At 33.1% G+C, this 57,671-nt stretch carries 60 protein-coding genes and 1 other RNA gene (2 of these 61 only partly in view); 29 read left to right on the top strand and 32 right to left on the bottom strand.

Annotated elements, in window-relative coordinates; genetic code table 11:
• Positions 1-327, bottom strand: partial view of a 30S ribosomal protein S1 gene (gene rpsA, locus V1468_RS11930; protein ID WP_331810459.1) — the 5' portion only. The gene continues 1,509 nt to the left of window position 1, outside the view; 327 of the gene's 1,836 nt are visible here — the first part of the coding sequence; its start codon is at positions 325-327; its stop codon lies beyond the left edge, outside the window.
• A gap of 257 nt (positions 328-584) precedes the next feature.
• Here rpsA and V1468_RS11925 point away from each other — a divergent pair, with 257 nt between their 5' ends.
• A complete protein-coding gene (locus tag V1468_RS11925) occupies positions 585-995 on the top strand; it encodes a hypothetical protein (RefSeq protein ID WP_331810458.1) in 411 nt (136 codons plus the stop codon).
• A 144-nt stretch (positions 996-1,139) separates the two neighbouring features.
• Entirely contained in the window at positions 1,140-1,517 is a 378-nt protein-coding gene (locus tag V1468_RS11920; protein ID WP_331810457.1) for a LysM peptidoglycan-binding domain-containing protein, read from the top strand.
• Between the two features lie 44 nt (positions 1,518-1,561).
• On the opposite strand, the gene cmk is transcribed toward V1468_RS11920, so the two are convergent.
• The 4 genes from cmk to lon form a co-directional block, all read right to left on the bottom strand.
• Positions 1,562-2,245 (bottom strand): (d)CMP kinase, encoded by a 684-nt coding sequence (cmk, locus tag V1468_RS11915; protein ID WP_331810456.1) that lies wholly within the window; start codon positions 2,243-2,245, stop codon positions 1,562-1,564.
• Positions 2,246-2,255: 10 nt separating this feature from the next.
• Positions 2,256-3,290: a type IX secretion system protein PorQ gene (gene porQ, locus V1468_RS11910; protein WP_331810455.1), complete on the bottom strand. Its 1,035-nt coding sequence runs from the start codon at positions 3,288-3,290 to the stop codon at positions 2,256-2,258.
• Positions 3,291-3,363: 73 nt separating this feature from the next.
• A complete protein-coding gene (locus V1468_RS11905; protein WP_331810454.1) occupies positions 3,364-4,137 on the bottom strand; it encodes a LysM peptidoglycan-binding domain-containing protein in 774 nt (257 codons plus the stop codon).
• Positions 4,121-6,571: an endopeptidase La gene (gene lon / locus V1468_RS11900; RefSeq protein ID WP_331810453.1), complete on the bottom strand. Its 2,451-nt coding sequence runs from the start codon at positions 6,569-6,571 to the stop codon at positions 4,121-4,123. The genes V1468_RS11905 and lon overlap by 17 nt, the downstream gene beginning before the upstream one ends.
• A 229-nt stretch (positions 6,572-6,800) precedes the next feature.
• On the opposite strand from lon, the gene V1468_RS11895 reads away from it, so the two are divergent.
• From V1468_RS11895 to V1468_RS11875, 5 genes are all read left to right on the top strand, one after another.
• On the top strand, positions 6,801-7,352 hold the full coding sequence (locus V1468_RS11895) for an RNA polymerase sigma factor (RefSeq protein WP_331810452.1): 552 nt from the start codon (positions 6,801-6,803) through the stop codon (positions 7,350-7,352).
• A gap of 11 nt (positions 7,353-7,363) precedes the next feature.
• A complete protein-coding gene (locus V1468_RS11890; RefSeq protein ID WP_331810451.1) occupies positions 7,364-7,633 on the top strand; it encodes a hypothetical protein in 270 nt (89 codons plus the stop codon).
• Positions 7,599-7,928, top strand: a complete 330-nt coding sequence (locus V1468_RS11885; protein WP_331810450.1) for a hypothetical protein — start codon at positions 7,599-7,601, stop codon at positions 7,926-7,928. Before V1468_RS11890 ends, V1468_RS11885 begins: the two co-directional genes overlap by 35 nt.
• On the top strand, positions 7,906-8,994 hold the full coding sequence (locus tag V1468_RS11880; protein ID WP_331810449.1) for a hypothetical protein: 1,089 nt from the start codon (positions 7,906-7,908) through the stop codon (positions 8,992-8,994). Before V1468_RS11885 ends, V1468_RS11880 begins: the two co-directional genes overlap by 23 nt.
• A gap of 154 nt (positions 8,995-9,148) precedes the next feature.
• Positions 9,149-9,874 carry a head GIN domain-containing protein gene (locus V1468_RS11875; RefSeq protein WP_331810448.1) on the top strand — a complete coding sequence of 242 codons (726 nt, stop codon included), beginning with the start codon at positions 9,149-9,151 and terminating at the stop codon, positions 9,872-9,874.
• Positions 9,875-9,958: 84 nt separating this feature from the next.
• On the opposite strand, the gene V1468_RS11870 is transcribed toward V1468_RS11875, so the two are convergent.
• A complete protein-coding gene (locus V1468_RS11870; RefSeq protein ID WP_331810447.1) occupies positions 9,959-10,564 on the bottom strand; it encodes a hypothetical protein in 606 nt (201 codons plus the stop codon).
• A gap of 64 nt (positions 10,565-10,628) precedes the next feature.
• Complete coding sequence (locus V1468_RS11865) at positions 10,629-12,155, bottom strand: polyamine aminopropyltransferase (RefSeq protein WP_331810446.1); 1,527 nt, start codon at positions 12,153-12,155, stop codon at positions 10,629-10,631.
• Positions 12,156-12,194: 39 nt separating this feature from the next.
• Between V1468_RS11865 and V1468_RS11860 the strand changes: the two genes are divergently transcribed.
• Genes V1468_RS11860 through V1468_RS11850 form a run of 3 tightly spaced genes read left to right on the top strand, consistent with a single transcriptional unit; the run spans position 12,195 to position 14,528 of the window.
• Entirely contained in the window at positions 12,195-12,755 is a 561-nt protein-coding gene (locus V1468_RS11860; protein ID WP_278006521.1) for a hypothetical protein, read from the top strand.
• Positions 12,718-13,899, top strand: coding sequence for a glutathionylspermidine synthase family protein (locus V1468_RS11855; RefSeq protein WP_331810445.1), 1,182 nt, complete (start codon positions 12,718-12,720; stop codon positions 13,897-13,899). Before V1468_RS11860 ends, V1468_RS11855 begins: the two co-directional genes overlap by 38 nt.
• 23 nt (positions 13,900-13,922) lie before the next feature.
• Positions 13,923-14,528, top strand: a complete 606-nt coding sequence (locus tag V1468_RS11850) for a hypothetical protein (protein WP_331810444.1) — start codon at positions 13,923-13,925, stop codon at positions 14,526-14,528.
• Here the strand turns inward: V1468_RS11850 and speD are convergent.
• The 8 genes from speD to V1468_RS11810 form a co-directional block, all read right to left on the bottom strand.
• Complete coding sequence (gene speD, locus V1468_RS11845) at positions 14,506-14,880, bottom strand: adenosylmethionine decarboxylase (RefSeq protein WP_331810443.1); 375 nt, start codon at positions 14,878-14,880, stop codon at positions 14,506-14,508. The two genes, V1468_RS11850 and speD, sit on opposite strands and share 23 nt — an antisense overlap.
• A gap of 12 nt (positions 14,881-14,892) precedes the next feature.
• Positions 14,893-15,444: a hypothetical protein gene (locus tag V1468_RS11840; RefSeq protein ID WP_331810442.1), complete on the bottom strand. Its 552-nt coding sequence runs from the start codon at positions 15,442-15,444 to the stop codon at positions 14,893-14,895.
• Positions 15,445-15,522: 78 nt separating this feature from the next.
• A complete protein-coding gene (locus V1468_RS11835; protein ID WP_331810441.1) occupies positions 15,523-16,431 on the bottom strand; it encodes a hypothetical protein in 909 nt (302 codons plus the stop codon).
• Between the two features lie 43 nt (positions 16,432-16,474).
• Entirely contained in the window at positions 16,475-17,809 is a 1,335-nt protein-coding gene (locus tag V1468_RS11830) for an MFS transporter (RefSeq protein WP_331810440.1), read from the bottom strand.
• A 69-nt stretch (positions 17,810-17,878) separates the two neighbouring features.
• A complete protein-coding gene (locus tag V1468_RS11825) occupies positions 17,879-18,709 on the bottom strand; it encodes a M48 family metallopeptidase (protein ID WP_331810439.1) in 831 nt (276 codons plus the stop codon).
• An 80-nt stretch (positions 18,710-18,789) separates the two neighbouring features.
• A complete protein-coding gene (locus V1468_RS11820) occupies positions 18,790-21,210 on the bottom strand; it encodes a glycoside hydrolase family 31 protein (RefSeq protein ID WP_331810438.1) in 2,421 nt (806 codons plus the stop codon).
• 152 nt (positions 21,211-21,362) lie between these two features.
• Positions 21,363-23,273 carry a 1,4-alpha-glucan branching protein GlgB gene (glgB, locus tag V1468_RS11815; RefSeq protein ID WP_331810437.1) on the bottom strand — a complete coding sequence of 637 codons (1,911 nt, stop codon included), beginning with the start codon at positions 23,271-23,273 and terminating at the stop codon, positions 21,363-21,365.
• A 103-nt stretch (positions 23,274-23,376) separates the two neighbouring features.
• Entirely contained in the window at positions 23,377-25,176 is a 1,800-nt protein-coding gene (locus V1468_RS11810) for a glycoside hydrolase family 15 protein (protein WP_331810436.1), read from the bottom strand.
• A gap of 81 nt (positions 25,177-25,257) precedes the next feature.
• Here V1468_RS11810 and V1468_RS11805 point away from each other — a divergent pair, with 81 nt between their 5' ends.
• A complete protein-coding gene (locus tag V1468_RS11805; RefSeq protein ID WP_331810435.1) occupies positions 25,258-27,447 on the top strand; it encodes a bifunctional alpha,alpha-trehalose-phosphate synthase (UDP-forming)/trehalose-phosphatase in 2,190 nt (729 codons plus the stop codon).
• Between the two features lie 44 nt (positions 27,448-27,491).
• Here the strand turns inward: V1468_RS11805 and V1468_RS11800 are convergent, their stop codons facing one another.
• Positions 27,492-28,757 carry a glucose-1-phosphate adenylyltransferase gene (locus tag V1468_RS11800; RefSeq protein WP_331810434.1) on the bottom strand — a complete coding sequence of 422 codons (1,266 nt, stop codon included), beginning with the start codon at positions 28,755-28,757 and terminating at the stop codon, positions 27,492-27,494.
• Positions 28,758-28,761: 4 nt separating this feature from the next.
• Positions 28,762-30,168, bottom strand: a complete 1,407-nt coding sequence (locus V1468_RS11795; RefSeq protein WP_331810433.1) for a glycogen synthase — start codon at positions 30,166-30,168, stop codon at positions 28,762-28,764.
• A 142-nt stretch (positions 30,169-30,310) separates the two neighbouring features.
• Between V1468_RS11795 and msrB the strand changes: the two genes are divergently transcribed.
• From msrB to lpdA, 3 genes are read left to right on the top strand one after another with little or no spacing between them, the layout of a single operon-like run.
• The gene (msrB, locus tag V1468_RS11790) at positions 30,311-30,808 is read left to right on the top strand and encodes a peptide-methionine (R)-S-oxide reductase MsrB (RefSeq protein WP_331810432.1); all 498 of its coding nucleotides are present in this window, start codon (positions 30,311-30,313) and stop codon (positions 30,806-30,808) included.
• Positions 30,801-31,352 carry a DinB family protein gene (locus V1468_RS11785; protein ID WP_331810431.1) on the top strand — a complete coding sequence of 184 codons (552 nt, stop codon included), beginning with the start codon at positions 30,801-30,803 and terminating at the stop codon, positions 31,350-31,352. Before msrB ends, V1468_RS11785 begins: the two co-directional genes overlap by 8 nt.
• A gap of 56 nt (positions 31,353-31,408) precedes the next feature.
• Positions 31,409-32,785, top strand: coding sequence for a dihydrolipoyl dehydrogenase (gene lpdA / locus V1468_RS11780; protein WP_331810430.1), 1,377 nt, complete (start codon positions 31,409-31,411; stop codon positions 32,783-32,785).
• 50 nt (positions 32,786-32,835) lie between these two features.
• Here the strand turns inward: lpdA and V1468_RS11775 are convergent, their stop codons facing one another.
• From V1468_RS11775 to V1468_RS11755, 5 genes are all read right to left on the bottom strand, one after another.
• Entirely contained in the window at positions 32,836-33,309 is a 474-nt protein-coding gene (locus tag V1468_RS11775) for an outer membrane beta-barrel protein (RefSeq protein WP_331810429.1), read from the bottom strand.
• Positions 33,310-33,311: 2 nt separating this feature from the next.
• On the bottom strand, positions 33,312-33,731 hold the full coding sequence (gene aroQ, locus V1468_RS11770; protein WP_331810428.1) for a type II 3-dehydroquinate dehydratase: 420 nt from the start codon (positions 33,729-33,731) through the stop codon (positions 33,312-33,314).
• Positions 33,732-33,814: 83 nt separating this feature from the next.
• A complete protein-coding gene (locus tag V1468_RS11765; RefSeq protein ID WP_331810427.1) occupies positions 33,815-34,411 on the bottom strand; it encodes a porin family protein in 597 nt (198 codons plus the stop codon).
• Between the two features lie 182 nt (positions 34,412-34,593).
• The gene (locus tag V1468_RS11760; protein WP_331810426.1) at positions 34,594-35,214 is read right to left on the bottom strand and encodes an outer membrane beta-barrel protein; all 621 of its coding nucleotides are present in this window, start codon (positions 35,212-35,214) and stop codon (positions 34,594-34,596) included.
• 225 nt (positions 35,215-35,439) lie between these two features.
• The gene (locus tag V1468_RS11755) at positions 35,440-35,919 is read right to left on the bottom strand and encodes an outer membrane beta-barrel protein (RefSeq protein ID WP_331810425.1); all 480 of its coding nucleotides are present in this window, start codon (positions 35,917-35,919) and stop codon (positions 35,440-35,442) included.
• Between the two features lie 223 nt (positions 35,920-36,142).
• Here V1468_RS11755 and xerA point away from each other — a divergent pair, with 223 nt between their 5' ends.
• Positions 36,143-37,051: a site-specific tyrosine recombinase/integron integrase gene (xerA, locus tag V1468_RS11750; RefSeq protein ID WP_331810424.1), complete on the top strand. Its 909-nt coding sequence runs from the start codon at positions 36,143-36,145 to the stop codon at positions 37,049-37,051.
• A 55-nt stretch (positions 37,052-37,106) separates the two neighbouring features.
• Here xerA and rny read toward each other — a convergent pair whose 3' ends face one another.
• From rny to V1468_RS11730, 4 genes are all read right to left on the bottom strand, one after another.
• Complete coding sequence (gene rny / locus V1468_RS11745; protein ID WP_331810423.1) at positions 37,107-38,684, bottom strand: ribonuclease Y; 1,578 nt, start codon at positions 38,682-38,684, stop codon at positions 37,107-37,109.
• Between the two features lie 56 nt (positions 38,685-38,740).
• Positions 38,741-38,861, bottom strand: a non-coding RNA gene (gene ssrS / locus V1468_RS11740) — 6S RNA.
• A 61-nt stretch (positions 38,862-38,922) separates the two neighbouring features.
• The gene (locus V1468_RS11735; protein ID WP_138434497.1) at positions 38,923-39,210 is read right to left on the bottom strand and encodes a cell division protein ZapA; all 288 of its coding nucleotides are present in this window, start codon (positions 39,208-39,210) and stop codon (positions 38,923-38,925) included.
• 19 nt (positions 39,211-39,229) lie between these two features.
• A complete protein-coding gene (locus V1468_RS11730) occupies positions 39,230-39,520 on the bottom strand; it encodes a hypothetical protein (protein WP_331810422.1) in 291 nt (96 codons plus the stop codon).
• Between the two features lie 178 nt (positions 39,521-39,698).
• Here V1468_RS11730 and V1468_RS11725 point away from each other — a divergent pair, with 178 nt between their 5' ends.
• Together V1468_RS11725 and V1468_RS11720 are read left to right on the top strand one after the other, a co-directional pair.
• Positions 39,699-41,384 (top strand): M23 family metallopeptidase, encoded by a 1,686-nt coding sequence (locus V1468_RS11725; protein WP_331810421.1) that lies wholly within the window; start codon positions 39,699-39,701, stop codon positions 41,382-41,384.
• An 11-nt stretch (positions 41,385-41,395) separates the two neighbouring features.
• Positions 41,396-43,861, top strand: coding sequence for a TonB-dependent receptor (locus V1468_RS11720; RefSeq protein ID WP_331810420.1), 2,466 nt, complete (start codon positions 41,396-41,398; stop codon positions 43,859-43,861).
• 27 nt (positions 43,862-43,888) lie between these two features.
• Here the strand turns inward: V1468_RS11720 and V1468_RS11715 are convergent, their stop codons facing one another.
• Positions 43,889-45,034 carry a cysteine desulfurase family protein gene (locus V1468_RS11715; protein ID WP_331810419.1) on the bottom strand — a complete coding sequence of 382 codons (1,146 nt, stop codon included), beginning with the start codon at positions 45,032-45,034 and terminating at the stop codon, positions 43,889-43,891.
• An 87-nt stretch (positions 45,035-45,121) separates the two neighbouring features.
• On the opposite strand from V1468_RS11715, the gene V1468_RS11710 reads away from it, so the two are divergent.
• Positions 45,122-46,057: a hypothetical protein gene (locus V1468_RS11710; protein ID WP_331810418.1), complete on the top strand. Its 936-nt coding sequence runs from the start codon at positions 45,122-45,124 to the stop codon at positions 46,055-46,057.
• Here the strand turns inward: V1468_RS11710 and V1468_RS11705 are convergent.
• Complete coding sequence (locus V1468_RS11705) at positions 46,054-46,605, bottom strand: Smr/MutS family protein (RefSeq protein ID WP_331810417.1); 552 nt, start codon at positions 46,603-46,605, stop codon at positions 46,054-46,056. The genes V1468_RS11710 and V1468_RS11705 overlap by 4 nt on opposite strands.
• Positions 46,592-46,819 carry a hypothetical protein gene (locus V1468_RS11700; RefSeq protein ID WP_331810416.1) on the bottom strand — a complete coding sequence of 76 codons (228 nt, stop codon included), beginning with the start codon at positions 46,817-46,819 and terminating at the stop codon, positions 46,592-46,594. Before V1468_RS11700 ends, V1468_RS11705 begins: the two co-directional genes overlap by 14 nt.
• Positions 46,820-46,908: 89 nt before the next feature.
• Between V1468_RS11700 and V1468_RS11695 the strand changes: the two genes are divergently transcribed.
• Positions 46,909-47,208 (top strand): DUF2752 domain-containing protein, encoded by a 300-nt coding sequence (locus V1468_RS11695; protein ID WP_331810415.1) that lies wholly within the window; start codon positions 46,909-46,911, stop codon positions 47,206-47,208.
• A gap of 12 nt (positions 47,209-47,220) precedes the next feature.
• A complete protein-coding gene (locus tag V1468_RS11690; RefSeq protein ID WP_304145794.1) occupies positions 47,221-47,583 on the top strand; it encodes a CCC motif membrane protein in 363 nt (120 codons plus the stop codon).
• Positions 47,584-47,643: 60 nt separating this feature from the next.
• Here the strand turns inward: V1468_RS11690 and rocD are convergent, their stop codons facing one another.
• Positions 47,644-48,921 carry an ornithine--oxo-acid transaminase gene (gene rocD / locus V1468_RS11685; RefSeq protein ID WP_304145796.1) on the bottom strand — a complete coding sequence of 426 codons (1,278 nt, stop codon included), beginning with the start codon at positions 48,919-48,921 and terminating at the stop codon, positions 47,644-47,646.
• A 280-nt stretch (positions 48,922-49,201) separates the two neighbouring features.
• Between rocD and rlmD the strand changes: the two genes are divergently transcribed.
• The 3 genes from rlmD to V1468_RS11670 are packed head-to-tail and all read left to right on the top strand — an operon-like array spanning position 49,202 to position 51,929.
• Complete coding sequence (gene rlmD / locus V1468_RS11680; protein ID WP_331810414.1) at positions 49,202-50,653, top strand: 23S rRNA (uracil(1939)-C(5))-methyltransferase RlmD; 1,452 nt, start codon at positions 49,202-49,204, stop codon at positions 50,651-50,653.
• Between the two features lie 3 nt (positions 50,654-50,656).
• Complete coding sequence (locus tag V1468_RS11675) at positions 50,657-51,208, top strand: DUF6452 family protein (protein WP_331810413.1); 552 nt, start codon at positions 50,657-50,659, stop codon at positions 51,206-51,208.
• Entirely contained in the window at positions 51,174-51,929 is a 756-nt protein-coding gene (locus V1468_RS11670; protein ID WP_331810412.1) for a DUF6048 family protein, read from the top strand. The genes V1468_RS11675 and V1468_RS11670 overlap by 35 nt, the downstream gene beginning before the upstream one ends.
• Before the next feature lie 62 nt (positions 51,930-51,991).
• Here V1468_RS11670 and V1468_RS11665 read toward each other — a convergent pair whose 3' ends face one another.
• Both V1468_RS11665 and V1468_RS11660 read right to left on the bottom strand, forming a co-directional pair.
• Entirely contained in the window at positions 51,992-52,939 is a 948-nt protein-coding gene (locus V1468_RS11665; RefSeq protein WP_331810411.1) for a phosphoribosylaminoimidazolesuccinocarboxamide synthase, read from the bottom strand.
• 173 nt (positions 52,940-53,112) lie between these two features.
• Positions 53,113-54,066 carry a PhoH family protein gene (locus tag V1468_RS11660; protein WP_331810410.1) on the bottom strand — a complete coding sequence of 318 codons (954 nt, stop codon included), beginning with the start codon at positions 54,064-54,066 and terminating at the stop codon, positions 53,113-53,115.
• A gap of 121 nt (positions 54,067-54,187) precedes the next feature.
• Between V1468_RS11660 and V1468_RS11655 the strand changes: the two genes are divergently transcribed.
• From V1468_RS11655 to gldG, 6 genes are all read left to right on the top strand, one after another.
• Positions 54,188-55,057 carry an SAM hydrolase/SAM-dependent halogenase family protein gene (locus V1468_RS11655; RefSeq protein ID WP_331810409.1) on the top strand — a complete coding sequence of 290 codons (870 nt, stop codon included), beginning with the start codon at positions 54,188-54,190 and terminating at the stop codon, positions 55,055-55,057.
• A gap of 81 nt (positions 55,058-55,138) precedes the next feature.
• A complete protein-coding gene (locus V1468_RS11650; RefSeq protein WP_331810408.1) occupies positions 55,139-55,435 on the top strand; it encodes a putative quinol monooxygenase in 297 nt (98 codons plus the stop codon).
• An 8-nt stretch (positions 55,436-55,443) separates the two neighbouring features.
• Positions 55,444-55,749, top strand: coding sequence for a hypothetical protein (locus V1468_RS11645; RefSeq protein WP_331810407.1), 306 nt, complete (start codon positions 55,444-55,446; stop codon positions 55,747-55,749).
• A 2-nt stretch (positions 55,750-55,751) separates the two neighbouring features.
• Positions 55,752-56,474 carry a gliding motility-associated ABC transporter permease subunit GldF gene (gldF, locus tag V1468_RS11640; protein ID WP_331810406.1) on the top strand — a complete coding sequence of 241 codons (723 nt, stop codon included), beginning with the start codon at positions 55,752-55,754 and terminating at the stop codon, positions 56,472-56,474.
• 26 nt (positions 56,475-56,500) lie between these two features.
• On the top strand, positions 56,501-56,971 hold the full coding sequence (locus V1468_RS11635) for a hypothetical protein (RefSeq protein WP_331810405.1): 471 nt from the start codon (positions 56,501-56,503) through the stop codon (positions 56,969-56,971).
• Positions 56,958-57,671 carry the start of a gliding motility-associated ABC transporter substrate-binding protein GldG gene (gene gldG, locus V1468_RS11630; RefSeq protein ID WP_331810404.1) on the top strand. 951 nt of this gene lie beyond the right edge of the window, so only the first 714 of its 1,665 coding nucleotides appear in the window; it begins with the start codon at positions 56,958-56,960; its stop codon lies beyond the right edge, outside the window. Before V1468_RS11635 ends, gldG begins: the two co-directional genes overlap by 14 nt.

Genomic DNA, 57,671 nt, shown 5'->3' with positions numbered 1-57,671 from the left:
ATCTGGATTGTAACGAAACTCATTAAGAGAAATTACACCTTCAGATTTAGCGTTAATGTCAATAATAGCATCTCTATCAGTGATGTGGATTACTTCACCTTCTACAACCTCGTCATCTAAAGTGTCAACGAAATTTTCGGATACTAATTTTTCAAATTCTGCAAGTTTCTTGTCCTCTACCTGCTCAATTCCTTCTTCGTAATTGTGCCAATCGAACTCTTTTAAGAATTTTTCTGGATTTGCTTGAGCTTCAGAAACTACTGGAGCTTCAACTGTTTTTGCTTCAGTTGCTTCAACCTCAGCTTGTTTTGTTTTGTTTTCAGCCATTGCTGATTAAAAATTTGTATTCTGTATTTTTTGAAAGCTAAGCGGAAAAATCTACAGAAGTTAATTAAAATTTGTTTTGTATAACCTTTTCTACTTTTCCAAGTCCGCTAAAAAGGAGCGCAAAATTAATCATTTTCAATTAATTAACAAACTAAATAACTTATTTAATTAGCCTACAGTTCAATTAACTAAAAGATAATATTCTATTAATCTTACAAATTAATCATTAAACTAATTTTATTTAGAAATTATTTGGAATGCAAAAACTAAGAATGTCACTTTTATTGTTAATCACGATATTAATAACGAGTTGTGATACTGATGACACCAGCACTTCAAATCCTTTAATTAAAACTGGACTTATTGGTGAATGGGAAATTATTGGACGTGGTATTAACAACGTATCATCTTTAGAAGCGCTTTGTTGTGAAACTTTAAGTTTTTCGGATGATGATAATAAAAGAGATTTACACGGTTCATTTGTTTTTGAAGAACATGGTGTTATTACTAATGGTTCTTACACTGTTAATTTAGAAGAAAACACCATCGACTATGCCGCAGAAAACAGTGATACGATTAGCTTAGGATTTATAATCAATAATTTTACCCTAGAAGTTTGGTATTTTGATGATAACAATAGAAATTGGACTACTTATATTAAACAATAAGTAAAAATTATGATTAAAAATGTGACTTAAACACATTTTAGGTGTCTTATAATTGAATACAAATTTGATGCTTTAAAAATCAATATTTTGGCATTTAAATTGGTATATTTACAATACTATTAATACTTAAAAATTAAAACAATCATGGTTAAAGCAAAATACCAAGACGTTCTAGACTTAGGGGAACAATTAAACATTCAAGATGGTAAAGTTGAAGTAGAAAACGGTCAACTTAAAGTTTGGGGAACAGCAGCAACTCAATATGAGAAAAACTTACTTTGGGATAAGATAAAAGAAATCGGTGGCGATGAGCCTTCTGATATTATGGCAGATATTAAAGTTGCTGATGAATCAGTTTATGCAAGACATACTGTAAAATCTGGTGAAACTTTAGGTAAAATTGCGAAGCACTACTATGGTGATGCAATGAAGTACAAAGAAATTTTTGAAGCGAATACTAATATTCTTAAAAATCCGGATTTAATTCATCCAGATCAAGAATTAGTAATTCCTAATCTATAATCTAGATATATATAATAAAAAAAGCGACCGATTGGTCGCTTTTTTTATGCTTTAGATGCTGCTAATTCTAAAAGTGTTTTTAATTGCTCTTCTATAGTTAAATCTGAATTATCAATCTCAATAGCATCATCTGCTTTCACTAAAGGTGAGTCTTCTCTTGTAGAATCAATTCGATCTCTTGTAGTTACATTTTCTAAAACCTCGTCATAACTAAGATTATGACCTCGCTCTAAAAGTTCTTTATAACGTCTTTGAGCTCTGGTTTCAGCAGAAGCTGTCATAAATATTTTTAACTCAGCATCTGGAAATACCACTGTACCAATATCTCTACCGTCCATTACGATGCCTTTGTCTTTACCCATTAACTGTTGTTGTTCTACCAGTTTTTGACGCACTTCAGAAATTGTTGCTACGGGACTTACATATTTTGAGACTTCTAGAGTTCTAATCTGCTTCTCAATGTTTTCACCATTTAAGTATACTTCGGCAAATCCTAACACTTCATTAAACTTAAAGGTTATATGTATTTCATTGAGTCGTTCAATTAGTTTTTCAGAGTGAAAGAAGTCTTTTCCTATCAATTCATTTTTCATAGCAAAATAAGTCACTGCCCTGTACATAGCTCCAGTATCAACATAAATATAGTTGAGTTGTTTTGCTAATTGTTTTGCAATTGTACTCTTACCTGTTGAAGAAAATCCATCTATAGCTATGACTATTTTACTCATATATGTTTTATTATCGTCTTCGTCTTCCGTCTAAATCTATTTGAAGTCCAAAAAAGCTAGTGTTAGACGCACTTGTGTATCTTGCATGTGTATAGCTAAATCTCATAGAGTTTAATCGAATACCCACACCAACTGACAAACCTGAAAAATTTCTTTGATCTACAATTCTTAATTCTTCTGAACGTCTAAAGTTATAACCAAATCTTAAATTGAATCCTCGTTCTGGCCATAACTCTGCTCCCAAAATTAAATGACGTAAAGCATTATTGAAAAATCCGACTTTTTCTTGGGTTTGATTACCATCTAAATCAGTCGTAGCTCTAGCAGGATTAGAAACACCTATTGGCCATTCTTGCAAATTCTCCATTGTTAGATGCCATCTAATAGGAACATTCTCTAGTGTTTGAGACATTCCAAAATTCACTTCAAATGGTAAAGGTTCATTTTGGCCAGCATACGTTGTAAACTGAGTACCCAAATTTCTTACGGTTAATGCAGCATGAAAATCTAACTTTTCATTGATGTACATGATACCCAAATCTACTGCTCCACCAACCGAATTATATTGCTCCAATAATGACGTAATAATCTTCACATTTGCTCCTACATAAAAATCCGTGAATGGAATGTTGTAGTTATAACCTGCCGAAATAGCTGCTTCGTTTCCACTAAAAGTTCCTGTGGAATTACCATTAACATCATATCCATCAAACGTTCCGTAGTTGATATATGTTACACCAAAATGAAATGTTTGCACATGTCTGTCCCAAGTATACGCATATGCAGCCGAACCATATGTGATACCACCTAGATAACTAGATACATTTACGGCTAGTTGATTGTGCATTTGATAGTTTAATGATGCAGGATTATACAAGGCTTCCGTAACATCATGATCAAAGTTGGTAATAATTTTACCACCTAATGCAGCTTGTCTTGGTGATGACACAAGGTTGAGAAATTGATAAGTAGATTCGCCACCCAATTGAGCAAACAATGGTAACGCTAAAAGCATAAAACAGAATTGGGCAACCCTCTTTATCATAGATTGTGCAAAATAAACAAATCTATCTTAAAACGATGATATGATTTTTTTATTTTTTCGAGGTGATTTATTTCTATTTTAACTTCAATTTTTGACCTATTAAAATGAGATTATCTGAAAGATTATTAATTGATTTTAGCTCATCAACAGAAAGTCCATTTCTTTTAGCAATATTGTATAAAGTATCACCTTTAGATACCGTCCAAATCGAATTGTCTGATGATACTTTTTTGTAGTCGGAATGGGACACATTCAACTCTTGACCTACTTTTATTAAGTTTGAAGTTAAACCATTTTTGTTTTTTAATTCATCAACAGTAAAACCATAACGCTTACTTAAACTGTAGAGTGTATCTCCATTTTCTACAATATGAACACCAGAATTGTTTTTGGAAGAAACTGTAACAACAGAATCTTCTAATTTTGCAATATTTTTAGTGGTTTCAGGTTGTGTTTCAAAATTACTAACTCTAAGTTTTTGCCCTGCATCAACTAAAGTAGTTTCTAAACTATTAGCCTCTTTTAAAGCCGTTAATGTTGTTTTGTATTTATTAGCTATATCTAAAAGTGTCTCGTTTTCTTTTACAGTATGATATTCTGTTTCTATTTGAGTTACTGATGACTCTTTATTTTCTCCAATAGATTGCTTTGTAATAGAATCGCTTTTAAAATTAACTGTTTCTAAATCAGATTTTACTAAAGTAATTTCTCCAGTAATCACATTAAGTCTTGCAGGTTTACCATCTAAGATTACATCTTTATATTGCCCTTCTTCTTGACTAAAAACATTTAGCCATGATAAAAGGGCAATACTAATTGAGAAAATTAACTTAGAGTTTTTTAGCATTCTTTACTTTTTGATTTGTAATAGCAATATCTAAAACCTCACTCATATCTTTTACATAATGAAACGTTAGACCTTTTAGATATTCTGGCTTTATTTCATCAATATCGCGTTTATTATCTTCACACAAAAGGATCTCTTTAATTTTTGCGCGCTTAGCAGCTAAGATTTTTTCTTTAATACCTCCGACAGGCAGTACTTTTCCGCGCAGTGTAATCTCACCTGTCATGGCTATACTTTTCTTTACTTTACGTTGAGTAAAAAGGGATACTAAGGACGTTAACATCGTAACACCTGCACTTGGTCCGTCCTTTGGTGTTGCACCTTCTGGAACATGAATATGTACATTGTACTTGTCAAAAACCTCTGGATTTATTTCAAACTTATCTGCATTGGCCTTTATATATTCCATTGCGATAGTTGCTGACTCACGCATAACCTTTCCAAGATTTCCTGTAATGGTAAGACTACCTTTTCCTTTTGACAATATAGACTCAATAAACAGAATATCTCCTCCTACTCTAGTCCAAGCTAAACCTGTTACAACACCTGCTACATTGTTATTTTCATATTTATCGCGTTCTAGTCTTGGTGCACCTAACACTTCTACAACATCATCGTTAGAGATTTTAACGTTATAATCTTCTTCCATTGCAATGTTTTTGGCTGCATAACGTACCATTTTTGCAATTTGCTTTTCTAGGCCTCTAACGCCAGATTCGCGTGTGTAACCTTCAACAATTTTTTCTAATTGAGGTTTTGCAATTTTAAGCGCCTTATTATCCAAACCATGTTCCTTTAATTGTTTAGGTAGTAAATGACGTTTTGCAATTTCTACTTTTTCTTCAATGGTATAGCCTGTTACATTAATAATCTCCATACGGTCTCTTAATGCAGGTTGAATGGTATTAAGGCTATTAGAGGTTGCTATAAACATTACCTTAGACAGGTCGTAACCCATTTCTAAGAAGTTATCGTAAAACTCATTGTTTTGTTCAGGATCTAAAACCTCTAACATTGCAGAAGAAGGGTCACCTTGATTACCAGTAGATAACTTGTCTATCTCATCTAAAACAAATACAGGATTTGATGTGCCTGCTTTCTTTAAACTCTGAATAATTCGTCCTGGCATTGCACCAATGTAGGTTTTTCTATGACCACGAATCTCAGCTTCGTCTCGTAAACCACCTAGTGAAATTCTTACATATTCTCTACCTAAAGCTTCTGCAATAGATTTTCCTAACGAGGTTTTACCAACACCTGGAGGTCCATATAAACACAGTATTGGCGACTTCATATCATTACGAAGTTTTAAAACTGCTAAGTACTCTATAATTCGTTTTTTAACATCATCCAATCCAAAATGATCACGATCTAATATCTGTTTAGCTCGTTTTAAATCGAATTGATCTTCACTAAACTCATTCCATGGTAAGTCTAAGAACAAATCCAAATAATTACGCTGAATAGAGTACTCTGCTACTTGTGGATTCATGCGCTGCATTTTGGCTAATTCTTTATCAAAATGCTCTTTTACCTTGTCATCCCAATTCTTCTCTTTAGCACGAGCTCTCATGTCTTCAATTTCCTGTCCGGATGACACACCTCCAAGTTCTTCTTGAATCGTTTTCATCTGCTGGTGCAAGAAATACTCACGCTGTTGTTGACTCATGTCACTCTGAACCTTGTTTTGAATATCATTCTTTAATTCAAGTTTTTGATATTCTAAGTTCATGTATTTTAAAGTCTGAAGCGCACGCTCTTTTAAATCGTTAATCTTTAAAAGTTCTTGTTTTTCTTCAACTTTAAGATTCATGTTTGAGGACACAAAATTCACTAAAAATGAGTTACTTTCTATGTTCTTAATAGCAAAAGTAGCCTCCGTAGGAATATTTGGGCTCTCTTTTATAATCTCTAAGGATAAGTCTTTTATAGAATCTATAATTGCAGTAAACTCTTCGTTACTTGCGTCTGGTTTGGTCTCAGCCAAATCAGAAATTGTAGCGGTTAAATACGGTTTTTCTGAAATAACTTCATTTACCATAAAACGCTTTTTACCTTGAATGATTACTGTAGTATTACCATCTGGCATTTTAAGCACCTTTAGAATACGCGCTACAGTACCTGTTTTGTATATGTCTTGGGCAGAAGGATTTTCTACAGATTCATCTTTCTGAGCTACAACACCTATAACTTTACCTCCTTTGTTAGCATCGTTGATAAGCTTAATAGATGTATCTCTACCTGCTGTTATTGGGATTACAACACCTGGAAACAACACAGTGTTTCGCAATGGTAAAATTGGTAGTGATTCTGGTAGCGATTCGTTATTAATTAATTCCTCATCCTCCGGAGTCATTAATGGAATTAATTCTGAATTTTCGTCAAAATCCTGTAATGACAAACTGTCAAGACTTAAAAAATTTGATTTCTTCATATTATTTTTAAGCCATTCTGTCACAAAAAATAACAGAATAGCATTTATTTAAAAGTATTAATAATTAACTTTATACTGAATATCAGCACCTTATAAGATATTCAAAGTTATTCACATCTATAATAATTCAATTGTTATGCCATTACCTTTGGTACAGCTTAAAAGTTTTTTTTTCAAAAGTGTAACAATGTAAAAACATCTCTATCTATAGAATAAAGCAATTGTTTTTTTGACATCAACCAATCAAAATATCGAACAGTTATTAGTGCTTTGTAAATCTTGTAATCAACGTGCGCAGTTAGAAGTTTACAATAGATACAACAAAGCCATGTATAACACAGCATTAAGAATTGTAAAAGATTCTTTTAAGGCTGAAGACATTATGCAAGAGTCATTTTTAACGGCTTTTACAAAACTTGAAACTTTAGAGGACACCAAATTATTTGGTGCATGGTTAAAACGAATTGTAGTGAATAATAGTATAGCACATTACAACAAAACCATAAAACAAAACGAAGTGCCTCTAGAACCTGTAATGTATAAAGTTGAAGATGATAACGGCATTGAAAGTCATAATCAAAATAATGATAAGGTGAAACAAATTATTAGTGTTATGAAAACGCTAAAACCCAATTACAACTTGGGACTAACCTTACATCTTATTGAAGGTTATGATTACGAAGAAATCTGTGAGATTATGGACATATCTTATGCTAATTGCAGAACCATGATATCCAGAGCTAAAGAAAGTTTAAGAAAGAAATTAGAGCTAACAGCTTAAATGATTGATGTATGGAAAAAGATACTTTAGACGAATTATTTGATAATTTAAAGGGTGAATTTGATATCAATGAACCAAATGCAGGTCATCAAGATCGCTTTTTAGAGAAGCTCAATACAAATACAGTAGCTTCTACAGAAGAAAAGAAGTCTTCAGGTTTTAATTGGAAACCATTTTTAGCCATAGCAGCCTTCTTTAGTGATTTGCTTAGCTGTATTTACAACATCAAATGCTCAGCCAGAAGTTATGGATTTAGCAAGTGTGTCACCAGAAATGTCTGAGACACAAGATTTCTTTACAGCAACAATTAATGCAGAATTAAAAAAGCTTAACAATGAGCGTTCGCCTTTAACTGAGCAAGTTATTACAGATGCGCTTAACCGAGTTGAACTGTTAGAAAAAGATTATCAACAATTAAAAACTGATTTAACCGAAAGCAATAAAGACCAACGTATTATCTATGCTATGATTAGCAACTTTCAGAACAGAATAGATGTTTTAAACACAGTTCTAGAACAAATTGAAATTATTAAAGAATTAAAAACCAACAGTGATGAACCAAAAAATACATTTTAAAATAGCTCTACTCCTTTTGTTAATGCCTTTTATTGCATTAGCAAACATAGAGCCTGCAGCTATTAAAACCTCAAAAGAGCGCAACATTAAAAAGTCTTTTAATGTATCCTCTAATGCAACACTAAAAATCAGTAATAGTTACGGTAACCTTGAAGTGATTACTTGGGACCAAAACAAAATAGATTTTGATATCACCATAAGAGTAACTGGTAACAATGAAGAGAAAGTTGTAGATCGCTTAGAAAATATTGATGTTGACTTTTCATCGAGCAACGATTATGTGTCTGCCATTACCAAGATCGGAAAAAACAGTAAAAACTGGTGGAATTGGGGAAAAAAGATGAATCTTAAATTAGAGATTAACTACGTTGTAAAAATGCCAATGTCTGGTAATGTAGACCTCAATAACGACTATGGATCTATAAATCTAGATAGGCTTGAAGGTAACGCAAAAATAATCTGTGATTACGGTAAAATTACCACAAAGGAACTACTATCGGACAATAATGAAATCCGTTTTGATTATACCAATAACAGTTACTTTGAATTCATCAAGGGTGGAAGAATTAATGCAGATTACAGTGGCTATACAGTGGCCAAAGCCGAAAACTTAAAAATCAGTGCAGACTATACAAAATCTGTTATTGAAGCTGCTGAAAACATAGAATATGTATGTGATTACGGTTCTCTAAAAATTGATAACGTAAACAATCTTAGTGGCAATGGTGACTACTTATCGCTTAGGTTAGGTAACGTTTATAAAAATGTAAGAGTAAGAGCAAACTATGGATCTTTAAAGATAGATCGCATCGCTTCAAAAGCAAATAATGTAGATATCGACTCTGAGTTTATGGGCATTACTATTGGTTATGATAGCAATTACAGTTTTGATTTTGATATCGATTTAGAATATGCCTCACTAAGAGATTCTGATGCCTTTAATTTTACAAATAAAGAAGTCGATTCTTTTGAGAAAAAATACAATGGTTATCATGGCACTAAAGGCTCTGGCAACTATGTAAAAATAAAATCACAGTACGGAAGCGTAAGCTTTAAACAACAATAATTTATCGTCACTTCGAGTGAATTCAGTAGATTTTATCTTATGAATTTGTATCGAGAAGACAAATAAAAGTGTTCTCGATACAATTCCGATTCTCGGAATCACTCGAACTGACATAAAAATCAAAAAACGAACAGTAACCAAACAATTCAAAAACATGAAATTATTAAAATCAATTATGCTAGTCGCTTTTCTCTTTAGTGTTACAACATCTTGTGCACAATGGGGAAAATGGAAAAAAGTTAAAGGAGATGGAAACATTACTACAGAAAACAGATCTATTGGCGATTATGATGGCTTAAAATCTGCTGGACCAATGAACTTTAAGCTGGTACAAGGCAAAGAAGGAAACATTACCATTGAAGGCGATTCTAACCTTATGGAACACATCGTTACCAAAGTTGAAGGTGGTAAACTTGTTGTAAAAGTTGAGGATGGTGTTAACATTAAACCTTCTAAAACCATAGTTGTAACAATTCCTTATGAATCTATTAACTCTGTATCCTTAGCTGGATCAGGAGATATTGAAAATTCAGGGACTATAAAATCAGATCATTTTGATGTATCCATTGCGGGATCTGGTGATATAGATTTAATTATTAGCTCTAATTCAGTGGAAAGCAGTATTTCTGGCTCAGGCGATATAGAGTTAAGTGGTTCTACCAAAGATTTGACAACAAAAGTAACTGGCTCTGGAGATTTTGATGGCAGCGATTTAGACAGTACTAATGTTACTGCAAAAATCACAGGTTCTGGTGGTGCTAACGTGGTTTGCAATGGTGAACTTAAAGTGAGAATTACAGGTTCTGGTGATGTAAAATATTCAGGTAATCCAACCAACAAAGACACTAAAGTAACAGGTTCTGGTAGCGTTAGCAACTAGTGCCCAATCAATCAACCAAAAAAGAAGAAAGGACAAGTGTTAGCTTGTCCTTTTTTAATGTTTTCCTATTGAATCTATAACATACTACTGAATAATATAATGGCCTTTTTTCATACTTATTAATCTAGATGGTGCAGGTTTTAAACATGGCTTTTCCCAATCATTTATATTATTCATATTGTTTGCTAGACACTTGATATCTAAAGATTCAACTTTTAAGAATTTCTTTATTTTGGATTTTCTGATTTTTTTATTTCCCTTAGATAAGAATTGCCTGAATGTCATTCTAACAAAGATTTTAAAATCATTATTTAAAAAACCTTTAAGTCTATAAAATCTATTTGTTGAAGTATCATACGCTAAAACAAATTTCATATAAATATTTAACTTATTCTCAGGGTTATAATCATCAATCAAAAAGGTCATAAAATCATCTTCTGAAAAGGATACTTCAACGAACTTTATATTTAGTTTAAAACCTTCACTCTTTAGAAACTTACATTTAAAAATATCGGTTGAAAGTAGTGAATCAATCAAATGATATTTTGAAGAATCAATAACACCAAGAGAATTGTTTAACCTGATCACTTCACGTTTTGACAGTTCAAGTATTTTTTCGTTACTAACTTCGTTCTGGGCAATCAAAAAGTTTAAAGATATTGACAGTGATACAAAAACAAAATATTTCATAATTATTTTTTTTTAATTTCTCTTATCAACCCTAAGCTAAACTTAGCCATAGTAATTTAAAAAATTACTTCGTCCCAGCTTCAAAATCTACTTTCCATTTTTCCCATTCGTCTAAGAAATAGTTAAGTATAATTGGGTTGTCTAAAGTATTCTGTTTTGTGTCTGCAATGGTAATGTCCTTAGGAAAAATAAAGGCTTGCTCTATTTGGTTTGGGTTAAGATATTTTAAATCTTCTGGCAAAGCTTTAGTATCTACTTTGCTGTCGTTTCCTTCATGTCTGGCAATAATAAATCCCCAATCTCCAAACGATGGTATATACGTGTGATATGGTTGTACGTCTTCAAAAGCTGATGCCAAGGTATTGTTGATGCAACTAAAGACTTTGTTTGAGAAATAAATTTCACCAGATTGTGTTACAAAAACACCATCCTTTTTAAGGTTTCGCTTTGCCATTAAAAAAAACTGCTTGCTGTACAATCTTGCCAATGCTTGATTTGTTGGGTCTGGCAAATCTGCAATAATGACATCGTACTTTTCTGTATTATTAAAAAGATAAGTAAACGCATCTTCTGGTATAAGGTTTACTTTTTCATTTTTTGCAGCATCAGCGTTAATGTCCTTTAGATATTTATTCTCTTTTGCCAAATAAAACATGGTACTATCAATATCTACAACATCTACACGCTGCACAGAACTATGCTTTAGGACTTCTCTACTCGCTAAGTTTTCGCCACCACCAAGAATTAAAACACGCTTTGGATTGTAATTCATAGCTAAAGGAATATGCACCAAAGACTCATGATAACGATGCTCATCTGAAGATGAAAATTGTATAACTCTATTAAGATACAACCTAACATCACCTTGTGTTTTGGTCATTACAATTTTTTGATATGGTGTTTGCTCATTCAATACAATAGGACGTTTGTATATTTTCTGATCCCAAACTTTTAAAAGTTTGCCTCCAAACAACACTAAAACGACCAAAGCAATAACAGCCAAAAAGCCAAAAATGCTGTTTCGTTTTTTGTCTTTGAGTAAGGTATAATTCAAAAGAATACCTAAGACAATATTTACAATTCCGAAGATTAGCGACGAATAGTACAAGCCAACAAATGGCAGTATAATAAATGGGAAAATTAAGGTGGCAATAAGTCCGCCAATATAGTCTAAGGACAATACGTTAGAAAGGTTGTTTTTAATGTTACTCTCCTCTAAAGCAAAGGTTAGTAATGGCACTTCCATACCTGTAAGTAAGCCTATTACAAAAATGATAGCCAAACAACTAATTTGCAATATCATTGGAGACACGTACACAAATAGCATATAAAGCAGTGGCACAGAAATACCTCCAATAAAACCAAGCAGATACTCTACATTGATAAAAAATGTGAGTGGTTTGTCCTTAAAAAATTTAGACAAAAAGGCACCTATTCCCATAGAAAACAGATACACACCAATAATAATAGAGAACTGTCTTACACCATCTCCCAAAAAATAAGTTGCAGTAGTACTAATTAATAATTCGTAGATGATTGAGCATAAACCTGCAATAAATACAGCAAATGGAATTAGTGCTTTTTTATTCATTAAAAATTGATTATGTTTGAGCAAATTAACCTGTCAAAGATGAATAAAAAAATTATAACTGGTCTTGCTTTAACTAAAAAAATAACGTTGACTGCAGCTGTTGTTGCCTCGTTAACACTTCAAAGTTGTGGCGACGACGATCCAAGTCCACGCATTAAAGATGCACAGCAAGAAACAGTTTACGAATCTACACAAGGTGTTATCACTGAGGTTGAAGAAGTAGAACCAGGAAATGATTATAAAATCATCGACGAGCGTTTAATTGACGATAAAGATAAATCTCTTGCTATTGTACACACATTAGAGGGAACAACAGATACATTATCTTTAAGAAAAATGAAAAATGACGAGTCATCTTACAGTCGTCATTCGGGTTTAAGAAGCATTCTGTACTACTCGTTAGCAGCTTCTTATTTTAACAGAAGTTTACGTAACGTTACTCCAAACCAAAGTAACTACAAAAATGCTTCTGCTTATAATAAATCTACAGGATTAAAAAACGATTTAAGAAGCTCTGCAACATCTCGAAGAGTAAGTGTACCAGGAAAATCATCTAGAGGATATGGCAGCGGAAAGTCGTTTAGATCGTTTGGAGGATAGTCGTTTTAAAGAAATAAAACGTCTTAAAAAGAAACACGTTCCACATCGCTTACACTGGTATTTAGAAGAAGACTATTTTTCTGAAGAATTACTTGGCATATACCGTTCTGAGGTAGAGCAACTACGTCGTATTTCTGATGAAGCGTTTTATTTATTTCAACGTGCCACTGACAAAATTATAGCCGAACATAAATTAGGAGAACTTGGTATTCCCCTATCGTTTCAAAAATGTATTGAACATAGCTGGAAAAGCAAGAATAAGCATCCATTTCTTTATGGTCGTTTTGATATTAATGGAGGTTTAAAATCTGATTATGGTCGCATTATCGAGTTTAATGCAGACACATGCAGCACATTGCCTGAGACTTTATTGTGGCAACCACTTCAATTAGAACAACTAAAGGGAAATCCTCAAAGTTTTAATACACTTAAGTTTGATATAAAAGATGCTTTGTCTAACCTAAAATCTTATTTAGGTAAAGACAAACCTGTTTTTCTGGGTACTTCTTTTGGTTATATTGAAGACAAAGAAAATGTTAACTGCATTATTGATATAGCTTACGAAGCTGGCTATAAACCATTTTATTCAGACTTGGAATATGTTATTTTTTCGGATGAAGGTGTGTTTCATCAAATTGGTGATGAATATGAAGATGTTGATGTGCTTTTTAAAATGATTCCCTGGGATTGGATGTTTAATGACGAGCCTGAATTGGCACACATCCTTTCAGACTTAATCTTAAACAATAAAGTTGTGGTTTTAAATCCACCTTATACAGCTATTTGGCAGAATAAAAAGTTTTTGGCTTATATCACACAGAACTTCCCGAATAACATTTTAGCTGAAACGTATTTGAGCAAAGAGCCTAGCTTATACAATTATGTACAAAAACCTGTTTATGGTCGTTTGGGTGAAAATATATCTATAGAAGCTATGGGTAATTCTGAAGCCACATCTAAAGGTGATTTTGGACATCAGGATATGGTTTTTCAAAAATTCTATCCATTGAACAAGGATGAAGAAAATTATTTTTATCAATTAGGGATGTTCTACACATCAAGAGCGTCTGCTATAAACTTAAGAGCACAAGAATCAAAGATTATTACTGATGATTGTGAGTTTATGTCGCATTTTATAATTTAATTTATTTTCTCAAAATAATAGTGATGAACTATTTAAGGTTCGTTTTAGCTTTTTTCCTAATCTTAACATCTTGTTCTAAAAAGAACAAGAATGAATTTATCATAAAACTACCTCATTATTCTAAACAGATAGAAATAAATGGCATCAAAGAATTTGACACCTTAGTAACATGGGATTGGTATAAAGATAATTTTGCTGATGACAGGAGATGTTACCGAATTCAGAATTCAGAATTAGGTGTTATTTTAGAAAATGGCATATTACCAAAATATACAAAAAGTTTTAAGCAGTTGACAATTAAAACTCCCATACCTCCTAATAAATTTGGGAGCATTTCGATAAAAAAATGGCTTATTGATATAAAAACAAATTATTCAGAAGAACACCCCAACTATAAATTTACAGTAATTGATTCTATCATTATTGCAAATAAAAAATTTGGTGTAGTTTCGATTCACAGAGATTGGATTGATGAATACACAATCAGAAATTTATTTATGACAACTATTAATGACGAAGAAATAGTGTTTGATTTTTACACCAACCTACCGAATTCAGAAGATTTTTATTCGCAATCTTTGAATATGATGAAAACAATAAAAATAACTAAATTAAATCACGAGAAATAATAGAGATAGCCTCTCCCCTTTCAATCTGCCTAATAACAACTTTATCTGAACTGAAAGACTTCATTAATAGCTCCTGAATCTTTTTCGCATCAAAAGGTTTACATGAAAAGATATCTACAGCAGCAAACTGATGTTCTGGCCAGGTGTGTATACTTACATGGCTTTCTTCTAAAAGAATGAAACCAGTAACACCAATAGGCTCAAACTGTTTGTATGACTCATTAACCTTGGTAAGCTGTAATTCTTCAACTATAGCATTTAATACTGTTTTTATAGTAGGTATAAATGATAGTGTATCTGCATTACAGTTATACACATCCCAAGTAATATGTGTGCCCAGAGAGGTTTTCAAAAATAGTAAGTTTTATTCTTCTTCAGAATATGAGTCGTAAGCACTTTGCATCATGTCTATAAATTCGTAAGAATCGTAGACTTTAACAAGCGTCGTATAAGATTCATCTGCATCTACTTCTACCATTTCTGGTAGTGTTTCTCTTGGACCATAATCCCAAGTAACCTTATTAATTACGTTTTTTAAAACATCGTAGTTGCCTTCCATAGGCACACCTAAAAACGTTACTTCTTTACTTGGCAATGTAGAAGCATAAGAATTTTGAAATGCTGGTGGCCCATAGTATTCGTCTGCTACTAAGTACTCAGATAACGAAGGGTTAATCATGTATACAGACTCTGTAAAGTTATATTTTATAATACTATCATTCTCTAAGGTTAATTGGTGCTCACCTGGTCCCATTTCTACCCAAACAACATCTTTTGGTGGTACTAAAACGCGTAGTGTATCTACTACAATTTCTACTGAATTATCAGTTGGGTTGTCAATAGCTAAATCGACCTTACTACTACAGGATGATAAAATAGTTAACGCAAAAACGGAAAGAATGAATAGTTTTTTCATTAGAGATTGTTTAGTTACTGGCAATATAAGAATATTTATGAAGTATATATCCTAAATGAAAATAATAGTAATAAAAATCTAAAGTTTATTGTAAACAAACGTAATACGCTCTGCAATAAAGGTATCGTCAACCGTACTTTGAGCATAAAAAGCATCGTCTATAGCTACAAATAACGAGTTACCATTTCTAAAATATTGAGTTGTAACACCGTTACTATCGGTTATAAAAACAGAATTACCTTCTTGATACCAAGTAAATGCTATATCTTCTATAATAGTATTACAGTCTATAAAAAAATCTTCTCCATCTTCATTGGGAGTAAAAGTAATGTCTGCATAAGATCTTAAAAACATGGTACCTGTTCCATCTGTATTAAAGGTTATAGTTTCATTATTATAACAGTCTATTTCATCTAAATAATTGTTGGTAACAACACCATCGTTATCAATATCTCTTAAACTATCAGTAACCCAACCGACTAGAATCCAATCACCCGGTGTTTCAACAAATTCTTGTTGACAATCTCCTAATCCTAAAATTAATGATTCCAAAACTACACTTTCCCCACAAACCTCTTGTTGGTACTCTAAGGCAGACTTGTAGGCTTCGCATAACTGTTGGTAATTGTCGTCTTCAGTATAATTGTTATAATTGGCCTCAGCAATTTCTGAAGCTTCAATGGCTTCAGCGCACAAATCATCGTCATAGCAATCATCTAGACTATCAGACAACAATTGCAAACTACCATCCTCATCACCACAGATTTCTATTTGGTTTAATAGTGCTTCTTTGTAATCTGAACAAAATTCAAAGTAGTCTTCTTCGGAAGCATTTAAAAAGTTTCCGAGAGCCATAGATGTAGTCTCTATAGCCTCTATACACGCAGTATCTTCAAAGATAATTTCACCTTCATAAGGTTCATTATCGCAATTTGCAGCCATAAACAGAATGGCAAATGCAAAAAGCATAAATATTTTCTTCACCATAGCATGCTAAAGTTAAGAAATTTTACAATACAAAATCTCTTAATTAGCTTTCTGTAATTTTTTCATTTTTTATTGTGCTTAGAATTACAAGACCTACAATAAAAAAAGTAATCAAGAATAAAATAGAATATCGCATGCTACCAGTAATCTGAGCTACAAAACCATAAAGGAATAAACCAATTGTTAAACCGATCTTCTCTGCTACATCATAAAAACTAAAATAAGACGCAGTATCTTCTGAATCTGTTGGAATTAACTTACTATATGTTGATCTAGACAAAGCTTGTATGCCACCCATAACTAATCCAACAGACGCAGCAGTAATATAAAACTGTATTGGAGTGGTGATAAAATATGCAAAACCACAAATTAAAATCCAAATAAAGATTACCCATATTAAGGTTTTTATATTACCTATTTTATCAGAAAGTTTTGCTGTATAATTTGCACCAATAATAGCTATTAGCTGAATAAGTAGAATACTAATTATTAATCCTGTAGTAGAGTCTTGAGTTCCCCAATCCAACTCTTCCACAGCAAAGTAAGTAGCAGCTAACATTATAGTTTGTACTGCCATGCTGTAGATAAAAAATGCAGATAAATAGCGTTTTAAAATCTTATTAGATTTTAAAGCATTCCATATCTTTTTCAACTCATTGTAACCAGAGGCGAGTACTGTTTTAGTTACTTTGTGTCCTTCATTTGTTCCTGTTGGTAAATGCTTAAATGTATATTGCGCAAACAATATCCACCATACTCCAACCATAATAAAAGCTATCCTAGTCGGCTGAGCATCATTTTCAAAACCAAACCAGTCGTATTTAAGTATCATTACCAAATTAACTAAAAGTAATATTACACTGCCAACGTAGCCCAAGGAAAACCCTTTAGCACTGACTTTATCTTGTTGTTCTGGATAGGCAATATCTGGTAAATAAGAATTGTAGAACACCAAACTGCCCCAAAATCCTATTAAACCCAGAACATAACACACCATACCAAAAACAATATTCTCAATGGAAAACCAATACAAACCAATACATGAAACCGCCCCTAAATAACAAAAGAACTTCATAAATGACTCTTTGTTACCTACATAATCTGAAATACCAGATAATATTGGTGATAAAAACGAAACAATTAAGAAACTAAAGGCTGTAACGTAACTTATTAAAGAGTCGTTATTATATTCATAGCCTAAAAAGTTTACAGTATCACTCAATATTTTACCAGATTCTTCATCTTTAATAATTGTTAGTGCTCCATAAAAAATTGGAAAAACAGCAGATGATATTACTAATGGGTATACAGAATTTGCCCAATCATAAAATGCCCAGGCATTTAGAAGTTTTTTACTTCCTTTTTTAAGTTCGCTCATAGATATAAATTAAAAAAGCTGCTCAAATTGAGCAGCTCCTAAAGTAAATAAATATTCTTTAACCAAATATTAATTTATTGGTCTAAATGATGTAACATCAAATTTTTTCGCTTCTGCCTTCGCTTTTGGAGAGAGCGATTGTAAGTTTTTAATTCTAGAATCATTACTTGGATGTGTGCTTAAGAATTCTGGTGGTGCTTGTCCTCCACTATTCGCTTTCATACGTTTCCATAATTCTGCCGCTTCGTCTGGGTTATAACCTGCTATTGCCATTAAATATAAACCTATTTTATCAGCCTCTGTTTCATGTGCTCTACTAAATGGTAACATGCCTCCTACATTACTTGCTAATCCGTAAGCTTGCATCCATAATTGCTGTTTTTCCGGGCTCTCATTTCCTGTTGCAACTGCAACTCCTATACCACCTAACTGCTGTAACATTCCAGAACTCATACGTTGCTGACCATGATTGGCTAAAGCATGGGCTACCTCGTGTCCCATAATTGCAGCTACTCCTGTTTCATTTTGTGCAATTGGTAAAATTCCTGTGTAAAAAGCTATTTTACCTCCAGGCATACACCAAGCATTAACTTGCTCTGATTCGATTAGTTTATATTCCCATTTGTAATCGTCTAAATAGCCTTGGTGACCATTAGCATTTAACCAGCGCTCTGCTGCTACAGCAATACGCTGTCCTACTCTGGTAATCATTTCTGCATCTTTAGTTCCAGTAATCACTTTACTTTCACTTAACACCTGATTATATTGAGCAAATGATGAAGGGAACAACTGATCATTAGATACAAATGCCATTGTTTTTTTTCCTGTAAAAGGATTAGTAGCGCAAGACACAACAATTGCCACTATAGCTAATATTGAAAATGCTTTTTTAAAAGTCATAATTTATATTTTTTTAAAAATGTATTTACTAAAATACGAAAATCTATTCGTAACTATAAGACACTTCTTTTATGAGTTGGTCACTTAGATTTTACTTCTTTACCAATAATATGAAGTTCTGAGAAATTTTTATCTACCACAAAAGAATTTGTACCATTTGATTTTAAATGCTCTAGAGAAATAACCTGGTTGTCAATCTGAATTTCAGCAATATCAAAAGGTAATCCATGAATAATAATTTTAAATGTTTCATATTCAGTGATAAACTTACCTTCTTTATACTGATTAATTATAAGTTCGCTAACTCTTCCTGTAAGACTAAAGTTTCTTAAGCTATAACGTCCTTTTGTATAATCGTAACCATCATTTGCATCACTAAACAATTCACTTACTTCTTTCCCTTTTTTATAATAAACATCTAGAGTAATCTCTTTTATTTCTTTTTCACCAACATATTGTTGAATTGGAAATTTTGGAATAATTGCTCCCTCCTTTATAAAAATTGGCATACTATCTATGTCTGCATCTACCCACATTTCTTTACCTCCTTTTATAATTTCATCTGTCCAGAAATTATACCAACTTCCTCTAGGAATATACATACGTCGTCCTCTGGCATTTGCTTCTAACACGGGACAAGCCAAAATCTGCTCTCCAAATATAAATTCATCAGTTCTGTAATGCGTTTGAACATCATCTTGGTCAAACATTACCAAAGATTTTAGTAATGGTGTTCCGTGGTCAGCATAATTCCAAAAAGCTGTGTACAAATAAGGTAAAAGTTGATACCTTAACTCAATAAACTTACGTACTATATCTGTAACATCTTCATCAAAAGCCCATGGTTCTTGGTCTCCATGATCACCAGATGAATGAACTCTGAAGAAAGGGTGAAAAACACCAAGTTGTATCCAACGCGTAAAAAGTTCTCCTTGCGGCTGCTCTGCAAATCCACCTATATCACTTCCTGCAAATGAGAAACCAGACATTGCCAAGCGCTGCGCCTGAATGTTTGCTATCCATAAATGTTCCCAAGTCGCTACGTTATCACCTGTCCAGGTAGAAGTATAACGTTGCGTACCAGAATATGCCGCTCTTGTAATTACAAATGGTCGCTTTGGAAATGAATATTTCTTTAAGCCTTGGTATGTTGCTCGAGCCATTTGCATTCCATAAATATTGTGCGCTTTTCTGTGGCTGCAAGGATTTCCATCATAATCATGTCTTACATCATCTGGAAATGTTTTGTTTGGCACTTCCATTACGGCTGGCTCATTCATATCATTCCAAACTCCTTTAATACCTATCTCTTCGATTAGTTCTTTAAAAAGTCCTGACCACCAATCTCTAACTTCCGGATTTGTAAAATCTGGAAAATAACACTCACCTGGCCAAACTTTTCCTTTCATATAAGGACCGTCTGCACGTTTACAGAAATAATCATTTTCTAAGGCTTCTTTAAATACAGAATACTCCTTATCTATCTTAATACCTGGATCTATAATTGCAACAGTTTTAAAACCTTGCTCCTTTAGCTCATCTACCATTCGCTTTGGATCTGGAAAATATTCCTTATTCCATGTAAAGCAACGAAAGCCATCCATATAATCGATATCTAAATAAATAGCATCACAAGGAATTTGAAGCTCTCTAAACTTTGATGTTATTTCTTTAACCTTGTTTTCAGGGTAATAACTCCACTTACATTGATGAAAGCCAAGAGCCCATAAAGGTGGTAAATGATGAGGCTTTCCTGTTAAATCTGTATAACTTTCTACAACATCATTCATTTTTGGACCGTAGAAAAAGTAATAGTTCATCTCTCCTCCTTGCGCCCAAAAACTTGTAACGTTTCGTCTTTCTTGAGCAAAATCGAAAGAGCTTCTAAAAGAATTATCAAAGAAAATTCCATAGGCCTTACCATGATGAAGACCTGTGTAAAAAGGAATTGTTTTATAAATTGGGTCAGTATCTTTTCCGTAGGCATAAGAATCCGTTACCCAATTGGTGTAACGCTTTCCTTTTAAATTTAAGTGATTTGGCTTATCTCCAAGTCCGTAGTAACTTTCTCCATCATTAGATATTTTACTCATCTTAACGATGTTCCCACCAAACTCATAACTCTCTTCCCAATGAAACCCAATTTCATCCTGATTAATTAAAATACCATCCTTAATATCGTATAGAGAAACACGCAGACTTTCTTTAGAAATTTCGCATCGCAATTTTGAAGTTATTACTACATAACAGTCCTCATTTTCTTCAATTTCTAGTTTATTATATCCAATACTAGCATACTTGGTTATAGCGTAAGAGAAATCGTTATCAAAAGTACCTACTGTTGTGTATCTAAATCTTAAAAGGCTATCGCGTACAACAGTTAACTGAAGAATAACATCGTTATCTGTTGAGAAATAAAGCTTATCTACATCTTTCTCAAAGCTTATTATTTTTGAAGGAAATTGGTTTCCTTTATTTTCTAATTCTGTGTTTGTAATCATAGCATGATTTAATATAAAAGGGCATGTAAAAAAACGGAAAAATTAGAACTTAAGAAAGCGGTTAACATTGTAATTATATAGAATTGTGAACTATAACGTTTTCGGATACAAAATTTGCTTAAATCGCAAATAATAATACGAATATCAAGACTTTATTCAGAATATTTAAAAGCAACCATACCTAAAGGAGGAACATTAATTTCTACGGAAAAATCTCGGTAGTTCCAAGGTACCGCTTTGGTTGTATTTAATTTGTTTTTATACTTACCAGAACCATAATATTTTTTTAAATCACTATTAAAAACTTCTTTCAGTTTTCCTTTTCTTGGTACACCTACTTTATAGTTTTCTTTCGGAACTGGTGTCATATTAATTACAACTACAAGATCTTCAAAAGAATTATTCCCTTTTCTTAAATAACTTAAAACAGAATTTTCTGAATCATTATAATCTATCCATTCAAAACCTTCGTTAGAAAATTGCTTTTCGTAGAGTGCAGGCTGGTTTTTGTAAAATGTATTAAGATCTTTTATTAATTCTTGTACACCTTTGTGTGGCTTGTATTGTAATAAGTGCCAATCTAAACTATTTTGAAAATCCCATTCATCATTTTGCCCAAACTCAGCACCTTGAAACAAGATTTTTGTTCCTGGGTGCGTAAACATATAACTGTACAACAGTCTTAAGTTGGCAAAACGCTGCCACTCATCACCTGGCATTCTTCCTAAGATGGAACGCTTGCCGTAAACCACTTCATCGTGACTTAGTGGCAACATAAAATTTTCTGTAAACGCATACGTCATAGAAAACGTAAGGTCGTTTTGGTGGTACTTTCTGTAAATTGGTTCTTTTGCGAAATACTGAAGTGTATCGTGCATCCATCCCATCATCCATTTCATTCCAAAGCCCAAACCTCCAATAGATGTTGGCTTAGAAACCATAGGAAATGATGTTGACTCTTCTGCAATGGTTTGCACATCTGGAAACATTCCGTAAACTGCTTCGTTCATTTCTCGCATAAAGGATATCGCTTCTAGATTTTCTCTTCCTCCAAACATATTGGGCTCCCATTCGCCATCTTCCCTACTGTAATCTAAAAATAACATTGAAGCCACAGCATCTACTCGCAAACCATCTGCGTGGTACTGGTCTAACCAGAATATGGCATTGCTAATTAAGAATGATTTTACTTCATTTCTACCATAGTTAAAAATTAAACTTTTCCAATCTGGATGATAGCCTTTTCTTCTATCTGGATGCTCATACAAATGCGAACCGTCAAAAAAGCCTAAACCGTGTGCATCTTCTGGGAAGTGAGATGGCACCCAATCTAATATAATACCTATATCGTTTTGATGTAGTTTATCGACTAGCAACTTGAATTCTTCGGGATAACCATAACGCGATGTTGGCGCAAAATAACCTGTTATTTGATAACCCCAAGATGGATCATACGGAAACTCCATAACTGGCATTAATTCTACGTGAGTAAAATTCATTTCCTTCACATAGGACACCAATTCATCAGCCATTTCATAATACGACAAGAAACGACCTTCTTCAACCTTTTTCTTCCAAGAACCAAGATGTACTTCGTACACAGAATATGGCGCATCTAAAGCATTTTTAGACTTTCTGGTAGTCATCCAATCCTTATCTTGCCAACTATAATCATCTTCCCAAACTATGGACGCTGTTTTTGGTGGATGCTCATTTCTTCTAGCATAAGGGTCTGCTTTTTCTGTTACAATATCGCTATGGTGACTTTTAATTTTATACTTATATAGATTGCCTTTACCAACATTTGGTATAAACCCTTCCCAAATACCACTTTGGTCCCAACGCACATTGAGTTTATGCTCTCCTTCTTTCCAAAAATTAAAATCGCCAATTACTGAAACCTCTTTAGCGCTTGGCGCCCAAACAGCAAAATATGTTCCGTCAACACCTTCTACTGTAGTTATGTGAGACCCAAATTTTTCGTAAAGTTTGTAATGCTTACCAGACTTAAATAAATTAATGTCGAATTCCGTAAATAAACTGTGTACAGATACTTCTGCCATAACCAATTGTTGAGGTTTTAAGATGTTAAATAATATAGGGATAAAACATCCTAAATTTTATTGCAAGGTAATTATAATTTAGCTTTTAATGGTTTTTCTTCGCTTAAAACAAAACATCCTTTACTTTTTCATCTTTTGTTGTCTTAGATAAATTTATAGCGGTTTCAATTAAAGCTAAATGTGAATAAGCCTGTGGAAAATTACCTAACAATCGCTTAGTTTTAAAATCTAAATCTTCACTAAATAATCCTAAATGATTACTGTAAGATAATAACTTTTCAAAATGATCAACAGCTTTTTTCTCCTCGCCTATTTTGTACAAACTATTGATGTACCAAAACGTACAAATTGTGAATGATGACGATGGCAAACCAAAATCATCTTGATTTTTATAACGATACAGCAATCCTTCATAAGATAACTCTCTTCCGACAGCTTTTACAGTACTAACAAACTTAGGATGCTTTGCGTCTATAAATCCGTAAGATTCCATCAATAAAACCGAAGCGTCTAAATCGTCAGTGCCATAAGCTTGGGTAAAGGCTTGCGCACTATCACTCCATGCATTTTCCATTATATCTGCTTTAATAGCTTCTTCTAATAATTGCCAACGTGCTAATTTGGACGTCTTTCCTAATAACTTGGCAACTTTAATAGCCTTATCGACAGCTGTCCAACACAAAACTTTTGAAAATGTAAAATGTTGATCTTCTGATCTAAACTCCCATATTCCTTTATCTGGTTCTTGCCAGTGTTTATCTACCGTCCATACAATTCCTTTAGTAATATTCCACAATGCCTCACCATTTTCAATGTCGTTATTGAAATTTACCAGTAATTGATGTATCATATCCATAAGAATACCATAAATATCATTTTGCTTTTGCTTGTAGGCAGCATTTCCTATCCGAACAGGACTAGAATCCTTGTAACCTGATAAATGGTCTAAAAATGTTTCGGTCAACTTTTTCTCGCCATTGATACCGTACATTATCTGAAGTTTTTCATCCTTATCTGGAATTAAGTTAATGATAAAATTCAAGTATCGTTTCGCGATATTTTTATGTCCTAAGGTTGACATTACTTTAATAACCATAGAAGCGTCCCTAATCCAACAAAAACGGTAATCCCAATTTCTTACTTCGCCAATGGTTTCTGGTAACGATGTTGTTATGGCTGCCAGAATGGCTCCTGTTTTATCATAACTAAGCAACTTTAAAGTCATTGCACTTCTTGCAATTTGCTTGTTGTATTTTTTATACGATGTTGTACGTTCTAACCAATTAAGCCAGTACACTTTGGTACGTTCGTGCTCTAAGAATGCCATTTTTAAGGTTGGTACGAATAATTTTTCGTGATAACCTACTAAGAAAAAATGGTCTGATGTAACTTCTAGTTCCTCACCTTTTATGACCTTTTCTTTATCAAAATCTGTGTACATAAACAAGGTATCGTAAGCTTCATTATCTGTTAAGCTTACAACAAAATCATTCTTTACATAGGTTTTAGTCTCTTCTTTCGCATATTCTAATTTTGGGTTATAAATAGCCTTTAGAACTGGCTTGCCCGAAACATACTTTATATATCTAATAAATTCTGGTGGTGCATTAAAAGAACCGTTGTTATTATGGTATCTTGGCATAAAATCTCTCACTTCAAATGTATCTAATCCATTACTGAATCTTGTAACCAAGATAACCGTATTTTCAATGTAGTATTGTTGCATTTGGTAACTATCATCTACTTCAAACCCAAAGGAACCACCAATCTTTTCATCTAATAGTTTTCCGAAAACAGATGGCGAATCAAACTGAGGTAGACAGCACCAATCCATTGAACCATTTTTTGAAACTAAAGCAGCACTTCTACAGTTACCAATAACACCATAATCTAAATTGTTCATTAAATCTTTGTTTTTTAAAATGTAAAACCTTTTATTTTCCTTAAATTAACAAAAACCTTTCAACTAGCACAAATAATCTGTATGAATAAAACCATAATTGTTTCTAATCGTTTACCGCTTCAAGTATCAATTCAAGATAATTCTTTTAAAGTTGTACCAAGTGTAGGCGGTTTGGCAACAGGTATGAAATCTGTACACGCAGAGGGTAATGGTATATGGATTGGTTGGTCTGGAATTCCTGAAAATGACTTAAGCCCAGAACTTTCCGAAGAAATTGATTCAAAAATTAGAGATGCAAAATGTGTTTCTGTTCCGCTTACCAATGAGGATATCGAGGAATATTACGAGGGTTTTAGCAACAGAGCTTTATGGCCATTATTCCATTATTTTATGGAATATTCAAATTTTGAGCAAAATGAATGGGAAGCATACAAACGCGTGAATGAAAAATTTGCCGAAGTTGTTATTGACAATTTAGAGGATGGCGATACAGTTTGGGTTCACGATTATCAGTTATTATTATTACCACAACTTATAAAAGACAAAAAACCAAATACTACTATTGGGTTCTTTTTACATATACCCTTTCCGTCTTACGAGATTTTTAGAACATTTCCGTGGCGTGAAGAAATCTTAACCGGAATGTTAGGTGCAGATTTATTAGGCTTTCATACATATGATTATGAGCGTCATTTTTTAAGTTCTGTAAAACGAATAATGCGCTTGGAAGTTCAGTTTAATGAAATAAGTTATCACGATAGAATAATTAAAGTAGACTCGTTCCCTATGGGAATAGATTATGACAAATTTCATAATGCAGCACTAGAGCACGGTAATGATTCTGAAGAAAAGTCGGATTTAAGAAAACGATTGGAAGAACACATTTCTGAAGATAAAAAGTTGATTTTGTCCATTGACAGAATGGACTATACCAAAGGAATCCCAAACAGAATCAAGGCTTTTGAGTATTTTTTAGATAATTATCCAGAATACAAAGAAAGAGTAAGATTGGTAATGCTTGCTGTACCTTCACGTTCTAACGTGCCGCAATATCAAAAACTGAAACGTGAAACAGACGAGCTTGTTGGTAGAATAAATGGAAAATTTGCCACAGTAAGCTGGACACCAATTTGGTATTTCTACAGGTCAATGCCATTCAATAATTTAATTGATTTATACACCTCTTCTGATGTAGCTTTAATTACACCAATACGCGATGGTATGAACTTAGTAGCCAAAGAATACGTAGCCACCAGAACAAAAGGCAATGGGGTTTTAATACTTAGTGAAATGGCTGGTTCTTCTAAAGAAATGAATGAAGCGCTTTTAATAAACCCTAATAGTCATGAAGATTTTGCTGTTAGCCTAAAGCGTGCATTAACAATGCCTTTAGAAGAACAACAAACACGAATGAAATTCTTGCAAAAACGTCTAAAACGTTATGATGTTGAAAAATGGGCTGACGAGTTTTTAAAATCATTAGAAGATACCAAAAACTTAAAAAACCAAAATGTTACGAAAAAGCTTACTGAAGCTTATGAAACAGATTTAATTTCAACATTTAAAGAAAAGAATAAAAGATTGCTGCTTTTAGATTATGATGGAACACTCGTAGGTTTTAAAGACAATCCACAAGATGCACAACCAGATGAAGCTTTATTTAATCTATTAGACAAACTACATGAAAAAACTACTCTAGTACTTATAAGCGGACGCGATAAAGATACTTTTCAACGTTGGTTTGGACACAAATCTTATAATCTTGTTACCGATCATGGTGTCTGGTTGTACAAAAACAACGAATGGAAAGCTCTTGAGCGTTTAAAAACAGACTGGATGCAAAACATAAGACCAATCTTAGAAACCTTTGTAGACAGAACTCCTGGAACATTCATAGAAACTAAAAACTATTCTTTAGCTTGGCATTATAGGAAAGCTGACCCAGAATTGGCTAAAATTCGTACCATAGAACTAAATACAGTATTAACAAGTATGGTTGCTAACAATGGTTTATCAATTCTTAAAGGCAATAAAGTTATAGAAATAAAGAGCAGTAATGTTAATAAAGGACGTGTAGTAAGTCGTCTACTCACTCAAGATACCTATGATTTTGTTAGCATTTTTGGCGATGACTGGACAGACGAATATATGTTTGAAGAAGCACCTGAATCGGCTTATACCATAAAAGTTGGTTTTAATAAAACAAAAGCAAAGTACCAAATACAAGATACAGAGAAAGTCCGCGAGCTTTTAGAGAAACTTGCGAAATAAGTAAGATTAAAAGACAACAAAGGTGATTAAATTCTATTTAAACACTATATAATAGTTCCATGCGGAATTACAGCATCTTTTTTAACAACTACAATACCATCTTTAATCACATACTGGTCGGTTTCGGTGTCTTCTAAATGCTTCCCTCCATTTATTCTAACGTCATCACCTATTCTACAGTTCTTGTCTATAATAGTGTTTTTAATAAAGCAACGCTCACCTATTCCCATTAAGATATCAATCTTTTTAGACTCTATATCCTCTAAAGATTCGTAAGTATCGCTACCCATCATATAAGTATTTATAACCGTAGTTTCTTTACCAATACGAGACCTAATACCAATTACAGATTTTTCAATGGTTGCGGCTTGTATTATACAACCTTCTGCAATAACAGCTTTGTTTAATGTTGTACCAGACACTTTTGAAGTTGGTAAAATACGCGCATTAGTGTAAACTCTATTATCTAAATCAAATAAATTGAATTGAGGTATATCATCCGTTAAGCCTAAGTTTGCCTCAAAAAAGGAATCTATATTACCAATGTCTGTCCAATAGCCTTCAAATGGATAACTTACTACTTTATGTTTTTCAATACTTTGAGGAATAATTTCTTTACCAAAATCTACAGTACTTTCATCATTCATCAACTCAACAAGTAGGTCTTTATTGAAGATATAAATTCCTGTAGAGCCTAAGTATTCTCTACCTTGCTGTTTCATTTCATCACTTACATCAGATTTCCAATCTACAATAACATCTGCTGATGGTTTTTCAACAAATGATGTAATTCTATTTTCATCATCAGTCTTTAAAATTCCGAAAGACGTACCATCTTTAGCATTAACAGGATAAGTTCCTACAGAAATATCTGCATTGGCTTTGATGTGCGCATCTATCATTTTATTGTAATCCATCTGATACAATTGGTCACCAGAAAGTATAAGAGCATATTCAAACTCGTGCTGAAGAAAATGATGCATACTTTGTCTTACTGCATCTGCTGTTCCTTGAAACCATTTATCACTCTTAATAGTCTGTTCTGCTGCTAGTACATCTACAAACGCTGAACTAAAAAAACTAAAGTGATAGGTGTTCTTTATATGTCTATTTAATGATGCTGAATTAAATTGCGTTAATACATACATTCGTTTTATATCGGAATTGATACAATTAGAAATTGGAATATCAACCAATCGGTATTTACCAGCAATTGGTACAGCAGGTTTTGATCGTTGTTCTGTTAAAGGATATAATCTGGAGCCTTGTCCACCTCCAAGAATAATAGATAATACTTTACTATTAACCATAATATTATGTTATTGAATTGTATAGATTTATATATGCTTTTGCCGAAACTTCCCAAGAATTATCAATATTCATTATTACCTTTCTATTATTCTTAAACTCAGTTTCTTGTTTGTAAAATTCTTTTGCCCTGTCGATAGCTTCTAAAATAGAGGTTTCTGACACATCATTATGGCAAATACCATAACCTACTTTATCTTTTATATCAACTACGGTATCTTTAAGACCGCCTACACTTCTTACTACAGGTACTGTTCCGTAACGCAACGAGTACATTTGGTTTAAACCACATGGCTCTACACGAGATGGCATTAATAAAAAGTCAGAACCTGCATAAATGATATGCGATAATCTTTCATCATACCCAATAAAGCAATTGTAATTACCAATATGTATGTTCTTTAAAGATAGTAATTCTGATTCAGTTTGAGACATTCCTGAGCCTAATAATAGAATAGAAATATCCTTTGATTGTAATGCTTTGTAAAAAATACTTGGTAATAACTCTGCTCCTTTCTCTCCTACCAACCTTCCGATGAAGGAAAATAAAGGCTTAGATTCATCGAGATTAAATTCTTTACATAACCAACTTTTGTTGGCTTTCTTTCCAGAAAGAACAGAAGAAGTCTTATAGTTTTTAACAATATACTCATCTGTTTCCGGGTTCCACACATCAGTATCTATACCGTTTAAAATACCAATAGCCTTTTGTCTCTCAGCACTCAATAGCGCTTCTAATCCGTTAGCGCTTTGCATTAACTCTTCCATATAACTCGGTGAAACAGTGGTAACTCGCCAAGCGCATTTAATTGCTGCTGCTAAAGGATTTATTGTACCATTCCAGTCCAAAAGCCCTATATGGTCTAAATTAAATTCTGGTATTTTACTTAAATGCTCATAAGGCATCCATCCTTGATATTGAGCATTGTGTATGGTAGTAATTACTGGTATTTTGTTTAAAGATTCGTACTTAAATGATTCTTGCGCCATAAAAGGAATTAAACCTGTATGATGATCGTGGCAGTGGATAAAATCTGGCTTTTTGTCTAACGTTAATAGCCAATCCATAGCAGCAATCTGAAACGCTAAAAATCGATCTGTATCATCTTCAGAATAGACATAATCTTTATATAACAAAGACTCAATATGAATAAAATAAACCGGAAAGTCTAAAATATTATCCTTCAAGACCAAAACCTCATAAGGATATTGATTTTCCCCTAACTTAACAGTAGACTCATAAAGCGCTTTAAAAGTGTTATTTTGAGTAAACTTATTATTGTAAAACGGCATTATTACTGCACTATCAACAACTAGTTTATTTTGATATTTTGGCAAAGCTCCAACTACATCTGCAAGACCACCAATTTTAGCCACAGGATAACACTCTGCACTTATATGTATTACACGCATTTATATTAAATATTAATGCCTAAAGTTAACGAATAATAACCACTAAACATTAATGCCAACGTAAAATAAATATTACATTTTGTGTAATTAAAGTTATCTTAACTCGACCCAAGACACGAATAAAATTCCTTAAATTTAAGCTATGAAAAAGATAACATTATTATTAGCCTTAGGTTTATTTATGAACTGTAACTCTTCGGCCCAAAAAAAAGAAAACAAACAAAAAGAGGATTTTCCTGTAACCAAAACTGACGCTGAATGGAAAGCCGAATTATCCGAAATGGAATATTATGTTCTTAGAGAAGCAGGTACAGAACGTGCATTCTCTAGTCCATTGAACAAAAATTACGAAAAAGGGGTTTACCATTGTGCAGCTTGTGACACACCTTTGTTTAAAAGCGAACATAAATTTGATTCTGGTACTGGCTGGCCAAGTTTTGATAAAGAAATTGAAGGTAACGTAGCCTTCTCAACAGATTATGAGATTGGATATGCACGTACCGAAGAACACTGCGCAACATGTGGTGGACACTTAGGTCACGTTTTTAATGATGGTCCAAAAGCTACAACAGGGAAGCGTCATTGTATTAATGGTGTAGCTCTAAATTTTGTTCCAGAGGAAAATAAAAAAGATGAATAGTTATCTGGCAAGTAGCATAAAACAATTTGAATACTACAAAAGCCTTGGTGATAAAACGTTTAGCCAATTAACTTTTGAAGAATTAAAAAACGAGTTTGCAGAAGATTCTAATTCCATTTCTATTATTGTAAAACACATTGTTGGTAATATGCTCAGCCGCTGGACCAATTTTTTAACCGAAGATGGTGAGAAAGAATGGAGACAGCGTGATGAAGAATTTATAGATACGTTTCATTCTAAAGAAGAGTTAATAAATGCTTGGAATAAAGGTTGGGAATGCTTATTCACCGCAATTAAGTCCTTAAAAAATGAAGATTTAGAACGTATTATTTATATCAGAAATCAAGGTCACACTGTGGTTGAAGCTATAAACAGGCAAATGATGCACTACGCTTACCACGTTGGTCAAATTGTTTTCTTAGGTAAACTTGTCAAAGGAAAAAATTGGCAATCCTTATCTATACCTAAAGGAAAATCAAAGGATTACAATCAAGAAAAATTTGCAAAAGACAAAGGCAAAAGACATTTTACCGAAGACCTTTAATATTACGTTTTGGTTTCGTAAATTCGTACTCTCAAAATTCAACTAAAAAATTACTCATGAGTAAATACGATATCATAGTATTAGGAAGTGGTCCTGGTGGCTACGTAGCAGCAATTAGAGCATCGCAATTAGGTTTTAAAACTGCCATTATAGAAAAAGAAAATCTTGGTGGTATATGTTTAAATTGGGGTTGTATCCCTACAAAGGCATTGTTAAAATCTGCTCAGGTTTTTGAATATTTAAAACATGCTGAAGATTACGGTTTAAAAGTTAAAGATGCAGAACACGATTTTGATGCGGTTGTAAAACGTAGTCGTGGTGTTGCCGAAGGTATGAGTAATGGTGTTAAGTTCTTAATGAAAAAGAACAAAATAGATGTTATTGATGGTTTTGGAAAACTTAAAACTGGTAAGAAAGTTGATGTAGATGGTAAAGAATATTCTGCAGATCATATTATAGTAGCTACTGGTGCTCGCTCTCGCGAATTACCAAGTTTACCACAAGATGGAAAAAAAGTAATAGGTTACAGACAAGCCATGAGTCTTGAAACGCAGCCTAAGAAAATGATTGTTGTAGGTTCTGGTGCTATTGGTGTTGAGTTTGCTTACTTCTACAACTCAATGGGTACAGAAGTTACAATAGTTGAGTACATGCCAAAAATTGTACCTGTAGAAGATGATGAAGTTTCTAAGCAGTTAGAGCGTAGCTTCAAAAAGAATGGTATTAAGGTAATGACATCTTCAGAAGTATTATCTGTAGATACATCTGGCGAAGGTGTAAAAGCTACTGTAAAAACTAAAAAAGGTGAAGAAATTTTAGAAGCTGACGTTGTATTATCTGCTGTAGGTATTAAATCTAATATCGAAAATATTGGTTTAGAAGATGTAGGTATTGCTGTAGACAGAGATAAAATCTTAGTAAACGACTATTACCAAACTAACATACCAGGTTATTATGCTATTGGAGATGTTACTCCTGGTCAAGCTTTAGCTCACGTTGCTTCTGCTGAAGGTATCCTTTGTGTTGAAAAAATCGCAGGAATGCATGTAGAAGCTTTAGATTACGGTAATATTCCTGGTTGTACATATTGTACTCCCGAAGTAGCAAGTGTAGGTTTAACTGAAGCGCAAGCCAAAGAGCAAGGTTACGATATTAAAGTTGGTAAGTTTCCATTTTCTGCGTCTGGTAAAGCAAGTGCAGGTGGAAACAAAGATGGTTTTGTAAAAGTAATTTTTGACGCTAAGTATGGTGAGTGGTTAGGTTGCCACATGATTGGTGCTGGTGTTACGGACATGATTGCAGAAGCTGTATTAGGTCGTAAATTAGAAACTACTGGTCACGAAGTATTAAAAGCAGTTCATCCTCACCCTACAATGAGTGAAGCGGTTATGGAAGCTGTTGCAGATGCATATGATGAAGTGATTCATCTATAATAATACAACCCATAATAAATAAAAAAGCGATTCGTAAAGAATCGCTTTTTTTATAATCTATATCCTAGTCCAAGGAAAAGTACATTGGGAGATAATTCTTCTAATCCTATAGTGTATTTCATATGCATACTTAAGTCTGAAGAAAAATCATAATCTAAACTCAAATCTGCACGTACTTTAAATTTATTAGAGAAAAAATCAAAGAAGTAATTTAAACTTGGTCCTACCAAAATATGAACCGAATCATAAATATCATATTTTAAATAAATAGGAGCATTTAAAAATCTAAAATCACCAATTCCTTTATAAAGTAGTTCTGGTTGAATATGAAAACCACTATCTATAGGAAAATCTACTGTAACACCACCATAATACCCTATTTCTGTATCTGGATTAGTTCCAAAATCCCCTTCGGTAACTTTAAAAAAGGTAAAGTTTAATCCACCTTTAACACCAAACTCTGTTTGTGCAGAAAGTATAGTGCAAAAACAAGATGCCAATAAAGTGAGAGCTACCTTTTTCATTCTTAAAAGATAAAACTTTCTATTGCTAAATCATAACTTTTAAGACCAAAACCAAGAATAACGCCTTTAGCATTAGGTGAAATATAAGATTGATGCCTAAACTCTTCTCGTGAAAAAGTGTTGGATATATGTACTTCTACAACTGGTGTTTGTATCGCTTTTACAGCATCACCAATACCAACAGAAGTATGTGTATATGCTGCTGCGTTTAGAATAATACCATCATAATTAAAACCAACTTCTTGTAGCTTATCAATAAGTTCTCCTTCTATATTAGATTGAAAATACTCTAAATTCACAGTATTGTATTTAGATTTTAGTACTTCTAAGTAGTCTTCAAAAGTTTGACTACCATATATTTCTGGTTCTCTTTTACCTAAAAGATTCAAATTTGGTCCATTAATTATAATCAGCTGCTTCATAAAGTAAATATAGAAAAATAAGCGCATAAAAAAACCGAAGCTTTTGCTTCGGTTTATAATTATTTATCGTGCAAAAAAGTAAATTAGATCTTAAATACTCCACCTATACTAATAGTAGAACCTGCATTAAGTCTTGTAAATTCATTACCACCTGCATCATCAGATATAATATTGGTAACACCTACCAATCCTTGTCCATGAAATAAAATGCTAAAGCTTTCAGATATTTCTAATTTGTAACCTATACCGTAAGAAACACCGAGTTGAAAAGACTGGTATGCGTCTTTAACGTCGTCTCCATCTATTTCTGCTTTAGTCAAGAAACCTGGTGTAACACCAAAATTTAAATTCCATTTTCTTGTACTACCAAAATGCCAGTTAGCATTGATTGGAATATTTACGTAGTTAAGTGTTAAATCAGAACCAGGAACACTTGCTCCCATTGAGTCGAAATTAATTCCTGAACGTAAACTCCATCTATCGTTAAAGAAGTAATCACCAATAACACCAAAGTTAAATGAGCCTCTCTCATCCAAGTCATCTACCTCATCACCATTTAAAAATGCAGACATGTAACCAACATGTGGAATAATTTCTATATCACCAGAACTTCTTTCTTGTGCGATTACGTTAGTTAAAAAAAATACTGCCACAGCAGCAGAAAGTAATAATTTTTTCATTTGTATTTATGATTAATAGTTTATTAATTGCAAACGTAGTTTTTTACTTACAATTATTTACCTTGTAATTGTTAAAATTTTAATTTATACATCGATTATTTAGTCCTAACATTAATGTTGATATATAAAAAAAACCGAAGCTCTCTCACTTCGGTTTTTTTACATATAGTTTTTTTGTAATCTTAGAATACAAATAATAAACCAAAAGATGCGTTACCTCCAAATGGGTTAGCTACATCACCAAAACCTAAGTTAAAGTTTGTTTCTGCTTCTGCTCCATCTGTATCGTATTTAGCTGAAGAAAAAGATAATACATTCTTTAATCCGAATGATAAAGCTATCTTTTCTGTTACAAAATAATTGATACCTAAACCTAAACCAGCTCCGAAGCCATTTAATTTAGCATCAGCAATTTTATCATCTGATGAAGAGTAAGCAACACCAAACTCTGCATTAGTCTTAAAACGTTCACCTAAGTCTAAAAAATAGTAACGAGCAAAAGCACCAACACCAAAACCAGTCATATCAGATATATCTGTACCTCCAACTTCTGTTTTGTATGAGTTAAAAGATAATTCACCACCTAAAGCTAAATCATCAGAAATGAAGAAACCTACTTTAGGACTAATGTTAAAACTGTTAGATTTTTCATCGGTATTTTTGTCATTGTAACTGTTAAAACCAATGTTACCTTCTACGAAGATATCACCTTCAGAAAAACCAAAAGTTTTTTCATCTTCTTGAGCGTTCATACTTGTTAAACCGAAAACTGCTATAGCAGCTGTAAGTAATACTTTTTTCATAATTTTTAAGTTTTAAAATTTGAATTTGGTCGGCAAATGTAAGTTATGGGCTACATATAAAACTTAAATATTTGTTAACAAAAGAGGTTTTTTATCGATATTGAAAAAAGCAAAAAAAATAGTCTAAATCTATATAGGTTTAAGACTATTTAGGGTAATTCTAAATCAAGAATATAAAAAAAAGAGAGGCAAAAATGCCTCTCTAGAAATTATATATGTTTATAGTTATAATCCGAACTCGACACCAGCCGTTATAACATTCCAAGATCCTCCATCAGCACTCACGCCTCTATAAGCAACAACAATATCTAGGGCATCAGATACACTATATTGTGCACGAGGTGCATAATAAAACCCACCATCGTTACCATCATTAATACCTACCGCATACCCTAAGTCTGCACCTAAAGTAAACTCTTCAGAGACTGCATAACGACCTGCTGCTGTAACAGGAACAAATTGTACATCGTCTAATTCGAATCCATTAATTTCTTCACCAAAGTTGTGCTGGAACCCAACAGCAGGACCAACTTGAAAATCCTCAGATACATCAAATAAGTATCCTAAATCTACAGCAATGGCAAAAGTTGCTAAATCACCAGCATCACCTATTGGTAATCCACCGCTAATGCCAGCTTTAAATTCTTGAGCATTTACACTTGCAAAAGCAAATACTGCGAAAGCAGCTAAAAATAATTTTTTCATAATCTTTTAAGTTTTAAAATTGATTAATACTTTCAAATTAAAGTGTTTTTTTTATAATATTAAAATTTTGAACTAGAGTTATTAACAATATTGTGAACAATTTAACATAGTTTACTGATAATCAGTTGTTTAATTTTTACGTTATTAACAAATTTTATAAAAAATACGATGAATTACGTATGATTTTCACTACTTTTTAGTCCTTAAATCTCTTTTTTACAACATGAAATGGCCTCAAGCAGTTAAAGATTATAGACATTATTTACAAATTGAACGTGGTTTATCTCTAAACTCCATTGAGAATTACAACTATGATATTAAGAAACTTATAAGCTATTTAGAAGACAACCAAATAGATATATCTCCAGATAAGATTAACAATGATCTTATAAAACAGTTTATTTATACAATATCTAAAACTATTAATCCAAGATCTCAAGGACGGTTAATCTCTGGTTTAAGAAACTTTTTTGATTATCTGGTTTTTGAAAATTACAGAGATTCTAATCCTATGGACTTAATTGAATCTCCTAAAATAGGCAGAAAGCTGCCAGATACGTTATCTATTGATGACATTGACTTATTAATAGACACTATTGATCTAAGTTACCAGTACCAAGGTGTTAATCTTGGTGAGCGCAATAGAGCGATTATAGAAACCTTGTACAGTTGTGGGCTTCGTGTTAGCGAACTTATAGAATTAAAAATTTCTGATTTGTTTTTTGATGAAGGTTTTATAAAAGTAACAGGAAAAGGTGATAAACAACGTTTTGTTCCTATTGGTGAGTCTACACAAAAATATATTGAAATATGGAAAGGTATTAGAAACCATATTGATGTAAATCCAGAATCTAAAGATATTCTATTCCTTAATTATAAAGGTAACAAACTAACACGTGCCATGATTTTTACTATTATTAAAAATCTGGTTAAGAAGTCTGGTTTAAAGAAAACTGTCTCTCCGCATACCTTTAGACATTCCTTTGCTACACATTTGCTTGAAAATGGTGCAGACCTAAGAGCTATACAAATGATGCTGGGTCACGAAAGTATTACAACAACAGAAGTTTATATGCACGTAGATCGTTCGCACTTAAGTGATGTTTTAAACAAGTTTCATCCCAGAAAATAAAAAGGCGCTCTAAACTAATAGAACACCCTTTTACATTACTTGAGTTAGTTATTCTTTATTTAGCAATATTTACTGCTCTTGTTTCTCTTATCACTGTAACTTTAACTTGTCCTGGATACGTCATATCGGTTTGAATTTTTTGAGAAATTTCAAAAGATAAGCTTGCTGCTTTATCGTCCGATACTTTTTCGCTCTCTACAATAACGCGCAATTCTCTACCTGCTTGTATTGCATAAGCTTTTTTAACACCTGTAAAACCAAAGGCTACATCTTCTAAATCTTTAAGACGTTGTATGTAGGAATCTAAAACTTGACGTCTTGCTCCTGGTCTAGCACCAGAGATGGCATCACAAACTTGAATTATTGGAGATAACAACGTTGTCATTTCAATTTCATCATGGTGAGCACCAATAGCATTACAAACTTCTGGTTTTTCACCATGTTTTTCTGCCCATTGCATACCTAAGATAGCGTGTGGAGTTTCTACATCTGTTTCAGACGATGGTACTTTACCTATATCATGTAATAATCCTGCTCGTTTTGCAAGCTTAGGATTTAAACCTAATTCGGCAGCCATTACACCACAAAGCTTGGCAACTTCTCTAGAGTGTTGTAGTAAGTTTTGACCGTAAGATGAACGATACTTCATACGACCCACCATCTTTATCAATTCTGGGTGTAATCCGTGAATACCTAAATCTATTACAGTTCGCTTACCAACTTCTATAATTTCTTGTTCAATTTGTTTTTGCGTTTTCTTTACTACTTCTTCAATTCTTGCAGGATGTATTCTACCATCTGTTACCAATTTATGAAGAGATAAACGTGCTACTTCACGTCTTACAGAATCAAAACAAGATAAAATAATAGCTTCTGGAGTATCATCTACAATAATCTCTACACCAGTTGCTGCCTCTATAGCTCTAATGTTACGCCCTTCTCTACCGATAATTCTACCTTTAACATCGTCAGATTCTATATTAAATACAGATACACAGTTATCAATAGCTTCTTCTGTACCAATACGTTGAATGGTGTTAATTATAATTTTTTTGGCTTCTTGCTGCGCTGTTAATTTAGCTTCTTCTATTCTATCCTGAACATAAGCCATGGCATCTGTTTTGGCTTCTTCCTTAAGTGACTCTACTAGTTGCTCCTTAGCTTCATCTGCCGAAAGCTGCGAAATAACTTCAAGCTGCTTAATCTGGCTTTTATGTGCCTTTTCTATTTCATCTTTCTTTTTATCTAAGAACTCGAGTCTAAAGTTGTAATCCTTTATCTTATCATCTAAAGATTGATTAGACTTTTTAGCTTTTGAAAGCTCATTAGAAACTTGAGATTCCTTATCTCTAATTCGCTTTTCGGCTTCTGCCATTTTCTTATCTCTCGATAAGATAACTTTTTCGTGCTCAGCCTTGAGTTCAATAAATTTCTCTTTAGCCTGAAGTATTTTATCTTTCTTTAAAGCTTCTGCATCTGCTTTAGCTTGTTTTAAAATTGATTTGGATTCGCTCTCTGCATTAGCAATTAATTTAGACGCTTTACCCTTCTCTAAAGATTTAGCAATTACGTAGCCTATTATTAATCCTAATACCACTCCTCCAACTATAAATAGTATCGTGTTAGTGTCCATGATTTGTGTTTAGTTTAGTATATAAAAAAAGCCTACATCAGTTTTGGATTTTGTATAAACTCCTTAAAAACAAGTTTAGGGCTAACAAACTGATCAAGGATCTGCCCAAATACATAACGTATTAGCAGCATGCTTTTACAATTTAAACTCACCCTTTTTAAAGAATTAACGTTGAGTTTATCAAAAAATATAACTAATGTAGGCAGTAACCTTTTTTTTATTTTAAAGAACGTACGAGTTAAATATGCTGATTCAACAGGTCATTTAAAGCTTCTAACTTTTCTTGCACCTCTTCGTTTACATATTCTTTATCTATCGATTTTTGCTCTACCTGAGCTGCAAACTGCAAGGCACACATTGCCAACACATCTTGCTTATCTCTTACAGAGTAATTTTGCTCAAACTGACCAATCATTGCCTCTATTTTTTTTGTGGCCTTACGTAAACCTTCTTCCTGCTTAGGATTAATTGTCAACGGATATACTCTATTGGCAATAGAAAGCTTAATTTTTAATTGATCTGACATCTAGTCTAAATTTACAACTTTATTCTGAGAGTTGACCTATACAGTGATCAATTTCTCTTATAAGTGCATTTATTTTGAGCTTTGTTTCTCGTTTATTATCGTCACTACCAAGCATTGAATTTGCTATTTTGAGTGTTTCATATTTATCTACCCAAGAAGCAATCTCTTCTTGTTGTTTTAGAAGTTTTTGTTGCTGCTCTTCAATTTGTTGAGATAATTTAGCATTAGTTTGCTTTAAGACTTCCTGCTTATGTAAAACCTTGCTAATTTTGTTCTCTAAAGCATCAACAATTTCTTCTATTTTACTCATTTAAGCAATTCAATACTGTTGAAACAAATTTAACATACCTAATCAAAAAACACAATTCTTTTACAATTATTTTTAGTTGAGATAACAACTTAAAAATTAAAACGTTCAGAAAAATAATACAGATTTCTAGTTTGTAATTCTTATTCAATTTGATATTTTAGCTGTAATAGTGCTCTATATGAAAAAAATTTTGCTGTTATTTTTAGTGACGAGTTCATTGTATTCTCAATCAGAATATCCACAAGACTATTTTAGAAATCCCTTAGACATTACTTTAGTCCTTTCTGGTACTTTTGCAGAATTGAGGTCTTCACACTTTCATTCTGGTTTAGACATTAAGACACAACAAAAAACAGGTTTAAAGGTTTATGCTGCTGCAGAAGGCTATGTGAGTAGAATAAAAATTTCGCATTATGGTTATGGCAAAGCGCTTTATGTTACACATCCTAATGGCTATACTACGGTATATGCACACCTTCAAAAATTTTCTGACCGATTAGAAAAATATATTAAGGAGTGTCAATATGATAAAGAAACTTTTGAGGTTGAAGTTTTCCCTAGTACTGACGAATTACTAATTGCTCCTAATGAGGTTATAGCTTATTCAGGAAATACAGGTGGTTCTGGTGGCCCTCACCTACATTTTGAAATAAGAGACAATCAGGAACGACCTATGAATCCTATGCTTTTTGGTATTGACATAAAAGACTCTAGACAACCATTTGTATCTGCAGTTTATGCATACCCTAAAGATAAGGATGCTGTAATTAATGGTAAAAATGAGCGCGTTCCATTGCGTTTAATTCCGCAAAAAACTGGCGATTATAAAGTTGAAGAAATAACAGCTTATGGTAATATAGGGTTTGGTATCACATCTTATGATAAGCAAGATTTGGCACCTAATAATAATGGTGTTAGCAACATACAAACCTTTTTTAATGGAAACAAAAGCCTAGAAATAGATTTTAAACGTTTTAGCTTTGATGAAACCAAGCACATAAAACGTCTCATTGATTATGAATATTTCAAAACCAAAAGATCTCGAATTCAAAAATTATTTATTGAAGAAAATAACCCTTTAAGCCTTTATAAAGATGCTTATGACAATGGATATATCACAGTAGAAGACAGTACTTCATCCGTTTACAAGGTTAGAGTTAGAGACTTTAAGCAAAATGAAACGTGGATCAATATTCCAATAAAAGGTAAGCTTACAGAGACAGAAACTTTAGAGGAGGACTTATCTAACAAAACCACAATTTATGCAAACCAAGCTACTGAGTTAAAGTCTGGTTTAATTACTGTTAATTTTTACAAAAATACTGTTTATGAAGATGTGGATATTGATTATAGTGTAAGTTCAGACACGCTCCATCTTCATGAAGATAATATTCCATTACAAAAGAATTTTTACATCAATTACGATCTAAGCCATTATAAGCCTAAAGATCTTGATAAAATGTTTATTGCGAGGTTATACGGTTATTACAAAAAACCAAGTTATGTAAGCACCAAGCGCAAAGGCAAGACCTTAAGTGCTGGCAGCAAAGTGCTTGGCACTTATACTATAGCTATGGATACCGTAGCACCAACCATAACACCTGTAAACTTTAAGGACAAGAAGTGGTTGAGTAAATACCGTTATCTCAAGGTAAAAATTGATGATGACTTATCTGGTATTAGCAAATATAGAGCTACAGTAAATGGCAAATGGATTTTAATGGAGTACGACTATAAAACAAAGATGTTGGTGCACGATTTTAACGATAACATCGTTAAGGATACCAAGAACGATTTAAAGATAATTGTTACCGATAATGTTGGAAATAGTTCTACATTTGAAGCAACCTTTTTTAGAAAATAAAACTAAACTAATTGAAACGCTTACAATTCACACTGCTCCTTGGCTTACTTTTTAGTGCACTTTCTTTTTCACAATCCTCTATAATTAGAGGTGTTATTCTTGACGAAACCAATGAGCCTATTGAAGGTGTAAATATAAAAGCCTCTTCTGGAGATGGTGCAGCAACTAATCAAAATGGTTTTTATGAGCTTAGAATACCTTCTGATGTTGAAGTAACCATAGAATTCACTCATTTAGGTCATAGTAGAATCGTACAAAAGTTTCAATTAAAAAATGGGCAGGAAATAGAGTTTAATCCTGTTATGAAAATTGAAGCAGAACAAATTGCTGAAGTTGTCATTTCGACCAACACAAGACAAAATGACGATGGTGTTGTAAATATTGATCCAAAAACACTACGAACCATAAAAGGTGCTCAACCTGGTATAGAAAATATTCTAAAAACCTTGCCTGGAGTTAATATATCAAACGAATTAAGCACACAATATTCTGTAAGAGGTGGAAATTTTGATGAAAACCTTGTTTATGTTAATGAAATTGAAGTTTACAGACCGTTCTTAATACGCTCCGGAAACCAAGAAGGACTTAGTTTTGTAAATACAGATCTAGTGTCTAATGTCGATTTTTCTGCTGGTGGTTTTCAAGCTAAATATGGAGATAAATTATCATCTGTACTCGATATTACGTATCGCAATCCAGTAGCTTTTGGAATGCGAGCAGACTTAAGCCTACTAGGTGGTAGTGTTGCTGCTGAAGCCGTATCTAAAGATGGTAAATTCTCAGGCATTGCTGGTGTTCGTTACAGAGATAACAGTTTAATTCTCAACAGTCTTGAGACCGAAGGTAATGTAGAGCCTGTTTTTGCAGATGCTCAAACGTATTTAACCTATCGTTTTTCAGACAAGTTTCATTTAAATTTTCTTGGAAACATTTCTCTTAACCAATATAATTTTCAACCAGAAAACAGACAGACTAATTTTGGCACACTACAAGAACCTGTTGCTTTATTAGTGTTTTATGATGGTAATGAAGAAGACGAATATCAAACTTATTTTGGTGCTTTAAAGGCCAATTATTTTGTAAACGACAACCTTACATTAAAATTTATTGGTTCTGCGTATCATACACTAGAGCAAGAGTACTTCGATATTTTTGCACAATACAGACTTGGTGAAGTTAACACCAATATAGGAGATGAAAATTTAGGTGAAGTAGAATTTAGCGAAGGTATTGGATCTCAGCTAACACATGCTCGTAATGATTTAGATGCCTTTATTGTCAATGCAGAGCACAGAGGAGACTATAAAATTGATGAAGAATCTACTGTAGAATGGTCTGTAAAATACACACACGAAGATATTAGAGACCGTTTGGTAGAATACGAAATTATTGATTCTGCAGGCTTCTCTATTCGACCACCAAATTTTAGCATTCCAAATCTTCAGCCTTATCAACCCTACGAAGGGCCATTAACTGCTTTTGAAGATATTAGAGCACTAAACAGAGTACAAATAGACAGAATGCAAGCCTTTGCTCAATATAGCAAACGTACAGAATGGGGAAATAACGAAGTGTTTTATAATGCTGGTGCACGATTGCACAACTGGACGGTTGGCGGAGAAAACCTTGATAGCAATACACAAACTGTTATTAGTCCTAGAGCGCAATTTGCTATAAAACCAGATTGGGATAAAGACATGCTTTTTAGAGTTGCTGGAGGATTATATTACCAACCACCTTTTTATAGAGAACTAAGAGATTCTTCTGGAGTTGTACAACCAAATGTAAAGGCTCAAAAATCATTTCATGTTGTTTTGGGTAATGAGTATAGCTTCAAAATTTGGGACAGACCATTTAAGCTCGTTACCGAAGCATATTACAAAGGTTTATCTAATGTTAACACATACACATTAGAAAACGTAAGGATTAGGTATAGTGCAGATAATAATGCTAAAGCCTATGCCTACGGATTAGATATGAGATTGAATGGTGAATTTGTTCCTGGTACCGAATCTTGGTTTAGTTTTGGGTATCTAAAAACAGAAGAAAACATTGATAATCGAGGCTATATAGCAAGACCTACAGATCAGCGATTAAAGTTTGGTGCTTTATTTCAGGATTATGTACCTAACATGCCAGATTTAAAGATGTATCTTAATTTAGTTTACAACACAGGTGTTCCTGGTGGCTCACCAAGCTATGCAGATCCTTACGATTTTCAGGTGAGACTTAGAGATTATAGACGTGCTGACTTAGGTATTTCTTTAGAACTTGTAAATCCTACAAAAACTTACAATGCAAGGTGGAAAAAGAAGTTTAGAGAGCTCTCTCTTGGTTTTGAGATTTATAACATGTTTAACAATCAAAACTCTATAACCAATACTTGGGTTAGAGACGTATATACTAAACGTCAATTTGCAATTCCTAACTATTTAACTCCGCGTGTATTTAACCTGCAATTGTCGGCTAAATTTTGATGATTTTTCAATAGAAAAAATCATCAATTAAGCATCAACAATATCTTTTAGAACATTTACCGTATAGTCTATTTCCTCTTTAGTTGTAAAGACGCTAAATGAAAATCTTACCGAAGGATGTTTTAATTTTTCCTCATCCAAAATTTCTGTAAGCACATGAGATTGTTGACTACTACCACTTTGGCAAGCACTGCCTCTAGAGCAAGCAATACCTTTAAGATCGAGTTGAAATTGAAGCATAGGCGCTTTAGATGGATCTAACGGCAAGCAAACATTAACCAGAGTATAGGTGCTTTTTGAATTATCTTCACTCGCCCCATTAAAACCTACTGTAGGTAAAACCTTTTTTACTTGATCTATAAAATATGCTTTTATTGAAGATACTTTATCTCCTTCAATTTCAATATTAGTGTAGGCTATTTTTAACGCTTCATCCATACCAACTATATTATGGATGGCTTCTGTACCTGCTCGATGACCTCTCTCCTGCTCGCCTCCAAAGATTAGTGGTTTTAATCCAGATTCTTTTCTAACAAAACAAAAACCAACACCTTTTGGCCCGTGAAATTTATGTGCGCTTGCAGCAAAAAAATCTATTGGTATTTGTTGTAAGTCCAGCTTAAAATGACCTACAGATTGCACACAGTCTGAATGAAACAAAGTATCATTTTCTTTACACAACTTAGCCACACGCTCAATATCTAAAATATTTCCTATTTCGTTATTAACATGCATTAGGCTTACAATGGCTTTTTCAGAATCCTTTAATAAGTGCTCTAAATGTGAATAGTTTACAGTTCCTAGTTCATCTAACTCAACAAAGCTAAGCTTCACATTGTACTCTTTTTGTAATTGCTCTACTGTATGCAGAACTGCATGATGTTCTATTTTTGAAGTAATGATTTCGGTAACACCCAAATCTCTAACAGCACTTCGCAGAGCCAAGTTATCTGCTTCGGTACCACCTGAAGTAAATACAATCTCAGAAGCCGAAACATTAAAATACCCAGCAATGTTTTTACGACATTGCTCTAATAATGCTTTAGATGAACGTCCAAAACTATGCGTAGAAGAGGCATTACCATAACTATTGGTAAGCACTTCTGTCATACGGTTTATGACTTCTGGTCGTAAGGCTGTTGTAGCCGCATTATCTAAATATACTTGCTTCATGGTGCAAAAATATCGCAAATAAAATTATTTAGATAATGCAACGTTATAATTTTACAAATCCATTATTTTTGTTCAAAATGTAAGTTTATGACGCGTTTCTTTTATATAGTTTTTGCCCTTCTACTTTTAACTGCCTGTGACGATGGAGATATTTTTACTGTAGACCTTGTATTTGACAAGGAACTAGATATATGTACCAATAACACAGAGTCTTTTCAAATCTACGATACTAGAGAAGATCCTAGTGAATCGCTATCTTTAATAATACCTCGTAGTAGCGGTGAAGAATATCCGTTTACAGAGCCTACACCTATTGATGAACCGATACCTTTTACTATTAACGGATCATCTATTCGATTTTTATATAGAACCTATAACAGAACTCTAACTACTGATGAGTTATGTGATGCTATACCAGCATCTGATTTAACAATTACCAATGATTATGAGGCTCCCTCTGGAACTGCTTTTGCAACAGTAACTATTGAGGATGATGATAACGATGGTATCCCTTCAGATTTAGAGGGCAGAGGTGAGATGGATGAAAATGGTGATTTTCCAAATGCTCAAGATTGGGATTTAGATGGCACTCCGGATTATTTAGACCAAGATGATGATAACGACAATGTACCAACTATAAACGAGATAAATACTGACGATATTGATGGTGATGGAGATCCAACTAACAACTTAGATACAGATGGAGATGGTAATCCTGATTATTTAGATGAAGATGACGATGGTGATGGTGTAAATACTATTTTAGAAGATGAAGACCAAGATATGAACCCTCGAAACGACCTTAATGTTGGTCCTGATGGTGTTACAATAATACCTCATTATTTGAACACACTAGAAACGACAGACCATGGTAATCCTGGCTTAACAGATACTAATATTTACACAAGAACAGTAACTATAAATTTCTTAATTATAGACTTTAATCTTGAAATATTGTCTTCTGATGCTATAGATTTTGGCACTTTAACCTACTCGTTTAATTTGCCAGACGATGAAGACTAAGGTTCTATATTCTGAAAAATTCTGACTTCTGTAGCACCTATACCATAGGTTTTATAGTCTGCATCATAAAACTGAATATTGTTGTAGCGCCCTAAAAGTGTTTCTAGCTCTTGTCTCAGTACTCCTTCTCCAACTCCATGGATAAAAACCATTTTAGGGATACGCTTACGAATAGCAAATTCTAGTTGTCTTCTGGCTGTGTCTAACTGCAAGTTCATCATATCAAAATTAGTCATGCCTTTTGTAGAATCTGTAAGTTGATGTATGTGTAGATCGACTTCAAATTTAGGTGCATGACGCTCCTTTGGCTTAATTGAGGGTGATATTTTACGCTTAGGAATTTCCTTTTCTCTTTTTACCGATTCAATATCAGCATCATATATAGCATTATCTAATTTTTGATTAGATGACACTACCATTAATTCGTTTTTTTCAAAGTGAAACTCAAAACCATTAGTATCTTCAATCGTTATGGTAGTCCCAGAAACTTTAGTAACAGCACCTCTTATTGCATCATCAATAGTTTCAACAATATCACCTTTTTTCATCGTCCTCTATTGGTTCTGATTTTACAAAAGAATCTTCCTCCTGGTTTTCAAACTTGCTCGGTATATTTCTTGATGTTCTGTAGATTCCAAGCATTAAGCATACAATACCTGCTATTAACAAATAGGTATTTTGATTTCCTCCTGCTTGAGCATAGACTGCTATAACTCCACCTCCAATGATAAAAATAAGATTGATTAGCCTAGAAATATTCATATTTTACGAAATAATTATATACAAAAGTAAGGCAAACAATAGTTATTTTTATATTATCTGGTATAAATGTAAATGGTTAATTTAGCTTTATGTTTCCACTTATAAAAAGTCTAGAAGATTACATGCTACCTTGTGTTATAAAAGAACACTATGGTTTTGACTGTATTGGTTGCGGTTTACAACGTTCAGCATTATTTTTTATAAAAGGTCAGTTCATGGATGCATTTTTAATGTATCCTGCACTTTATCCTATGCTACTGTTTTTTGTTTTTCTTATTTTTGATATGTTCAAAAAAATAGAGAATAGTGAAAAAATGAAGCTAGGCTTAGCAAGTTTAATACTCATCGCTGCGGTTACTAACTATATTTTAAAACTATTTTTTAACTAATTAATTTAATTCATGCAAAAACTCAACACAACATTAGTTTATATTTTATCTGTAGTAGGAATAGTATGTTGTTGCATCTATGGTTTGGGTACAATTTCGGCAATTGTGGCTATTATAATTGCTACTCAAGAACTTAAAAAATATAATGCCAACCCAGAAGAATACAGTAATGGCGTTGCGATGAAAAATGCCAGAATATTTGGTATTGTATCACTTTTTATCTCTTTTATTGGACTTGGCTTTACTATATGGGTTTTACTTAATCCATGTGAATTCTTTGATTGGTATATAGGGCTATTTGAAAACAACCCTAACATTCCTAAAGAAAGTCTTGAGCAAATCTATGAAGCGGCAGAAAGAGCTGGTTGTAGATAAAAAACAAAAGCTAAAAAAACCACGATATTAAATCGTGGTTTTTTTTAATCACTATAATTATTATTCAAACTCTTGAAGCGTTTTTGTAATTATTGCTACACATTCTAATAATTGATCTTCAGTCATTACTAAAGGTGGTGCAAATCTTATAATGTTACCATGTGTTGGTTTTGCTAATAAACCGTTGTCTCTGAGTTTTAAACAAATATTCCAAGCTGTATCGCTATCTTCATCATCATTAATAACAATAGCGTTCAACAAACCTCTACCTCTAACTGAATTTACAATAGTACTTTCCTTAATGTACTTATTCATTTCTTCTCTAAAAATCTTCCCTAACAAATCTGCATTTTCAGCCAAATTTTCTTCTTTTACAACCTCAAGAGCTGCAATAGCAACTGCTGCCGCAATTGGATTACCACCAAAAGTACTTCCATGATTTCCAGGCTGAATAACATTCATAATTTCATTATTTGCCATTACTGCAGACACTGGATACAAGCCACCACTTAAAGCTTTTCCAAGAACCAAAATATCTGGTTTTACATCTGGTGTACCAGAACAATCTTTCTTTTCACAAGTACAATTACCGCAAGTTGCAAGTAATCTACCTGTACGTGCTATTCCTGTTTGCACTTCATCTGCTATAAAAAGAACATTATATTTTTCACAAAGTGCTTTTGCTTCTTTTAAGTAGTTTTCACTTGGCACGTATACACCAGCTTCACCTTGTATTGGCTCTACCAAGAAACCTGCTACATTAGGATTGCTGCTAAGCACATCTTCTAATGCTTTTAAATTATCGTACTCAATCTTAATAAAACCATCTGTGTAAGGTCCAAAGTTTTTACGAGCTACTGGATCATTAGAAAATGATATAATAGTAGTTGTTCTTCCGTGGAAGTTATTTTTACAAACAACAATTTCTGCTTTGTTTAAGTCTATTCCTTTTACTTCATAAGCCCATTTTCTACAAAGCTTTAAAGCTGTTTCTACAGCTTCTGCTCCAGAATTCATCGGCAACATTTTATCGAACTTAAAATACTCTGTTGCATATTTTTCATAACGACCTAGCATATCGTTATAAAACGCTCGGGAAGTTAACGTTAATCGTTGTGCTTGTTCTGTCATGGCATTTACAATCTTTGGATGACAATGCCCTTGATTTAATGAGGAATAAGCCGATAAAAAGTCGTAATACTTTTTACCCTCTACATCCCAAACGAAAACTCCTTCTCCTTTACTAAGTACTACTGGTAAGGGATGATAATTTTGTGCACCATACTTATTTTCTAGTGCCATCGCTTCTTGCGACGAAATGTGGTCTAAAACAGCCATTTTAAAAAATCTTTAAAAAATTAAACGTAATACCAAGCCAAGATTTAATAATTACAAATCTCGCTTAGCGATTTCCTACTCTACCTTTATTCTTTCAAAGACTTACGCATCCACGTGTAGAAGTTATGGTGAAGTCTCGAAAAAGCAGCGTGGGAGAGAAATCATCCCTAGATGTGTGCAAATTAATAAATATTTGTGAAATTTCTATCTCAAAGTTGATATCAAATTCTTTGAAGCTATTACTAAAATGCAACTATATTTGCAGACTAATTCACAATAAATGCCAAGACGAGAACGAAACAAGTTTGTTAAACGCGGAGAGACTATTGAAATCTTAATTGAAGATTATGCCTTTGGTGGTAAAGGCATTGGCCGTATAAGAAATGAACATGGCGAATTTGTAGTTTTTGTTCCCAATACATTACCAGGACAATTGGTAAAGGCTCAGGTCAAAAAATCGAGTAAAAAATATGCTGAATGTAAACTACTTGATGTTTTAAAACCTTCGGAGAATGAAGTAGAAATGCCTTACCAAGATATTCCTGGCGCGCCTTATATTCAGTTGCCAATTAATAAACAGCACGACTACAAAAAGCAAAGTACCTTAGAGCTTTTTAAGCGTATTGGTAAAGTGAAAGATATTGAAACCAAATTTGATGAATTTGTAAGTTCCCCAAACACGTTTCATTATCGCAATAAAATGGAATATGGTTTTTCTGCTATTGGATACGATCGTGAAGCCAAAACAGATGTAGACGAGTTTACTTTAGGCTTTAAACGTCGTGGTCTTTGGTGGTGTGGCGATAACCTAAATAGTGATTCGGGCTTATTTGATGCAGAGCTAGAAAACCACCTTAAAACTATAAGAGTTTATTGTGAAAATACAGGATTAGAACCGTGGCATGCTCCAAAAAAGGAAGGTTTCTTTCGCTATTTTGTGGTTAGAAAATCTTACAAAACCAATCAACTGCTTTTCAATTTAGTAACGACATCTTATGATTTAGAAAAGTTTGATTTAGATGCATTTGCTAACTATTTAGTTGAATTATTTGGAGATAGAGTTGCTGGATTATTACACACCATTAATGATGAAATTGGAGATAGAACTATTGCTACTACAGGAAGGATCAGTTTAATTTACGGTGAAGATAAAATCGTTGAAGAACTGTTAGGTCTTAATTTTGAAATTAGCATGAAAAGCTTTTTTCAAACCAACCCGAAATGTGCCGAAAAATTATATTCTAAAGTAGTGGACTATGCTTTAGAAAACAAAGATGCTGTAGACAACACAATTGTTCTCGATTTATTTTGCGGCACCGGAACTATTGGACAAATTGTTGCGAGCAAATCTAATAACGCAAAAATTGTTGGTGTGGATATTGTAGCTTCAGCAATTGAGGATGCAAAAGAAAATGCCAAACGAAATCATATAGAAGGTTTAGAATTTTATGCTGCAGATGTAGGTAAGTTCTTAACAGAGCATCCAGAATTCAAAACTAAAATTAGAACTATTATTTTAGACCCAGCAAGAGCTGGTATTGCGCCAAAAACCTTAAAAAAAATAATAAACCTAGATGCAGAACGTTTGGTTTATGTATCTTGTAACCCAGCCACACAGGCCAGAGATACAGAGCAATTAATGCAAGCTGGCTATGAGATAAAAAAGCTAAGTCTTGTGGATCAATTTCCACATACAGCGCATATTGAAACTGTGGTTTTGTTTGAAAAATAATTGATGAAAAAGTTAAAATTTATAATCCTATTTCTTTTAGTGGTGCTTATAAGTTGCGAACGCGACGATATTTGTGCCGAAACCACACCAACAACACCTCGCCTTTTGGTAGAGTTTTATGATGTTAACGAGCAGGAAGATCTTAAACCTGTAACGCGTCTAACAGCCTATGGTGAAGGCCTAGCTGATAATCCCACAAATGATAATACTGAGGGCACACTTATTTACAATACCAATTCAACATCATTAGAATTACCACTAATTATTGGAAATGAAGGTGAAATAACTACATCGCGTTTTATTTTAGAAAAAGATACTAACCTTAGACTTGATGAAAATGTAAACACAAATTCAAACATAGATATTGTTGAAATTGCTTATGAAACAGAGTTTGTTTACGTATCTAGAGCTTGCGGTTATAAGAGTATATTTAAAAACATACAATTAAGCTTTGATACTTCAGATGATGGAGCTTGGATTAGTGGTATTGAACTTATTGACACAGTCGAAATAGTAGAAAATGAAAACACAGTACATGTACGCATCTTGCATTAAGAGTATTATTATACTCCTATTGTTTTCTACAATAGTTATAGCTCAAGACAAAAAGAAAACCGTAAAGGACACTCTAATATACAAACAAAAATATGGTCTTCGTTTGGGTGCAGACATTAGTAAACTAGCACGTACCTTTTTTGATGATGACTATACAGGAGTTGAAATTATGGGCGACTATCGTCTTACCAAACGCATTTATTTAGCTGGTGAGCTAGGAAATGAAGAATACACCTTAGAAAACGAAGTTTTAAGTAATACTACAAAAGGAAGTTATTTTAAAGGTGGAATTGATCTTAATTTCTACAAAAACTGGCTAGATATGGAAAATATGATCTATGTTGGCTTTAGAGGTGGCGCCAGTACATTTAGTCAAACTTTAAATAATTATAGCATATATAATGTCTATAATCAATATTGGAATGAGCAATTTAATGTTGAAGAAGGTACAGAGTTTTCTGGTCTTACGGCAATTTGGGCAGAAATTATCATTGGAATAAAAGCCGAATTATTTAATAATTTTTACGCAGGTATCAATGCGCAACTTAAAGGTTTAATCACAGAAACGGCTCCCGATAATTTTGAAAATCTTTACATACCTGGTTTTAATCGAACTTACGATAGTGGTCGTTTTGGCGTTGGCTTTGGATTTAATTTATCTTACCTAGTTCCAATATTCAAAAAGGATAAAGTAGTTGTTCAAGAAAAGGAAAAAGAATAAAAAACAAATGCTTTTTTCAACAAAAGCACTTGTTCGTAGTAAAATAAATAATGGCTATTATCTTATTTAAGATATCCCAAAACATTAGCCTCTATCCTACTCTGAATATCAGACACATCCGCTTTTATAAAAGTTTCGCCAGTAATATTTTCGTATAATTCAATATAACGCTCACTTACTGTTTCAATGTATTCATCGCTCATAAATGGCACTTCTTGACCTTCTTTACCTTGAAAACCATTAGAAATTAACCACTGACGTACAAACTCTTTAGATAATTGCTTTTGTGCCTCTCCGTTATCTTGACGTTCTTGATAACCTTCAGCATAGAAATATCGAGAAGAATCTGGTGTATGGATTTCATCAATCAATACAATTTTTCCGTCCTTAGTTTTCCCAAATTCGTATTTTGTATCAACAAGAATTAAGCCTCGCTTCTCAGCAATTTCAGTACCGCGTTGAAACAACTTTCTGGTATAATCTTCAAGAACCTCATAGTCTTCTTTTGAAACGATACCACGTTTAAGAATATCTTCTTTTGAAATATCCTCATCATGATCTCCCATTTCTGCTTTAGTAGCTGGAGTTATTATAGGCTCAGGAAATTTATCATTCTCTTTCATACCTTCTGGCATTGACACACCACAAAGTAATCTTTTACCTGCTTTGTATTCTCTGGCTGCATGGCCTGACATATAGCCACGAATTACCATTTCAACTTTAAACGGTTCACATAAGTGACCAACTGCTACATTAGGATCTGGAGTTGCTACTAACCAATTTGGCACCAAATCTTCGGTATCCTTCATCATTTTTGTTGCAATCTGATTAAGAATTTGCCCTTTATAAGGTATGCCCTTGGGCATTACAACATCAAAAGCGCTTAATCTATCGGTAGCAATCATTACCAATTGCTCATCATTTATATTATAAACCTCTCTTACTTTTCCTTTATAAACACTTTTCTGATTTGGAAAGTTGAAATTGGTGTCTGTAATTGTGTTATTCATTTTATTTAGCTTTTAGCTTTTGGGTATTAGCTATTAGTTTGTTGTGTTTATTACTTTTAGTTTGAGCCCTAGCCTAGATTGAAGCGGTATCCTTTTTATTTGATGGCTGAGCGTAGTCGAAGTCAGCAAATAAAAAGATATAGCGGAAAGCTGGAAATAGCTCCTAATAAAAATTAATCTCTGTTTTCTATACTTTTATAGGCTGCAATGACTTTCTTAACTAATTTATGACGAATGACGTCTTTGTCATCTAAATAAACCATGCCTATACCATCAATGTTTTTAAGAACTAGCAAGGCTTCCTTTAAACCTGAAATGGTACGACGTGGTAAATCTACCTGCCCAGGATCTCCTGTCAATAAAAACTTGGCATTTTTACCCATACGCGTTAAAAACATTTTCATTTGTGCATGCGTTGTATTTTGGCCTTCGTCTAAGATTACAAATGCATTATCTAATGTACGACCACGCATAAAAGCTAATGGTGCTATTTGTATCACGCCTTTTTCTATGTAGCTTTCTAACTTTTCATGCGGAATCATATCACGTAAAGCGTCATACAAAGGTTGCATATATGGATCTAATTTCTCTTTTAAATCACCAGGTAAAAACCCAAGATTTTCTCCTGCTTCAACAGCAGGTCTGGTTAGTATAATACGTTTTACTTCTTTATTCTTTAGTGCTTGTACAGCTAATGCCACACCTGTGTAAGTCTTACCTGTACCAGCAGGACCAATAGCAAAAACCATATCATTCTTACGAATGCTTTCTACTAGTTTTCTTTGATTAACGGTTTGGGCCTTTATAAGCTTGCCACCTACACCATGTACTATGACTTCACCACTTGAAGCAGAGGTTGAATAATCTTCGCTACTGTTGCTTGTCAAGATTCGCTCAATTACATTTTCATCAAGCTTGTTGTACTTACCAAAATGCTTCATAAGCATCATCATTCGCGTATCAAATTCCTCAAGTAAATCTTCATCACCATAGGCTTTAATTTTATTACCACGTGCAACGATTTTTAGTTTAGGGAAGTATTTTTTTAATAGTTCAATGTTGGCATTTTGGGCACCGAAGAATTCCTTTGGAGTAATTTCTTCTAATTCTAGAATAAGTTCGTTCAAAAGGCTAATTAATTTAGTGTGTTAATCTGTTTTCTTTTCTTAGTTTTGTGTAACGTTTGTGTACAAACAAATCTAACAATTTTACAACCTCAATTCTAAAAAAAATATCAACAATTAATCCATGGCAATTATTACTTTAACCACTGATTTTGGAGAAAAAGATCACTTTGCTGGTGCGATTAAAGGAGCTATATTAAGTGAATTATCGGAAGTTAGAATTGTAGATGTTTCGCATTCTGTGTCTCCTTTCAATATTTCTGAAGCGGCATATATTATTTTAAATGCGTACAGTAGTTTCCCTAAAGGAACCATTCACATTATAGGAATTGATTCTGAGTTAAGCCCTGAAAATAAGCACATTGCAGTCAAGTTAGATGACCATTACTTTATATGTGCAAACAATGGCATAATGAGTATGATTTGCTCTGAGATTGCGCCAGAGAAAATTGTTGAAATTAATATCCATGATAAAATTGAAACCAATTTTCCTGTTCTGGATGTTTTTGTAAAAGTAGCTTGCCATATTGCAAGAGGAGGCACTCTTGAGGTTATAGGAAAAGTTATTAACACTATTAAGCCTATAAAAAATTTAAATCCTTTTGTTAATGATGACAAAAATCAAATAATAGGGAGTGTTATATACATCGATAATTATGGTAATGTTGTTACTAACATTAAAAGGAAGTTTTTTGAGGAAGTGCAAAAAACACGACAATACGAAATCTCAGCTCGAAATCATAAGTTTAGAAAAATTTACAACAGATACAGTGACATTGTAAATTTTGATATTGAAGAATCAAAGCGAAATGATGAAGGAAAGGGCTTAGTGGTCTTTAATTCATCTGGTTATCTGGAGATTGCAGTTTACAAAAGTAACTGTAGTACTGTAGGTAGTGCTTCTACGCTTATGGGTTTAAAAACAATGGATACAGTAACAGTAAACTTCCTGCCCAGCCTCAGTCCTTCACTAAGGGAAGGAAGCCTAAGATGACGCAAAAACCAAAAAAAATATTTTCACAACAGTAAGAAAGTCCTTTACTTTGAAAAGGATTTAGGAAAGGCTTTTAAAATTATGTTAGTAAGAATTGTAAAAATGAGTTTTGAACCGACTAAGATTGAAGAATTCTTGGCTAATTTTGAAGCGAATAAATCTAAAATTAGAGCATTTGGAGGTTGTAGTTTTTTAGAATTATATAGAGATCAAAACAATACCAATATCTTTTTTACGTATAGTTATTGGAACTCTGAAAATGATTTAAATAATTACAGACATTCTGAATTATTTAAAAGTGTTTGGGCTAAAACCAAACCTTTATTTAATGCAAAACCTGAAGCTTGGAGTGTGGATAAATTAGTTTCTCTTAATTAATTTTAAATTTGAGTTTATTAGTAAAAATAGTTTTATCCTTAGTGGTTACATTCATTGCTTTTGGTTTCGTAATATTTTTAGCTGGCGGTGGACATGGTACTTATTTACCGATGAAATATTTATTCCCTTATAGCATGATTATAGCTATACTTAATAAAAATATAAATTGGCTGGCTATATCAATAGGTCTTCTTCAATTTCCCATATACTCATTAATTATTGACAATAAATTGAAATGGAAAATTTTAGTTCTAGTTTTACATATTTTTGCAATAATTATCGTTTTAAACATGAATGATCAAATATTCAATTAAAAATGCTAGCAATCTTAAAAAAAGAAATAAACACCTTCTTTGCCTCACCAATTGGCTATTTGGTTATTGGTGTGTTTTTATTATTAAACGGTTTGTTTTTATGGGTGTTTAAAGGTGATTTCAATATTTTTAATAATGGTATCGCAAGCTTATCCTCGTTCTTTTTATTAGCACCTTGGATTCTTATCTTTTTAGTTCCTGCTGTAACGATGCGTAGTTTTAGTGATGAAAAAAAGCAAGGTACTTTAGAGTTATTAGTTACCAAGCCTATTTCTCATTTTCAGATTGTGTTGGGCAAATATTTTGGTGCTTTTGTCCTTATTATCTTAGCATTAATACCAACTCTACTCTATGTTTATTCAGTTTACCAATTAGGTAGCCCAGAAGGTAATTTAGATATGGGAAGCACTATTGGATCTTACTTTGGTCTACTGTTCCTTGTCGCTGCTTATACAGCCATTGGAGTGTTTGCGTCTACCCTTTCAGATAATCAAATTGTTGCATTTATTATTGCTGTATTTATCTGTTTCTTTATGTACTTTGGATTTGAAGGGCTTTCAAACTATAATGTATTTGGTGATTTAGTATATATGGAAAATCTTGGAATGTCTGCGCATTACAACAGTATGAGTCGTGGTGTTATTGACACAAGAGATTTGGTATATTTTATAAGTATAGCTTTAGCGTTTTTATTATTTACAAAACTTAGAATTCAGAAACAATGATTATAACACCCTTTTTAGTCATATTTATGATAGTAGTCTTTGCACTACTCTTTTTGTTTTTGAATACTGTAGACAAACGCAAATGGTTAACAGGATTAATCAGCTTGGTTTTAACACCTTTTGTGTATTTCTATATGTTTTATCCTTTTGTAAATATTGTTAGCAATTACCATCATCAAAAGTATTTTGATAGTGAAGCATGGATTGAAAAACCAGCCTTACGCTACGAAATGATTGACAACACTATAGAATCTGACACACTTATTGGTGCTTCTAAAACCAAAATTACTTCCCTTTTAGGAAAATACGAATGGTTGTCTTGGGATGACAGTATAAAAGATCATGACAACAATAAATGGAATTACGGATTAGGCATTGAACCTGGTGCTTTTAATAGTGAAAGAGAATGTGTAGAAATCATTTTTAAGAATGATAAGGTCACTGAGTTAAGACATTATCAAGAAGAAATAACCTACGAGAGCAATGAAAAAGAATAAAACTTTAATTTACATACTCGTTGTGTTAGTTGGGCTCGTTTTAGTAAATGCTATATCGAGCAAACTTTATGGTCGATACGATTTAACCAAAGACAAGCGCTACACATTATCTGATGCCACAAATACTATTATAGATAATATAGATTCTCCATTAATAATTGATGTTTTTTTAGAAGGTGAATTTCCTTCAGAATTTAGATTACTTCAAACCGAGACAAAACAAATCATTGAAGAATTTCAACTCAAAACCAATAATATAAAAGTTAACTATATCAATCCTATTGAGGATGAATCTACCAGAGAACAAATTATTGATGAACTTACACGCTCTGGATTAGAACCTTATATTAACACAGATAATAGCACAGGTAAAGTTACTCAAGAAATAATTTTCCCTTGGGCATTTGCAAGCTATGGAGATCAAACAGTTAAAATTCCATTATTAAAAAAGAGTATTACTCAAGAGTTATCCGAGCAGATAAACAACTCTGTACAAGGGCTTGAATATGCGTTTGCTGATGCTTTTAATAAACTCGTAAATTCAAAATCCAAGACTATTGCTGTACTAAAAGGTAATGGTGAACTCGCTGATTTAAACCTTGCGGATTTTCTTCAAACAACACAATCTTACTATAAAATTGCACCTTTTACATTAGATAGTGTTGCTACAAACCCACAAGGAACTTTAGATAAGCTTAAA

The organism is Winogradskyella poriferorum (assembly GCF_036553625.1).
GTDB classification, from domain to species: domain Bacteria; phylum Bacteroidota; class Bacteroidia; order Flavobacteriales; family Flavobacteriaceae; genus Winogradskyella; species Winogradskyella poriferorum.
The sequence above is the reverse complement of the archived record's forward strand: the minus strand, read 5'-3'. Positions and strand labels throughout refer to the sequence as shown.

Bases quoted from the DNA above. Each gene is read 5' to 3' on its own strand.
- V1468_RS11925 (WP_331810458.1), top strand. From the start codon at position 585: ATGCAAAAACTAAGAATGTCACTTTTATTGTTAATCACGATATTAATA.
- V1468_RS11920 (WP_331810457.1), top strand. From the start codon at position 1,140: ATGGTTAAAGCAAAATACCAAGACGTTCTAGACTTAGGGGAACAATTA.
- cmk (WP_331810456.1), bottom strand. From the start codon at position 2,245: ATGAGTAAAATAGTCATAGCTATAGATGGATTTTCTTCAACAGGTAAG.
- porQ (WP_331810455.1), bottom strand. From the start codon at position 3,290: ATGATAAAGAGGGTTGCCCAATTCTGTTTTATGCTTTTAGCGTTACCA.
- V1468_RS11905 (WP_331810454.1), bottom strand. From the start codon at position 4,137: ATGCTAAAAAACTCTAAGTTAATTTTCTCAATTAGTATTGCCCTTTTA.
- lon (WP_331810453.1), bottom strand. From the start codon at position 6,571: ATGAAGAAATCAAATTTTTTAAGTCTTGACAGTTTGTCATTACAGGAT.
- V1468_RS11890 (WP_331810451.1), top strand. From the start codon at position 7,364: ATGGAAAAAGATACTTTAGACGAATTATTTGATAATTTAAAGGGTGAA.
- V1468_RS11885 (WP_331810450.1), top strand. From the start codon at position 7,599: ATGGATTTAGCAAGTGTGTCACCAGAAATGTCTGAGACACAAGATTTC.
- V1468_RS11880 (WP_331810449.1), top strand. From the start codon at position 7,906: ATGAACCAAAAAATACATTTTAAAATAGCTCTACTCCTTTTGTTAATG.
- V1468_RS11875 (WP_331810448.1), top strand. From the start codon at position 9,149: ATGAAATTATTAAAATCAATTATGCTAGTCGCTTTTCTCTTTAGTGTT.
- V1468_RS11870 (WP_331810447.1), bottom strand. From the start codon at position 10,564: ATGAAATATTTTGTTTTTGTATCACTGTCAATATCTTTAAACTTTTTG.
- V1468_RS11865 (WP_331810446.1), bottom strand. From the start codon at position 12,155: ATGAATAAAAAAGCACTAATTCCATTTGCTGTATTTATTGCAGGTTTA.
- V1468_RS11860 (WP_278006521.1), top strand. From the start codon at position 12,195: ATGAATAAAAAAATTATAACTGGTCTTGCTTTAACTAAAAAAATAACG.
- V1468_RS11855 (WP_331810445.1), top strand. From the start codon at position 12,718: ATGGCAGCGGAAAGTCGTTTAGATCGTTTGGAGGATAGTCGTTTTAAA.
- V1468_RS11850 (WP_331810444.1), top strand. From the start codon at position 13,923: ATGAACTATTTAAGGTTCGTTTTAGCTTTTTTCCTAATCTTAACATCT.
- V1468_RS11840 (WP_331810442.1), bottom strand. From the start codon at position 15,444: ATGAAAAAACTATTCATTCTTTCCGTTTTTGCGTTAACTATTTTATCA.
- V1468_RS11835 (WP_331810441.1), bottom strand. From the start codon at position 16,431: ATGGTGAAGAAAATATTTATGCTTTTTGCATTTGCCATTCTGTTTATG.
- V1468_RS11830 (WP_331810440.1), bottom strand. From the start codon at position 17,809: ATGAGCGAACTTAAAAAAGGAAGTAAAAAACTTCTAAATGCCTGGGCA.
- V1468_RS11825 (WP_331810439.1), bottom strand. From the start codon at position 18,709: ATGACTTTTAAAAAAGCATTTTCAATATTAGCTATAGTGGCAATTGTT.
- V1468_RS11820 (WP_331810438.1), bottom strand. From the start codon at position 21,210: ATGATTACAAACACAGAATTAGAAAATAAAGGAAACCAATTTCCTTCA.
- glgB (WP_331810437.1), bottom strand. From the start codon at position 23,273: ATGGCAGAAGTATCTGTACACAGTTTATTTACGGAATTCGACATTAAT.
- V1468_RS11810 (WP_331810436.1), bottom strand. From the start codon at position 25,176: ATGAACAATTTAGATTATGGTGTTATTGGTAACTGTAGAAGTGCTGCT.
- V1468_RS11805 (WP_331810435.1), top strand. From the start codon at position 25,258: ATGAATAAAACCATAATTGTTTCTAATCGTTTACCGCTTCAAGTATCA.
- V1468_RS11800 (WP_331810434.1), bottom strand. From the start codon at position 28,757: ATGGTTAATAGTAAAGTATTATCTATTATTCTTGGAGGTGGACAAGGC.
- V1468_RS11795 (WP_331810433.1), bottom strand. From the start codon at position 30,168: ATGCGTGTAATACATATAAGTGCAGAGTGTTATCCTGTGGCTAAAATT.
- msrB (WP_331810432.1), top strand. From the start codon at position 30,311: ATGAAAAAGATAACATTATTATTAGCCTTAGGTTTATTTATGAACTGT.
- V1468_RS11785 (WP_331810431.1), top strand. From the start codon at position 30,801: ATGAATAGTTATCTGGCAAGTAGCATAAAACAATTTGAATACTACAAA.
- lpdA (WP_331810430.1), top strand. From the start codon at position 31,409: ATGAGTAAATACGATATCATAGTATTAGGAAGTGGTCCTGGTGGCTAC.
- V1468_RS11775 (WP_331810429.1), bottom strand. From the start codon at position 33,309: ATGAAAAAGGTAGCTCTCACTTTATTGGCATCTTGTTTTTGCACTATA.
- aroQ (WP_331810428.1), bottom strand. From the start codon at position 33,731: ATGAAGCAGCTGATTATAATTAATGGACCAAATTTGAATCTTTTAGGT.
- V1468_RS11765 (WP_331810427.1), bottom strand. From the start codon at position 34,411: ATGAAAAAATTATTACTTTCTGCTGCTGTGGCAGTATTTTTTTTAACT.
- V1468_RS11760 (WP_331810426.1), bottom strand. From the start codon at position 35,214: ATGAAAAAAGTATTACTTACAGCTGCTATAGCAGTTTTCGGTTTAACA.
- V1468_RS11755 (WP_331810425.1), bottom strand. From the start codon at position 35,919: ATGAAAAAATTATTTTTAGCTGCTTTCGCAGTATTTGCTTTTGCAAGT.
- xerA (WP_331810424.1), top strand. From the start codon at position 36,143: ATGAAATGGCCTCAAGCAGTTAAAGATTATAGACATTATTTACAAATT.
- rny (WP_331810423.1), bottom strand. From the start codon at position 38,684: ATGGACACTAACACGATACTATTTATAGTTGGAGGAGTGGTATTAGGA.
- V1468_RS11735 (WP_138434497.1), bottom strand. From the start codon at position 39,210: ATGTCAGATCAATTAAAAATTAAGCTTTCTATTGCCAATAGAGTATAT.
- V1468_RS11730 (WP_331810422.1), bottom strand. From the start codon at position 39,520: ATGAGTAAAATAGAAGAAATTGTTGATGCTTTAGAGAACAAAATTAGC.
- V1468_RS11725 (WP_331810421.1), top strand. From the start codon at position 39,699: ATGAAAAAAATTTTGCTGTTATTTTTAGTGACGAGTTCATTGTATTCT.
- V1468_RS11715 (WP_331810419.1), bottom strand. From the start codon at position 45,034: ATGAAGCAAGTATATTTAGATAATGCGGCTACAACAGCCTTACGACCA.
- V1468_RS11710 (WP_331810418.1), top strand. From the start codon at position 45,122: ATGACGCGTTTCTTTTATATAGTTTTTGCCCTTCTACTTTTAACTGCC.
- V1468_RS11705 (WP_331810417.1), bottom strand. From the start codon at position 46,605: ATGAAAAAAGGTGATATTGTTGAAACTATTGATGATGCAATAAGAGGT.
- V1468_RS11700 (WP_331810416.1), bottom strand. From the start codon at position 46,819: ATGAATATTTCTAGGCTAATCAATCTTATTTTTATCATTGGAGGTGGA.
- V1468_RS11695 (WP_331810415.1), top strand. From the start codon at position 46,909: ATGTTTCCACTTATAAAAAGTCTAGAAGATTACATGCTACCTTGTGTT.
- V1468_RS11690 (WP_304145794.1), top strand. From the start codon at position 47,221: ATGCAAAAACTCAACACAACATTAGTTTATATTTTATCTGTAGTAGGA.
- rocD (WP_304145796.1), bottom strand. From the start codon at position 48,921: ATGGCTGTTTTAGACCACATTTCGTCGCAAGAAGCGATGGCACTAGAA.
- rlmD (WP_331810414.1), top strand. From the start codon at position 49,202: ATGCCAAGACGAGAACGAAACAAGTTTGTTAAACGCGGAGAGACTATT.
- V1468_RS11675 (WP_331810413.1), top strand. From the start codon at position 50,657: ATGAAAAAGTTAAAATTTATAATCCTATTTCTTTTAGTGGTGCTTATA.
- V1468_RS11670 (WP_331810412.1), top strand. From the start codon at position 51,174: ATGAAAACACAGTACATGTACGCATCTTGCATTAAGAGTATTATTATA.
- V1468_RS11665 (WP_331810411.1), bottom strand. From the start codon at position 52,939: ATGAATAACACAATTACAGACACCAATTTCAACTTTCCAAATCAGAAA.
- V1468_RS11655 (WP_331810409.1), top strand. From the start codon at position 54,188: ATGGCAATTATTACTTTAACCACTGATTTTGGAGAAAAAGATCACTTT.
- V1468_RS11650 (WP_331810408.1), top strand. From the start codon at position 55,139: ATGTTAGTAAGAATTGTAAAAATGAGTTTTGAACCGACTAAGATTGAA.
- gldF (WP_331810406.1), top strand. From the start codon at position 55,752: ATGCTAGCAATCTTAAAAAAAGAAATAAACACCTTCTTTGCCTCACCA.
- V1468_RS11635 (WP_331810405.1), top strand. From the start codon at position 56,501: ATGATAGTAGTCTTTGCACTACTCTTTTTGTTTTTGAATACTGTAGAC.